The 57165-nt window shown below is 34.5% G+C and carries 63 protein-coding genes and 1 other RNA gene (2 of these 64 running past the window's edge); 54 read left to right on the top strand and 10 right to left on the bottom strand.

Features of this window, described 5'->3' with window-relative positions:
- The 21 genes from AB1K81_RS05665 to AB1K81_RS05565 all read left to right on the top strand — a co-directional run.
- Nucleotides 1-500, top strand: partial view of a hypothetical protein gene (locus tag AB1K81_RS05665; RefSeq protein ID WP_412975654.1) — the 3' portion only. 220 nt of this gene lie to the left of the window's left edge; the window shows 500 of its 720 coding nt (coding positions 221-720); the start codon falls outside the window, past its left edge; it ends in the stop codon at nt 498-500.
- A 355-nt stretch (nt 501-855) separates the two neighbouring features.
- Entirely contained in the window at nt 856-2334 is a 1479-nt protein-coding gene (spoIVA, locus tag AB1K81_RS05660; RefSeq protein WP_412975653.1) for a stage IV sporulation protein A, read from the top strand.
- A 351-nt stretch (nt 2335-2685) separates the two neighbouring features.
- Nucleotides 2686-2958 (top strand): HU family DNA-binding protein, encoded by a 273-nt coding sequence (locus tag AB1K81_RS05655; protein WP_010095921.1) that lies wholly within the window; start codon nt 2686-2688, stop codon nt 2956-2958.
- A gap of 105 nt (nt 2959-3063) precedes the next feature.
- Nucleotides 3064-3279 carry a trp RNA-binding attenuation protein MtrB gene (gene mtrB / locus AB1K81_RS05650; RefSeq protein ID WP_412975652.1) on the top strand — a complete coding sequence of 72 codons (216 nt, stop codon included), beginning with the start codon at nt 3064-3066 and terminating at the stop codon, nt 3277-3279.
- Between the two features lie 111 nt (nt 3280-3390).
- A complete protein-coding gene (locus tag AB1K81_RS05645; RefSeq protein WP_412976120.1) occupies nt 3391-4116 on the top strand; it encodes a heptaprenyl diphosphate synthase component 1 in 726 nt (241 codons plus the stop codon).
- 2 nt (nt 4117-4118) lie between these two features.
- Nucleotides 4119-4823 (top strand): demethylmenaquinone methyltransferase, encoded by a 705-nt coding sequence (locus AB1K81_RS05640; protein ID WP_412976119.1) that lies wholly within the window; start codon nt 4119-4121, stop codon nt 4821-4823.
- A 38-nt stretch (nt 4824-4861) separates the two neighbouring features.
- Nucleotides 4862-5833 carry a heptaprenyl diphosphate synthase component II gene (gene hepT / locus AB1K81_RS05635; RefSeq protein ID WP_412975651.1) on the top strand — a complete coding sequence of 324 codons (972 nt, stop codon included), beginning with the start codon at nt 4862-4864 and terminating at the stop codon, nt 5831-5833.
- A gap of 84 nt (nt 5834-5917) precedes the next feature.
- Nucleotides 5918-6364: a nucleoside-diphosphate kinase gene (gene ndk, locus AB1K81_RS05630; RefSeq protein ID WP_412975650.1), complete on the top strand. Its 447-nt coding sequence runs from the start codon at nt 5918-5920 to the stop codon at nt 6362-6364.
- A gap of 85 nt (nt 6365-6449) precedes the next feature.
- Nucleotides 6450-7232, top strand: coding sequence for a CheR family methyltransferase (locus tag AB1K81_RS05625; RefSeq protein ID WP_412975649.1), 783 nt, complete (start codon nt 6450-6452; stop codon nt 7230-7232).
- 96 nt (nt 7233-7328) lie between these two features.
- Nucleotides 7329-8492, top strand: coding sequence for a chorismate synthase (gene aroC / locus AB1K81_RS05620; RefSeq protein ID WP_412975648.1), 1164 nt, complete (start codon nt 7329-7331; stop codon nt 8490-8492).
- Complete coding sequence (aroB, locus tag AB1K81_RS05615) at nt 8492-9571, top strand: 3-dehydroquinate synthase (RefSeq protein ID WP_412975647.1); 1080 nt, start codon at nt 8492-8494, stop codon at nt 9569-9571. Before aroC ends, aroB begins: the two co-directional genes overlap by 1 nt.
- The gene (gene aroA, locus AB1K81_RS05610; protein WP_412975646.1) at nt 9571-10863 is read left to right on the top strand and encodes a 3-phosphoshikimate 1-carboxyvinyltransferase; all 1293 of its coding nucleotides are present in this window, start codon (nt 9571-9573) and stop codon (nt 10861-10863) included. The genes aroB and aroA overlap by 1 nt, the downstream gene beginning before the upstream one ends.
- 29 nt (nt 10864-10892) lie before the next feature.
- Nucleotides 10893-12140, top strand: coding sequence for a tetratricopeptide repeat protein (locus AB1K81_RS05605; RefSeq protein WP_412975645.1), 1248 nt, complete (start codon nt 10893-10895; stop codon nt 12138-12140).
- A gap of 29 nt (nt 12141-12169) precedes the next feature.
- Nucleotides 12170-12745, top strand: coding sequence for a ReoY family proteolytic degradation factor (locus AB1K81_RS05600; protein ID WP_412975644.1), 576 nt, complete (start codon nt 12170-12172; stop codon nt 12743-12745).
- An 86-nt stretch (nt 12746-12831) separates the two neighbouring features.
- Nucleotides 12832-13290, top strand: a complete 459-nt coding sequence (locus AB1K81_RS05595; protein ID WP_412975643.1) for a DUF2487 family protein — start codon at nt 12832-12834, stop codon at nt 13288-13290.
- Between the two features lie 139 nt (nt 13291-13429).
- Nucleotides 13430-13945 carry a QcrA and Rieske domain-containing protein gene (locus AB1K81_RS05590; protein ID WP_412975642.1) on the top strand — a complete coding sequence of 172 codons (516 nt, stop codon included), beginning with the start codon at nt 13430-13432 and terminating at the stop codon, nt 13943-13945.
- 6 nt (nt 13946-13951) lie between these two features.
- A complete protein-coding gene (qcrB, locus tag AB1K81_RS05585) occupies nt 13952-14626 on the top strand; it encodes a menaquinol-cytochrome c reductase cytochrome b subunit (RefSeq protein WP_412975641.1) in 675 nt (224 codons plus the stop codon).
- A 16-nt stretch (nt 14627-14642) separates the two neighbouring features.
- Entirely contained in the window at nt 14643-15428 is a 786-nt protein-coding gene (locus AB1K81_RS05580) for a menaquinol-cytochrome c reductase cytochrome b/c subunit (protein ID WP_412975640.1), read from the top strand.
- Between the two features lie 77 nt (nt 15429-15505).
- Nucleotides 15506-16087 (top strand): lipoprotein heptaprenylglyceryl N-acetyltransferase LhaT, encoded by a 582-nt coding sequence (lhaT, locus tag AB1K81_RS05575; RefSeq protein WP_412975639.1) that lies wholly within the window; start codon nt 15506-15508, stop codon nt 16085-16087.
- A 64-nt stretch (nt 16088-16151) separates the two neighbouring features.
- Entirely contained in the window at nt 16152-16412 is a 261-nt protein-coding gene (locus AB1K81_RS05570) for a sporulation protein YpjB (protein ID WP_412975638.1), read from the top strand.
- A gap of 61 nt (nt 16413-16473) precedes the next feature.
- Nucleotides 16474-17157 (top strand): zinc metallopeptidase, encoded by a 684-nt coding sequence (locus AB1K81_RS05565; RefSeq protein ID WP_412975637.1) that lies wholly within the window; start codon nt 16474-16476, stop codon nt 17155-17157.
- Nucleotides 17158-17216: 59 nt separating this feature from the next.
- On the opposite strand, the gene AB1K81_RS05560 is transcribed toward AB1K81_RS05565, so the two are convergent.
- A complete protein-coding gene (locus AB1K81_RS05560) occupies nt 17217-18089 on the bottom strand; it encodes a YitT family protein (RefSeq protein ID WP_412975636.1) in 873 nt (290 codons plus the stop codon).
- Nucleotides 18090-18230: 141 nt separating this feature from the next.
- Between AB1K81_RS05560 and AB1K81_RS05555 the strand changes: the two genes are divergently transcribed.
- From AB1K81_RS05555 to nth, 12 genes are all read left to right on the top strand, one after another.
- Entirely contained in the window at nt 18231-18581 is a 351-nt protein-coding gene (locus tag AB1K81_RS05555) for a nucleotide pyrophosphohydrolase (RefSeq protein WP_412975635.1), read from the top strand.
- Nucleotides 18582-18603: 22 nt separating this feature from the next.
- Nucleotides 18604-19392, top strand: coding sequence for a 4-hydroxy-tetrahydrodipicolinate reductase (dapB, locus tag AB1K81_RS05550; RefSeq protein ID WP_412975634.1), 789 nt, complete (start codon nt 18604-18606; stop codon nt 19390-19392).
- Nucleotides 19393-19408: 16 nt separating this feature from the next.
- Entirely contained in the window at nt 19409-19822 is a 414-nt protein-coding gene (mgsA, locus tag AB1K81_RS05545) for a methylglyoxal synthase (protein ID WP_412975633.1), read from the top strand.
- The gene (bshA, locus tag AB1K81_RS05540; RefSeq protein ID WP_412975632.1) at nt 19822-20949 is read left to right on the top strand and encodes an N-acetyl-alpha-D-glucosaminyl L-malate synthase BshA; all 1128 of its coding nucleotides are present in this window, start codon (nt 19822-19824) and stop codon (nt 20947-20949) included. Before mgsA ends, bshA begins: the two co-directional genes overlap by 1 nt.
- A 21-nt stretch (nt 20950-20970) precedes the next feature.
- Nucleotides 20971-22173, top strand: a complete 1203-nt coding sequence (locus AB1K81_RS05535) for a CCA tRNA nucleotidyltransferase (protein WP_412975631.1) — start codon at nt 20971-20973, stop codon at nt 22171-22173.
- Nucleotides 22149-23138, top strand: coding sequence for a biotin--[acetyl-CoA-carboxylase] ligase (locus AB1K81_RS05530; protein ID WP_412975630.1), 990 nt, complete (start codon nt 22149-22151; stop codon nt 23136-23138). The genes AB1K81_RS05535 and AB1K81_RS05530 overlap by 25 nt, the downstream gene beginning before the upstream one ends.
- Before the next feature lie 139 nt (nt 23139-23277).
- The gene (dinG, locus tag AB1K81_RS05525; RefSeq protein WP_412975629.1) at nt 23278-26061 is read left to right on the top strand and encodes an ATP-dependent DNA helicase DinG; all 2784 of its coding nucleotides are present in this window, start codon (nt 23278-23280) and stop codon (nt 26059-26061) included.
- Nucleotides 26062-26366: 305 nt separating this feature from the next.
- On the top strand, nt 26367-26888 hold the full coding sequence (locus AB1K81_RS05520; protein ID WP_412975628.1) for a cell wall elongation regulator TseB-like domain-containing protein: 522 nt from the start codon (nt 26367-26369) through the stop codon (nt 26886-26888).
- A gap of 15 nt (nt 26889-26903) precedes the next feature.
- Nucleotides 26904-28088 carry a pyridoxal phosphate-dependent aminotransferase gene (locus AB1K81_RS05515; RefSeq protein WP_412975627.1) on the top strand — a complete coding sequence of 395 codons (1185 nt, stop codon included), beginning with the start codon at nt 26904-26906 and terminating at the stop codon, nt 28086-28088.
- Between the two features lie 46 nt (nt 28089-28134).
- Nucleotides 28135-29427 (top strand): asparagine--tRNA ligase, encoded by a 1293-nt coding sequence (gene asnS, locus AB1K81_RS05510; RefSeq protein ID WP_412975626.1) that lies wholly within the window; start codon nt 28135-28137, stop codon nt 29425-29427.
- Nucleotides 29428-29550: 123 nt separating this feature from the next.
- Nucleotides 29551-30237, top strand: a complete 687-nt coding sequence (locus AB1K81_RS05505) for a DnaD domain-containing protein (protein ID WP_412975625.1) — start codon at nt 29551-29553, stop codon at nt 30235-30237.
- Nucleotides 30237-30893: an endonuclease III gene (nth, locus tag AB1K81_RS05500; protein WP_412975624.1), complete on the top strand. Its 657-nt coding sequence runs from the start codon at nt 30237-30239 to the stop codon at nt 30891-30893. Before AB1K81_RS05505 ends, nth begins: the two co-directional genes overlap by 1 nt.
- 39 nt (nt 30894-30932) lie before the next feature.
- Here nth and AB1K81_RS05495 read toward each other — a convergent pair whose 3' ends face one another.
- Nucleotides 30933-33608, bottom strand: coding sequence for a transglycosylase domain-containing protein (locus AB1K81_RS05495; protein ID WP_412975623.1), 2676 nt, complete (start codon nt 33606-33608; stop codon nt 30933-30935).
- Nucleotides 33609-33625: 17 nt separating this feature from the next.
- Nucleotides 33626-34210 carry a Holliday junction resolvase RecU gene (gene recU / locus AB1K81_RS05490; protein ID WP_412975622.1) on the bottom strand — a complete coding sequence of 195 codons (585 nt, stop codon included), beginning with the start codon at nt 34208-34210 and terminating at the stop codon, nt 33626-33628.
- A 107-nt stretch (nt 34211-34317) separates the two neighbouring features.
- On the opposite strand from recU, the gene AB1K81_RS05485 reads away from it, so the two are divergent.
- On the top strand, nt 34318-35268 hold the full coding sequence (locus AB1K81_RS05485; RefSeq protein WP_412975621.1) for a DUF2515 family protein: 951 nt from the start codon (nt 34318-34320) through the stop codon (nt 35266-35268).
- A 33-nt stretch (nt 35269-35301) separates the two neighbouring features.
- Here AB1K81_RS05485 and AB1K81_RS05480 read toward each other — a convergent pair whose 3' ends face one another.
- Nucleotides 35302-35403, bottom strand: a complete 102-nt coding sequence (locus AB1K81_RS05480) for a spore protein (protein WP_201777699.1) — start codon at nt 35401-35403, stop codon at nt 35302-35304.
- A gap of 160 nt (nt 35404-35563) precedes the next feature.
- Here AB1K81_RS05480 and AB1K81_RS05475 point away from each other — a divergent pair, with 160 nt between their 5' ends.
- From AB1K81_RS05475 to AB1K81_RS05445, 7 genes are all read left to right on the top strand, one after another.
- The gene (locus AB1K81_RS05475) at nt 35564-35770 is read left to right on the top strand and encodes a hypothetical protein (protein ID WP_412975620.1); all 207 of its coding nucleotides are present in this window, start codon (nt 35564-35566) and stop codon (nt 35768-35770) included.
- 83 nt (nt 35771-35853) lie between these two features.
- Nucleotides 35854-36204: a DUF1798 family protein gene (locus AB1K81_RS05470; protein WP_412975619.1), complete on the top strand. Its 351-nt coding sequence runs from the start codon at nt 35854-35856 to the stop codon at nt 36202-36204.
- A 68-nt stretch (nt 36205-36272) separates the two neighbouring features.
- On the top strand, nt 36273-36671 hold the full coding sequence (locus AB1K81_RS05465) for a cytidine deaminase (RefSeq protein ID WP_412975618.1): 399 nt from the start codon (nt 36273-36275) through the stop codon (nt 36669-36671).
- Nucleotides 36672-36872: 201 nt separating this feature from the next.
- Nucleotides 36873-37181: a cell division regulator GpsB gene (gpsB, locus tag AB1K81_RS05460; RefSeq protein ID WP_412975617.1), complete on the top strand. Its 309-nt coding sequence runs from the start codon at nt 36873-36875 to the stop codon at nt 37179-37181.
- A gap of 67 nt (nt 37182-37248) precedes the next feature.
- Nucleotides 37249-37625: RNase P RNA component class B (gene rnpB / locus AB1K81_RS05455), an RNA gene on the top strand.
- A 135-nt stretch (nt 37626-37760) separates the two neighbouring features.
- Entirely contained in the window at nt 37761-38906 is a 1146-nt protein-coding gene (locus tag AB1K81_RS05450; RefSeq protein ID WP_412975616.1) for a THUMP domain-containing class I SAM-dependent RNA methyltransferase, read from the top strand.
- Complete coding sequence (locus tag AB1K81_RS05445; protein WP_412975615.1) at nt 38903-40402, top strand: carboxypeptidase M32; 1500 nt, start codon at nt 38903-38905, stop codon at nt 40400-40402. Before AB1K81_RS05450 ends, AB1K81_RS05445 begins: the two co-directional genes overlap by 4 nt.
- Nucleotides 40403-40446: 44 nt before the next feature.
- Here AB1K81_RS05445 and AB1K81_RS05440 read toward each other — a convergent pair whose 3' ends face one another.
- Genes AB1K81_RS05440 through AB1K81_RS05430 form a run of 3 tightly spaced genes read right to left on the bottom strand, consistent with a single transcriptional unit; the run spans nt 40447 to nt 42803 of the window.
- Complete coding sequence (locus AB1K81_RS05440; RefSeq protein ID WP_412975614.1) at nt 40447-42135, bottom strand: b(o/a)3-type cytochrome-c oxidase subunit 1; 1689 nt, start codon at nt 42133-42135, stop codon at nt 40447-40449.
- On the bottom strand, nt 42135-42638 hold the full coding sequence (locus AB1K81_RS05435) for a cytochrome c oxidase subunit II (protein ID WP_412975613.1): 504 nt from the start codon (nt 42636-42638) through the stop codon (nt 42135-42137). Before AB1K81_RS05435 ends, AB1K81_RS05440 begins: the two co-directional genes overlap by 1 nt.
- 27 nt (nt 42639-42665) lie before the next feature.
- A complete protein-coding gene (locus AB1K81_RS05430) occupies nt 42666-42803 on the bottom strand; it encodes a cytochrome c oxidase subunit 2A (RefSeq protein WP_412975612.1) in 138 nt (45 codons plus the stop codon).
- A 243-nt stretch (nt 42804-43046) separates the two neighbouring features.
- Between AB1K81_RS05430 and AB1K81_RS05425 the strand changes: the two genes are divergently transcribed.
- The gene (locus AB1K81_RS05425) at nt 43047-44132 is read left to right on the top strand and encodes a type III polyketide synthase (protein ID WP_412975611.1); all 1086 of its coding nucleotides are present in this window, start codon (nt 43047-43049) and stop codon (nt 44130-44132) included.
- Nucleotides 44132-44650, top strand: a complete 519-nt coding sequence (locus AB1K81_RS05420; protein ID WP_412975610.1) for an isoprenylcysteine carboxyl methyltransferase family protein — start codon at nt 44132-44134, stop codon at nt 44648-44650. Before AB1K81_RS05425 ends, AB1K81_RS05420 begins: the two co-directional genes overlap by 1 nt.
- An 85-nt stretch (nt 44651-44735) precedes the next feature.
- Here AB1K81_RS05420 and AB1K81_RS05415 read toward each other — a convergent pair whose 3' ends face one another.
- Nucleotides 44736-44936 carry a cold-shock protein gene (locus tag AB1K81_RS05415; protein ID WP_412975609.1) on the bottom strand — a complete coding sequence of 67 codons (201 nt, stop codon included), beginning with the start codon at nt 44934-44936 and terminating at the stop codon, nt 44736-44738.
- A 323-nt stretch (nt 44937-45259) separates the two neighbouring features.
- Here AB1K81_RS05415 and AB1K81_RS05410 point away from each other — a divergent pair, with 323 nt between their 5' ends.
- Nucleotides 45260-46951, top strand: coding sequence for a formate--tetrahydrofolate ligase (locus AB1K81_RS05410; protein WP_412975608.1), 1692 nt, complete (start codon nt 45260-45262; stop codon nt 46949-46951).
- Nucleotides 46951-47547, top strand: a complete 597-nt coding sequence (locus tag AB1K81_RS05405; RefSeq protein ID WP_412975607.1) for an HD domain-containing protein — start codon at nt 46951-46953, stop codon at nt 47545-47547. Before AB1K81_RS05410 ends, AB1K81_RS05405 begins: the two co-directional genes overlap by 1 nt.
- 84 nt (nt 47548-47631) lie before the next feature.
- Here AB1K81_RS05405 and AB1K81_RS05400 read toward each other — a convergent pair whose 3' ends face one another.
- On the bottom strand, nt 47632-48630 hold the full coding sequence (locus AB1K81_RS05400; RefSeq protein WP_412975606.1) for a C40 family peptidase: 999 nt from the start codon (nt 48628-48630) through the stop codon (nt 47632-47634).
- Between the two features lie 136 nt (nt 48631-48766).
- Here AB1K81_RS05400 and AB1K81_RS05395 point away from each other — a divergent pair, with 136 nt between their 5' ends.
- The 6 genes from AB1K81_RS05395 to AB1K81_RS05370 all read left to right on the top strand — a co-directional run bounded on the left by AB1K81_RS05395 (nt 48767) and on the right by AB1K81_RS05370 (nt 51884).
- Nucleotides 48767-49723, top strand: a complete 957-nt coding sequence (locus AB1K81_RS05395) for a thymidylate synthase (RefSeq protein WP_412975605.1) — start codon at nt 48767-48769, stop codon at nt 49721-49723.
- Between the two features lie 12 nt (nt 49724-49735).
- The gene (locus AB1K81_RS05390; protein ID WP_412975604.1) at nt 49736-50227 is read left to right on the top strand and encodes a dihydrofolate reductase; all 492 of its coding nucleotides are present in this window, start codon (nt 49736-49738) and stop codon (nt 50225-50227) included.
- Between the two features lie 165 nt (nt 50228-50392).
- Nucleotides 50393-50596: a twin-arginine translocase TatA/TatE family subunit gene (tatA, locus tag AB1K81_RS05385; protein ID WP_412975603.1), complete on the top strand. Its 204-nt coding sequence runs from the start codon at nt 50393-50395 to the stop codon at nt 50594-50596.
- Nucleotides 50597-50616: 20 nt separating this feature from the next.
- The gene (locus AB1K81_RS05380) at nt 50617-50811 is read left to right on the top strand and encodes a twin-arginine translocase TatA/TatE family subunit (RefSeq protein WP_412975602.1); all 195 of its coding nucleotides are present in this window, start codon (nt 50617-50619) and stop codon (nt 50809-50811) included.
- Nucleotides 50812-50895: 84 nt separating this feature from the next.
- Nucleotides 50896-51645 (top strand): twin-arginine translocase subunit TatC, encoded by a 750-nt coding sequence (tatC, locus tag AB1K81_RS05375; protein WP_412975601.1) that lies wholly within the window; start codon nt 50896-50898, stop codon nt 51643-51645.
- 17 nt (nt 51646-51662) lie between these two features.
- Nucleotides 51663-51884 carry a YozE family protein gene (locus AB1K81_RS05370; RefSeq protein ID WP_412975600.1) on the top strand — a complete coding sequence of 74 codons (222 nt, stop codon included), beginning with the start codon at nt 51663-51665 and terminating at the stop codon, nt 51882-51884.
- A 37-nt stretch (nt 51885-51921) separates the two neighbouring features.
- On the opposite strand, the gene AB1K81_RS05365 is transcribed toward AB1K81_RS05370, so the two are convergent.
- Nucleotides 51922-52245 carry a YolD-like family protein gene (locus AB1K81_RS05365; RefSeq protein WP_412975599.1) on the bottom strand — a complete coding sequence of 108 codons (324 nt, stop codon included), beginning with the start codon at nt 52243-52245 and terminating at the stop codon, nt 51922-51924.
- Between the two features lie 118 nt (nt 52246-52363).
- Here AB1K81_RS05365 and AB1K81_RS05360 point away from each other — a divergent pair, with 118 nt between their 5' ends.
- The 3 genes from AB1K81_RS05360 to vrrA all read left to right on the top strand — a co-directional run.
- The gene (locus tag AB1K81_RS05360; RefSeq protein WP_412975598.1) at nt 52364-53515 is read left to right on the top strand and encodes an exonuclease SbcCD subunit D; all 1152 of its coding nucleotides are present in this window, start codon (nt 52364-52366) and stop codon (nt 53513-53515) included.
- A 1-nt stretch (nt 53516) separates the two neighbouring features.
- Nucleotides 53517-56627 (top strand): AAA family ATPase, encoded by a 3111-nt coding sequence (locus AB1K81_RS05355; protein WP_412975597.1) that lies wholly within the window; start codon nt 53517-53519, stop codon nt 56625-56627.
- A 189-nt stretch (nt 56628-56816) separates the two neighbouring features.
- Nucleotides 56817-57165, top strand: the 5' portion of a protein-coding gene (vrrA, locus tag AB1K81_RS05350; protein ID WP_412975596.1) for a VrrA/YqfQ family protein. The gene runs 98 nt beyond the window's last position; the window shows 349 of its 447 coding nt (coding positions 1-349); it begins with the start codon at nt 56817-56819; its stop codon lies off the right edge, out of view.

Raw genomic sequence — 57165 nt, 5'->3', positions numbered from 1 at the left:
ATTTTAATCTTTTAAAAGAACAAGGAACTTTAGCAGAGGTTCCTGGTAATGCATATGAAAATGGCGGAATATATCAATATGCTATTATAAATCCAGAAACAAATCCAGAAGTTAAATTAATTGATTTGCGTACTACCGAAGGGCTTCGAGGTATAAATGTTAAGATTAATTTATACCGTGATAAGAACCTGTATCCTCCCTTTGGTGAAGTTGTAGGTAATGGCTTATACACTATTGATTATGAAAAACTTGGATTAGAACATGCACCTACTATTAATAGCCCCTATTCTGATGCCGTATTACCGATTGTAATGGATAGCAATGGTACAACTTTTATTGACTACAGAATTGAATTAAATAACGCTTTAAAAGAATATGATCATAGCTATCAAGAAGGGGAAGACATTCGCTTTCTATTAGCTGAAAATACACCTTTTCTACCTGTTTATTCACTACCTTATACCATAAAGGATGAAGAGCCAGTGTTCATGACTGAATAATTTTTCATAATTATTCCCTTGCAGCATATATTTGTTGCAGGGGTTTTTTATTGCTGTGACTTGGTGATTAAAAAAATATCGAGCTACGAATAAGGAAATATCTAAAGAGTTCTCTATTTCCTCTCATATTTAGAAAAGTTCATAAAAAAACATGTTAGTATGAGAATTTTCATATTTAGTACACCTAGCAGATTCCACTAAAAAGGAAATTAGAGTTTTATTAATGAACTTTATCATTTATTTTAATTCTTTTGCATATATTAAGTCATAATTTGATAGGACAACATCATAGAATTGTAATGTCAATTATTCGTAGTTTGTTCATTTAATATTGTAGTGATCGGGAGGGGATCGTTTGAAAAAGGTAGATATTTTTAAAGATATTTCAAAACGTACGAACGGCGATATATACCTAGGTATTGTTGGAGCTGTTCGAACAGGGAAATCAACTTTCATCAAGAAGTTTATGGAGCTAGTTGTTCTACCAAATATCGAAGATGAAAGTGAAAAGGTTAGAGCACAGGATGAACTACCTCAAAGTGCAGCTGGAAAAACCATCATGACAACAGAACCGAAATTTATTCCTAACCAAGCAGTTAATGTAACGGTTGAGGAAGGTCTAGATGTAAATATTAGACTAGTAGATTGTGTTGGTTATGCGGTAGACGGAGCAAAAGGGTTTGAAGATGAGAACGGACCAAGAATGATTAATACCCCTTGGTATGAAGAACCAATTCCATTTCATGATGCGGCAGAAATAGGAACAAGAAAAGTAATTCAAGAACATTCTACTATTGGTGTTGTTGTTACGACAGATGGATCTATCGGAGATATTGAAAGAAGCGGATATGTGGATGCAGAGTCTAAAGTAGTAGAGGAACTAAAGGAAGTTGGTAAGCCGTTTATTATGGTTGTTAACTCGGTTCACCCAACTAGTCAGGAAACAGAACTACTTAGACAAGAACTGTCGGAAAAGTATGATATTCCGGTATTAGCCATGAGTGTTGAGTCTATGACAGAGCATGATGTTTATAACGTGTTACGCGAAGCTTTATATGAATTTCCTGTATTGGAAGTAAATGTTAATCTCCCTAGCTGGGTAATGGTCTTAAAAGAAGATCATTGGTTAAGAGAAAGCTATCAAGAAGCTATTCAATCTACCGTAAAAAATATTAAAAGACTTCGTGATGTAGACCATATTGTTGGTGATTTTGCAGACTATGATTATATTGACAAAGCTAACTTAGCTGGCATGGAGATGGGGGAAGGCATTGCAGAAATTGACTTACATGCTCCAGATTACCTATACGATCAAGTATTAAAAGAAATAGTAGGTGTTGAAATACGAGGAAAGGACCACTTGTTAGAGCTAATGCAAGACTTTGCTTATGCAAAAAGACAGTATGACCAAGTAGCAAGCGCTCTACAAATGGTAAAACAAACTGGATACGGGATTGCAGCACCTAGCCTAGAGGATATGGAACTGGAAGAACCAGAAATTATCCGGCAAGGTTCTAGATTCGGTGTAAGGCTAAAAGCAGTCGCACCATCTATTCATATGATAAAAGTAGAAGTAGAATCTGAATTTGCACCTATTATAGGTACCGAGAAACAAAGTGAAGAGCTTGTGAGATACTTAATGCAAGACTTTGAAGAAGACCCATTATCAATTTGGGAATCAGATATATTTGGTAGATCATTAAGTTCTATTGTGAGAGAAGGCATTCAAGCTAAAATTTCACTTATGCCAGAAAACGCTCGATATAAATTAAAAGAAACATTGGAGAGAATTATTAATGAAGGCTCCGGTGGAATGATTGCAATTATCTTATAAAATAAACAGCAGCTAATAGCTGCTGTTTATTTTTTTTGTTAAACTTGAAGAAATAAGAAGGATATTATAACTTTCTAGCGAATATTTCCATTAAAGGGAATTTACTGTTATATCTTTGTTTTTTCCATAAAATGGTATTGAATCGGCTGTAATCTATGAAATATCGAATAAAATATGAAAAAATAGTAATTTTTTGTTGAATTTTAAAGTAATCTCGTTTAATATTAGCCTTGTCACTATTGATTATAGGGGCATTCAAGTATAAAAGTTGGTAAATTGGTTAACAAATGATGAGAGAGACATATTTGTACCAATGTGACCCGAAATCATTTTTGGGAGGAGGTGAATGTCATGAATAAAACAGATTTAGTAAATGCTGTTGCTGAAAAGAGCGAACTTTCTAAGAAAGATGCTACAAAAGCTGTTGATGCAGTTTTCGAAGCTGTCATGGATTCACTTAAAAAAGGTGAAAAAGTGCAATTAATCGGTTTCGGTAACTTCGAAGTACGTGAGCGTTCTGCACGTAAAGGGCGTAACCCACAAACTGGAGAAGAAATCGAAATCCCTGCAAGCAAAGTTCCTGCTTTCAAGCCAGGTAAAGCCCTTAAAGACAGCGTAAAATAATACGTACATAGGGTTAAAGGGTGCGTTCATACGCACCCTTTTTTCTTTTCATATTACTTCATAAAGCGATAATACTATTAGCAATATACCTAAGGAGTGATAAGTATGAATGCAAATAATGACTTTTTTGTTATTAAAGCACTCGAAGACGGTGTTAATGTAATTGGGTTGACAAGGGGATCGGATACGAAATTTCACCACTCAGAGAAATTAGATAAAGGTGAAATAATGATCGCTCAGTTTACGGAACACACCTCGGCGGTAAAGGTAAGGGGAAAAGCAGTTATCCAAACAAGTCATGGAGAAATAACGAATAGCTAAACCATATAAGTATTATCTTATATACATACATATTAGAACTTTTGAACCACCAGGGATAGATAAATATGTTATAATAACACAAGCAACAAAAAGGCTTGAAGGGCTAAGGTGATGATATTGCACACAATGGAGAGGGAATTACAACAATTGACTTTACGGGTTAGAGAGAAGGTACAGCATACTTTCCTCAAACAACATATAGAAAACCCCGAAATTGATGAAAATAAACTTTACTTTCTTAATCATATTTTGACTAAGACAACATTAGCCCCAAAAGTTAGAACAGAGCTTATTATTACGACTATGCTTGTACAGATTGCTCTTGATATACATGATCAAATACCGGACTATAAAGGTGAACAAGATCCTTCAATAAGTGTTGGTAGTCAGTTATCTATTTTGGCAGGGGATTATTATAGCGGGCTTTATTATCAGATGCTTTCAGATATAGGAGAACGTGAGTATATTACTGTCCTTGCTACAGCGATAAAACATATAAATGAATTAAAAATGGAATTATATTTTTTAGAATATGAATCAATAGAAACTTACTTGAACATTCAAAAAGAAATAAATACAACATTGATTAAACATATAGCTTACCATGTTAAAGTTACTGATGAGTTACCAGTTATTGAAGAATTACTTTTAGCAAGTTATATTATAAGGTCAGACGATAAAGTGATTGAATCAGATAAAAAGCGCGTATTAGAAAGACAAGTGAACAAAACAAAAGGTATGATAGAAGATTTGCAAGTTGAAGATACGTATAAACATGACTTAGTGCGATTACTTCACTCAATTGTTTTTCAACATACCTCTCTGGAGATGGATTAATGATGCAAGAAAAATCAAAGGAAGAACGTGTACATCATGTGTTTGAGAAAATATACGATAATTACGATAGGATGAACTCTATCATTTCCTTTCAAAGACATAAAGCCTGGAGAAGAGATGTTATGAAGGAAATGAAAGTTTCTAAAGAAGCATCTGCTTTAGATGTTTGTTGTGGAACTGGAGATTGGTCTATATCTTTAGCCGAAGCTGTTGGAGCGAATGGAAAGGTTATTGGACTTGACTTCAGTCAAAACATGTTATCCATTGCTAAAGGAAAAAATAATGAATTACAATACGATCATTTAGAATTTCTTCATGGCAATGCAATGGAATTACCATTTGAAGATAATTCTTTTGATTATGTAACAATCGGATTCGGACTTAGAAATGTTCCGGATTATATGACCGTGTTAAAGGAAATGTATCGAGTTGTAAAACCCGGTGGAGTAGTTGCTTGCTTAGAAACATCTCAGCCAACGATGGTTGGATTTAAACAATTATATTTCTTTTATTTCCGTTTTATCATGCCACTATTTGGAAGAATCTTTGCCAAGAGCTATCAAGAGTACGCTTGGTTAAACGAATCTACACGTACATTTCCTGATAAACAAACATTAAAGCAAATGTTCTTGGATGCGGGATTTTCAACTGTACAGGTTAAAAGTTATACCGGTGGGGTTGCTGCCATGCACAAGGGTGTAAAATAAAATCATAAGTTTTAACTAACAAAAGGTGAATGAATTACATGAAATTACCAAAAACTTATAACTACCTAAAGAAAGATCTCGACTTAATTGAATCATCTTTAATGGATGCAATCCAGGCCAACCACCCGGTGCTAAGAGAAGCATCAACACAGCTACTTAAGGCAGGAGGGAAGCGTATTCGGCCTGTCTTTGTTTTGTTATCTAGTCAATTTGGTAAGGTTAATCTTGAACAAATTAAAAATGTTGCTGTTTCACTAGAACTTATTCATATGGCAACTCTTGTTCATGATGATGTTATCGATGACGCGGCTTTAAGAAGAGGAATGCCTACAATTAAAAAACAATACGGTAATCGTGTTGCAATGTATACTGGAGATTATATTTTAGCCCGTGCATTGGAAACGATAACTCGCATTGATAATCCTCAATTACATAAGACATTAGCTGATGCTTTAGTGGAAGTTAGTTTAGGTGAGATTCAGCAAATTAAAGATAAATATAATTGGGATCAAACTATTCGAACGTACTTCCGAAGAATTAAAAGAAAAACGGCGTTACTAATCGCTTCAAGTTGTAAGCTCGGTGCTATGACATCCGGCCTTAGTGAATATGAAGTAAACAAATTATATCAATATGGTTATTATATAGGTATGAGCTATCAAATCATTGACGATATTTTGGATTTCACTTCTTCATCTGAGGAGTTAGGGAAACCAGCGGGTAATGATTTATTTCAGGGGAACGTAACGTTGCCAGTACTTTTTGCAATACGAAATGAGAATTTTAATCAGCTGTTAAGAGAAACCTTTACTAACCCCGAAGAAGTTACAAAAGATCAGATGGATCTAATCATACGAAATTTAAAGGCAACAAACGCAATTGAACGGTCATATGAAATAAGTGATCGCTACTTAAAAAAAGCTTTGCTTACGTTGAAAGAATTCCCACACAATAAGGCTAAAATTACACTAGAGCAGATTGCAAAGTATATAGGAAAAAGAAAGCAATAGTTAATATTGTTATTTTTGAAAAAGTTTGATAGAATTTAAACGGTTACATAAATCCGAATAGACATACTTAAATGAGGTGTAAACATGGAAAAAACATTTTTAATGGTTAAACCAGATGGTGTACAACGAAATCTAGTTGGTGAAATTGTAAACCGATTTGAAAGAAAAGGCTTTAAATTAGTGGGTGCAAAATTAATGCAAATCTCTGAAGACTTAGCTAGTGAGCATTATGGCGAACATAAAGAAAGACCTTTCTTTGGAGAATTAGTTGAATTTATTACTTCCGGACCGGTTTTTGCAATGGTTTGGGAAGGTGAAAATGTGATTAGTACTGCTCGTGAAATGATGGGTAAAACAAACCCAGCAGAAGCTCTTCCTGGTACGGTAAGAGGTGATTTCGGAGTAACTGTAGGCAAAAATATTATTCATGGTTCTGATTCACCTGAAAGTGCTGAAAGAGAAATTAACTTATTCTTCAACCAAAATGAATTAGTTTCTTATTCAAAACAAAATAGCACTTGGATTTATTAAGACTTTCAAATGCCTCCGTTTAAATAATGGAGGCATTTTACTAGATATATAAGGTTATGTATATTAATAAAAAGAGGCGCGGTCTATGAGGGATGATTATCAATTATTCACCGAGAAAGTATATGCTAAGTTTCGGATTGATCTTCAGCAATATAAGGAAGCTCAGATGAAACGAAGGTTGACTTCATTGCGTGATAAAAGAGGATACCATGATTTTGCATCGTATTTTGAAGCAATCAATAATGAAAGAGAATTATTAAATGAATTTATTGATAGAATAACGATTAACGTATCAGAGTTTTATAGAAATCCGAAACGGTGGGAAGTATTAAGAGACATTGTAATACCCACTATTAAATCGAATAATAATCAAATGTTTATTTGGAGTGCTGCGTGTTCTACTGGTGAAGAACCATATAGTATATCAATATTATTAAAGGAATATTTTCCAGAAATTAATGCAAAAATATTAGCAACAGATATAGATGAAAAGGTATTAGAAAAAGCAAGACAGGGTATTTATAACGAACAGGCGTTAAAAGAATTACCTAGCGATTTAAAACAAAAATACTTTAAGCAAAACGGGATTACATATGAAGTAGACTCTTCTATTAAACGACAGATTAATTTTAAAAAACATAACTTATTAGAAGACAATTATCCGGAACAAGTTGATTTAATTATTTGTAGGAATGTACTAATATATTTTACAGATTCAGCTAAGGATAAAATCTATCAAAATTTTTCAGAATCCTTAACATCAAAGGGGGTACTGTTTGTTGGTAGTACCGAACAGATCTTTAGCCCAAATAAATATGGGTTGGAATTACTAGATACTTTCTTTTATCAAAAATTGAATCAACCTTAAAATGCTCATATCTATAGATATGGAGCATTTTTTTCTTTTTTGATGCTCCATTAGTTTATACTAATAATTAAGATAGAGAAAACGAGGTGGATATATATGCGTTATTTAACTGCTGGTGAATCACATGGAAAACAATTGACTACAATTATAGAAGGTATTCCTGCTCAAATGCCATTAACTAAAGAGAATATTAACGATTCTTTACTTAGAAGGCAAAAAGGGTATGGTCGGGGAAAAAGAATGCAGATTGAGAAAGATTTAGTTGAGATCACAGGTGGGGTAAGACATGGCTATACTTTAGGTTCACCGATTTCATTAGTTATTCGAAACGATGATTTCAAACATTGGACAGATATTATGGGGGAAGACCCAATTGATGAGGATATTGCAATCAGAAGAGTAGTAACAAGACCTAGGCCAGGGCATGCAGACTTAAATGGCGCATTAAAATACGGGCATCGTGATATGCGTAATGTGTTAGAACGATCTTCTGCTAGAGAGACGGCTGCTAGGGTAGCTGCAGGTGCAGTTGCGAAAACTTTACTTCACGAGATTGGAATAGAAGTATGTGGTTACGTTAAGGAAATTGGTGGAATTCAAGCAGAGGATACGAAGATTTCGATGAAAGATAGAAAGCAAATATCAGAAGCGTCACCTGTTAGAACGTTAGATCAAAAGGCTGAACTATTAATGATGGAAAAAATTGATATAGCTAAAAAGAACGGAGATTCTCTTGGGGGGATTACAGAGGTTTATGTCGAAGGAATGCCAGCGGGGATTGGTTCATATGTACATTATGACCGGAAATTAGATTCACGAATTGCTGGTGCTGTAGTAAGCATAAATGCATATAAAGGTGTCGAGTTTGGAATTGGCTTTGAAGCTGCTAGAAGAAGTGGTAGTCAAGTTCATGATGAAATAAATTGGGAAAATGAAAGAGGCTTCTATCGAGAGTCAAATAATTTAGGGGGGTTTGAAGGTGGAATGACAACCGGAATGCCTATTGTGGTTAAAGGAGTAATGAAGCCAATACCAACTTTAATGAAACCACTTCAAAGTATTGATATAGAAACGAAGAAACCGTTTCAAGCAAGTGTTGAGCGATCAGATGCTTGCGCGGTTCCAGCAGCTGCAGTAGTCATGGAGCACGTTGTCGCGTTTGAATTAGCGAGGGCTATACTCGAACAATTTCCGAGTGATCGTTTCTTGACTTTAAAACAGACTATTAATAAATATCGAGAAGAAATAAGGAGTTTCTAATGCAAAGAATTCATATAAATTCTGCAATTCAGTCCTATGATATACTAATAGCTAAGGGAATTCGTCTTCAGATTGCCGATTTTTTAAGTGAAAATTATTCTTCCGTTTTAATTATAACCGATTCCAATGTAGGGAAGTTATATGTACAAGACTATTTAAATGCCCTTAAAGGTAAAAAAGTGTATGTAGAAATAATTGATGCTGGAGAACATTCTAAAAACATAGAAACGTTCTATAGTCTACAAACAAAAGCTATTGAATGTGGGTTAGACCGTAAGTCGCTTATTATCGCATTAGGTGGCGGTGTAGTGGGAGATTTAGCTGGGTTTGTTGCAGCAACATTTATGAGGGGGATTGATTATATACAAGCTCCAACTTCAATACTTGCTCATGACAGTAGTGTCGGTGGAAAGGTCGCGATTAATCATGAAAAAGGTAAAAATCTAATAGGTAGTTTTTATCCCCCAATATTAGTATTATATGACACGGAAACTTTTGAAACACTTCCTCAAAAAGAGATTCGATCAGGATATGCAGAACTAATAAAAGAGGCACTGCTTTCTGATAATCAACTATTTAAGGAATTAGTATCTAAGGAGTTGGATAGAATCTCAACTAATGACCTGGCCGTCTTTATTGAAAAGGGAATAGCAATAAAAGCCAAAATAGTAGAATTTGACGAGAAAGAATCAGGCATCAGGAAATATTTAAATCTTGGCCATACACTTGGTCATGCACTTGAAACAAAGTTAGGTTATGGTGTTATAACTCACGGCGAGGCTATTGCAATTGGACTTTTATTTTCTATGTATGTAAGTGAACAAGAATTTAACGTTGATTTACCTTACAAAATACTATTTGATTGGTTAAAAACGAATCGATATCCTATGTCAATAGAAACGACTATGGTAGAAGATTTAATAGAATTAATGAAGTATGATAAAAAAAATGTACAAAACCAAATACAAATGGTTTTATTACGAGATATTAACGAACCTATTCTCCATACAATAGAAGATGGAAAAGTAAGGAACTATTTATCTTTATTTGTGAATAGGGTAAAGAGAGAAGTGATGTAATGGAAACGTTTAGAAAACACGGGTCTATTTGTATACAGGGAGAAATCGAAGTCCCAGGGGATAAATCAATTTCACATCGAGCTGTTATTTTAGGATCGATTGCAAGCGGTACTACGAAAGTTGAAAATTTCTTAGACGGCGAGGACTGTATGCGTACAGTTGAAGCTTTTCGTTCGATGGGAGTTACTATAAAAAAGGATAAAAATACATTACTTATTTATGGTAATGGAATAAGGGGTCTAAGGGAGCCTTTAAAACCTTTATATTTTGGGAATTCAGGTACAACTGCTAGATTAATGCTAGGTTTACTAAGCGGAATGCCATTTTCAGCCACTGTTTATGGTGATGAATCTTTAACTAAACGCCCAATGGATAGAGTGTTAGAGCCATTAAAAAAAATGGGAGCATCTGTTTTAGGAAGACAGAATAATTGTTATTTACCACTGACCATAAGTGGTGGAGACCTTCATGGTATAACTCATACTATGTCTATAAATAGTGCTCAAGTAAAATCGTCCATTTTATTAGCGGGGTTAAATGCTAGTGGACTAACTAAAGTTATTGAGAATAATAGAACGAGAAATCACACCGAAAACATGCTCCGTGCCTTTGGAGCAAATATTAATGTAGTTGATAATGAAATTACAATGGACACTACTAGTGAGCTTCATGCAACAGATATTTATGTTCCTGGTGATATCTCTTCCGCAGCATTTTTAATTGCCGCTGCTGCAATTAAGCCTAATAGCGATCTACTGATAAAAAATATAGGCTTAAATGAAACACGTACTGGCTTTCTGGATATTTTAGCAAAAATGGGATCAAGAGTTGATATTCTTAACAGACGGGATATTGGTGGCGAAGAAATTGGCGATGTGCACATAACTTACCACCCTTTAAAAGCTGTAACAGTAGAAGGTGACATTATCCCAAGACTTATTGATGAAATTCCTATAATTGCATTAATAGCTACTCAAGCTAATGGTAGAACTATTATTCGTAATGCGGAGGAGCTTAGAGTAAAGGAAACGGATCGAATTAAAGCGGTTGTAGATGTATTATCCACTCTTGGAGCTAAGATTCATGGTACTGAAGATGGAATGATTATCGAAGGTGTAACCCCACTTTCAGGTGGTAATGTAAAATCTTATTCAGATCATCGAATTGCGATGATGACCATAATAGCATCCTTAATTACACAAGATGATGTTAGAATTGATGATGTATCGTCCATTTCTATCTCATATCCTAAATTTAAGGATGATCTTAATTCAGTGATTTCTACGAATTAAATTAATCGATTTATGGAAGGAATTTAAACGTGAATATAATAGAAGAAGCAAATAGATTAATGGAAATTGATAATGTAGATGAAGCAATGGAGCTATTAAATAAGCAACTACCAAAAGCAAGTGATGAAGAACTTTACTGGTATGCAGAGTTTTATTTGAATTGGGGTTTTTTAAATGAAGCTGAAAATTTATTACTTCAATTGCTTGAAACGTATCCAGATGAAAGTGAAGTAAAATTGTATCTTACAGATATTTACATCGAGCAAGAAATGGATGAAAAAGCAATAGACTTACTTAACTCTATTCCAGAAGAAGATGAATCTTACTTACAAGCATTGGTAGCCCTTGCAGATTTATATCAAGCTCAAGGACTCTTTGAAGTGGCAGAGCAAAAGTTATTACAAGCAAAAGAAATAAATCCATCAGAACCTGTGATTGATATTGCTTTAGGAGAGCTCTATTATTTCTTTGGCGATTTTAAACGAGCGATTACTTTCTATGAAAAAACATTAAATAATCCTGTACAAAACATTCCTATTTATGAAAGATTGGCGGAATCATATGCAAATGTAGGAGAATATGAATTGGCATTAACATATTATGAAAAAACGGATAATAAAAATCCAGATATGTTATTCAAATACGGAGTTACAGCATATCAAGCTGACAGAAAAGATATCGCCATTCATGCATGGGAGGAATTGTTAGATGAAGATCCATATTATCATACTGCATACATGCAATTAGCAAAAGCATATGAGGATGAAGAATTATTAAAAGAGGCATATGAAACAACATTAAATGGTTTAAAGCAAGATGAATTTAATAAAGAATTATACTTCCTTGCTGGAAGTTTAGCTCATAAATGTAATTTAGATGAAGAAAGTGAAAAGCATATTCGAGAAGCTGTAAATTTAGATACAGATTACAAAGAAGCAGTTTTATTTTTAATTGAACTATTAAAAGAGAAGAATAAATCCGATGAAATTATCGAACTCATTAATATGGTAAAAGAATATGGTGGAGATGATCCATTATATGATTGGGAATTAGCAAGAGCTTACGTTGAAATTGAATCATATAATGATGCATTAAATCACTACAAGGAAGCATATAATAGCTTACAACATGATAGTGACTTCCTAAGAGAATACGGATATTTCTTAGTGGAGGAAGGGAGGACTAGGGAAGCCGTTAACGTACTTACTAACTATCTTAAGGATGAACCTCAAGATGATGAAGTGTTAGAATACGTTAATCGGTTAAAGGAATTATAAAATGGCGTTAGGGAGGAGGTAATTACTCTATGCAAGCACCTGTTTCGGTAAAAGATAAGAAGAAGTTTTTACAATGGTTTCTAAATAATTATCAATTGAAAAAACGGGAAAGCGTATGGATATTAAACTACTTAATTAATCATCATGAAATTTTAGAAAATGTACATTTTGTTCATGACGCTAAATTTTGCTTAAGAAGTGTAATTATTACAAGTCAATGCTCAAAAGAGGTCCCATTCCGCTTTTATAAAAATCATTTAGTAACAACAGATGCAGAAAAGGCATTTCATGATATTCGACTTAATCAACATGAGTCTTTATATATACAGCTGAATTTTAATAAGTCTAATCAAAACCATATGTATGCAGCTGTACTAGAAGAAAACCCATTCGTTCCTGACGAATATTTAATTACCCAACAGGATAAAGATAATGCCTCTTTATTACTAGAACATTCTCTTTTTGAATTCAGAAAAAAAGCGTTATTAGAAAGAATCGATCGGAGTTTGGATAAACAGGATAAGGACGAATTCAATAAGTTGGTAAGAGAACTTAGAATTTTAGAAGCAAATATGCTAAGTCAACCTAGCTTGCAAGAGCAATAGGTTGATTTTTTTTGGCTACCCAAGTATATTAACTTGGGAACATAATTTATTATTTTTGGTCAATACTATATAGAGGTGGGTACATAATGCAATGGACAAAAAAGGACATGGAGCTATATATTGGCTCTAAAGAATATATTGATACTGCTATTATTCCAATTATTCCTTTTCAGCTGTCACAAGAAACTAACATCGGAAAAAGCACCTCCAAGCGAGAAGTTTTATCCATTTTTGCTACTGAAATTGAAAAGGAGCTCTCCGGTAGAATATTGTTAATTCCGAATTATTATTATTTAGAATATGGGGATAAAGACGAGGAGGCACAAAGGTTAAACAAGTGGACTCAAGAAATTCAGAAGCAGCCATTTGAACATGTGTTTATTTTAACTTTTGATGCCGGATGGAAAAAACATGAAAAAAGTTTAGATGCCAACCTCTTATGGGTACCTGGTTTTCAAATAGATGAGCAAAATTCTTCCAATATCATGCCATTAATTAGAGGACAGGTAGCAGATGTAATAGAACTTCTACGTAGCTACTGGTAAGGCATTTAAAAATTTTTGAATTCTTGTAGAACAAAGATGATATTTATTGACCAAGCAGATAGTTTGCGCTATCATGGTAATGTCCTAGTAATATGATTAAAATTATTGTCCGTGATTATTGTGAAGAGGGGGGAAAATCATGAGCGAAGAAAAGCAACAAGTGTCCCGTCGTCAATTTCTAAATTATACACTAACTGGTGTTGGTGGATTTATGGCTGCTGGTTTGCTTGCACCTATGCTCAGAATGGCAATTGACCCAGTTTTACAGCCACCAAGTGAAGGTGAATATGTAAACGTTGGTCTTGCCGTTGAAGATATCACAACAACACCTCAACGTGTCGATTGGCAAATTGAACAAGTAGATGGATGGTATGAATCTAAACCAAGTAGAACTGCATGGGTTTATAAAGATGATAATGGTGACATTATAGCACTTTCCCCAATTTGTACACACTTAGGCTGTGTCGTTTCTTGGGAGGGTCACGAAGATCATCCTGACCAATTTTATTGCCCATGTCATGATGGCCGCTATACCAAGGATGGTGTAAACATTCCCGGAACACCACCAACAGCGCCACTTGCGACATATCAACAAAAAGTGGAAAATGGAATGCTATACCTAGGTAAAGCAATATCAAGAGGAGAGGGGGCGTAATAATTTATGCTACAGAAAATTTATGACTGGATTGACGAGCGTATTGATATTACGCCAATCTGGCGGGATATTGCAGACCATGAAGTACCTGAACATGTAAACCCAGCACATCACTTTTCAGCGTTTGTGTATTGTTTTGGTGGGTTAACATTCTTCGTGGTAGTTATTCAAATTTTATCTGGAATGTTTTTAACTATGTATTATGTACCAGATATTGAAAATGCTTGGAGATCTGTATATTATTTACAAACTGAAGTAGCACATGGTCAAATCGTTCGCGGTATGCACCACTGGGGTGCAAGTGTCGTTATCGTAATGCTTTTATTACATACTTTAAGAGTCTTCTTCCAAGGAGCTTATAAGAAACCTCGTGAACTTAACTGGATGGTAGGGGTATTAATCTTCTTCGTAATGCTAGGTTTAGGTTTTACAGGTTACTTATTACCTTGGGATAACAAAGCATATTTTGCAACTCAAGTAGGATTGGAAATCGCTGAACAAGTTCCAGTAATTGGTGATGATTTAAAAACATTACTTGCTGGAGACGATGAAATCGTAGGAGCGCAAACATTAACTCGTTTCTTTGCGATTCATGTATTCTTCCTTCCAGCTGCATTGTTTGCATTAATGGGTGCTCACTTTGTCTTAATCCGTAGACAAGGTATTTCTGGACCACTATAAAAAGGAGGGGAAAGCTATGCATAAGGGAAAAGGAATGAAATTTGTCGGAGACTCTCGTGTTCGCGCAGATCGTAAAACATCACAAATACCTAAAGATTATTCTGAGTATCCTGGTAGAACAGAAGCTTTTTGGCCCAACTTTTTATTAAAAGAGTGGTTGGTAGGTGCAGTATTCTTAGTTGGATTTTTATGTTTAACATTAGCACATCCATCTCCTTTAGAAGGAATGGCTGATCCAACGAATGCAGCATATATACCGTTGCCAGACTGGTACTTCTTGTTCTTGTATGAATTATTAAAATATGAATTTGCGAGCGGACCATATGTTTTAATTGGTATTCTTGCAATTCCTGGTCTTGCATTTGGTGCGCTACTTCTTGCACCGTTCTTAGACAATGGTCCAGGGCGTAGACCACATCAACGTCCAATTGCTGTTACAATGATGTTGTTAGCTTTAATTTCAACTATTTGGTTAACATATACATCAGCTGAACATGTAGATTGGGAAACACGTGCGGAACAGAATAAGCCAATTCCACCAACTGAAGTGGAGATTGATACATCACATGCTGGTTATGAAGCGTATAAAGCTAGTTGCTTAAATTGCCATGGTGATGCATTGCAGGGTTCAGCAGCAGCCCCAGCTCTTATTGGTACTGAGCATACTCCAGAAGAGATTGCAGATATTGCTAGAAATGGTACTGATGGAGGAATGCCAGCTGGTATCTTCACTGGTTCAGATGAAGAGCTTGAACAACTTGTTGACTTTATTATCACAGTTAATGAATCAGCTGCAGAATAATTTTTAATTAATAGCACCTTTGCCAATTTCGGTAAAGGTGCTTTTTACATCAAGTTAAGGAGGGGAGATTCATTTATATGATTAAGGCAATATTATTAGACAGACGCTTCTTAGTTATGTTATTTATTATAAATTTATTAGGAACTATATATGGATACTATTGGTACCGATATCAATTAGCATCGACTCCAGATATATTTTTAATATTTGTACCAGACAGTCCTACGGCCAGTCTGTTTTTTACGATATTTTTGTTGTTTTTCATTTTTAAGAAGCGTTTTCCCCTTATTGAAGCTCTTGCTATTATTACTTTATTTAAATACGGGGTCTGGGCTGTCGTAATGAATTTACTAACTCTTTGGGTAAATGGAGAGCTTTCACCTAGTGGATACATGTTAATGCTTTCTCACGGTGCGATGGCTATACAAGGTTTACTGTATGCACCATTTTATAAAATTAAAATGATACATATTGTAATAGCAGGTATTTGGACTTTACATAATGATGTTATTGATTATGTCTTTGGAATGATGCCAACATATGCTACTCTGAATAATTATATGGACAAAATTGGCTATTTCACATTTTGGTTAAGCATTTTATCTATATTTATTGCCTATCAACTAACAATACGTGCCAAAAATAGAACAAGTTTATAAGTTATAACATATAGTGGCTGTTCATATATTTTTAGAGATGAACTTTTAAAAAAGGGTGATCTCTATGAACAGGAAAACATTCAAGAAAGTTCTGATAGGAATTGTCATAGGGATATTAGTATATATCGTGTTAGAGTTAATCATAAATGATGTTATTTTAGCATCAGGTAAGAACAAGGGAAATGTTGAAATGTTTCCCTTTTATTGGTTATTGTTAATTGTAAGTGGAGCGATTGTGAGTACATTATCATATGTAAGCTGGAGAAAATACAGAGGAGAGAAAGAAAAGAAACTTAAGAGTGATAACAACAAAACATTTGACTAATACTGACTTTTTGACTAATATTGACTATAGATATATATGAATCATTAGGAGGAGTGTTAAAATGGGATTAGGTTCGTATTTAATTTATATTGCCCTTCTTATGATTATCCCACTTTGGGCACAATCTAGGGTAAAAGGTACCTATAAAAAATATTCAAAAGTTTCAACTTCATCTATGATGACAGGTGCTCAAGTGGCACGTAAGATTTTAGATGATAATGGACTTTATGATGTGGAAATTCGTGAGACGAAAGGGACACTTACAGATCATTATGATCCAAGGAAAAAAGCAGTATTTCTTTCAAGTGGTATCTTTCACGGGCATTCAATGGCATCATCGGCGGTAGCTGCTCATGAAGTTGGACACGCTATTCAAGATGCGGAATCTTATGCCTTCTTACGATTTCGAAGTGCATTAGTTCCCGTAGCAAATTTCGGTTCAAATATTTCTATCTTTTTAATTATTGGCGGTTTTCTTTTTAATTTGACTGGACTTGCAGTACTTGGTGTAATCTTTTTTGCAGCGGCGGTACTATTCCAGTTAGTAACATTACCGGTTGAATTTGATGCATCAAATCGAGCGATGGCACAATTAGTGTCGACTGGTGTGATTCGTAACAACGAAGAACTTGAAACGAAGAAAGTGTTAAATGCTGCTGCTATGACTTATGTAGCTGCTGCTTTAGTAGCTGTGGCGGAATTAATCCGTTTTATATTAATGATTGTAGCTAGTAATCAAGATTAAAAATGAAAAGGGATGGCAATTTATGCGCATCCCTTTTCATTTTTTTAGTTTTGAACAAATTATTCATGAATAGGATTCTTGTTTTCGTCTAGTGTAAAGCCTTCTCCGAGTACATCATGAACTGTACCAACAGCTACGAAGGCTTGAGGATCTATTGTATTTATAATGCTTTTTAGTTTTACGATTTCATTTCTACCTACAACACAATATAATACATCACGTTTTTCTCCTGTAAAACTGCCTCGACCATCTAGAACAGTAACACCTCGGTCCATATCTTTCATTATTTTTTTGGCAATTGAATCGCTTTTCGTTGATATAATCGTTGCCCCGCGAGCAGAATATGCTCCTTCTTGAATAAAATCAATGACCCTTGCACCAACATATACTGCGACTAATGTATACATCCCTTGATCAAGTTCAAGTATAGTGAAAATAGATGTCATGATAACAATAAAGTCAAATATGAACATCGTTTTTCCCATGCTCCAACCTACGTATTTATGGACGATTCTTGCAATAATGTCGACTCCGCCAGTAGTACCACCATAGCGAAATACGATTCCTAATCCCACACCGATAAATACACCTGCAAATAAAGCCACAAGAAACATATCCTGATCTAATTTTATGTGATATTGATAATTTTGAAAAACACTTAAGAAAACTGAAACAGACACTGTTCCTATAATTGTATAAAATAAAGTATTTCTACCAAGGAATTTCCATCCAATAAGAAGAATTGGAACATTTAGTATAATATTCGTAATAGCAGGATCCCATTTAAAAGCAAAATATAATATTAGTGTAATCCCAGTAAAACCACCTTCACCGAGATTATGTTGCATATTAAAGTGAACAATACCGAAAGAAAATATAGCTGCACCTAATAAGATGAAACATATATTCTTAATTCTTAAGCCGAAAATCATCACAAAACCTCCATTATGTAAAAACATACCAAACAAGCACTTTTATTATTATAATCAATTTAATAGGTTTGAACAATGCTTTACGGTACTAAATAATTTGTCAAAAATAATAGTATTCGCTAACATAAAGGAATACGATACATGAAAAGGAGTCGGATTATCATAAGTACGAAAGTTTTTACTACTAAAGAAATGCAAGAGAGAGTTGATAACTTTATCAGCCAGTTCAAAGAAGGGTATTTTTCACCACTCGCGTTAATGGCAAGATTAACAGAAGAAACTGGTGAATTAGCTCGAGAGGTAAATCATTATTATGGAGAAAAACCTAAAAAAAAGGAAGAAAAAGAAAACACCGTGGAGGATGAACTAGGTGATATCCTTTTTGTTATTGCATGCATGGCAAACTCATTAAACATTGATCTTTCAGACTCATTTAACCGAGCAATGACCAAAATAGAGATTCGAGATAAGGATAGATGGACGAAAAAGTAATCATAACAGGAGGGTTCATTTAATGAGTGTAAATATTGCAATAGCAGGACCTAGGGGACGAATGGGTTCAGAAGCTATAAAGATGGTTCTAAATGAAGCAACTTTTAATTTAGTCGGTTGTATTGACAGAAAACCATCACATATATCTATTCTGGTAGAGAATAATATCCCTGTTTTTCAACATGTTGAGGAATGTTTTTATTCTAGTGATGTCGATGTATTAATAGATTTAACTGTCGCTGAGGCTAGTTATGATCATATTATGATGGCATTACAGAGGAACATACGATGTGTAGTTGGTACTACAGGTTTTACTAATAATCAACTACAAGAAATTAAAAAAATAGCAAAACAAAAAAACACTGGAATTATTATTGCTCCTAATTTCGCAATCGGTGCAATTCTTATGATGCATTTTTCTAAAATTGCAGCTAAATATTTTCCGGACGTAGAAATAATTGAAAAACATCATGATGAAAAGATAGACGCTCCTTCAGGGACAGCGGTTAAAACAGCTGAGATGATTAAAACCATACGCGAAAGTAAACAACAAGGTCATCCGGATGAAATTGAAGTATTGGAGGGAGCGAGAGGAGCAGTTGAAGATGGTATTCATATACATAGTTTAAGGTTACCAGGACTCGTAGCACATCAAGAAGTAATCTTTGGTGGCGAAGGTCAGACTTTAATCATCAAACACGATTCAATGAATAGAAAGTCGTTTATGGAAGGCATTAAATATTCGGTGAATCAAGTTTTGACCATAGATCATTTAGTCTATGGATTAGAAAATGTACTTGATTTAGACTAATTTTCGGAGGTAGATTATGAACATTGCATTAATAGCCCATGATAAGAAAAAACAAACGATGATTAACTTTACACTTGCTTATAAGCATGTGTTAGAAAAGCATCATTTATTTGCAACTGGTACTACTGGTAAATTAATTTCAGAGGAAACCGGATTATCGATTCATCGTTTTTTATCCGGTCCATTTGGTGGGGACCAACAAATTGGAGCAATGATAGCTAATAATGATATGGATATGGTTATTTTTTTCCGTGATCCGTTAACTGCACAACCTCACGAGCCTGATGTTAGTGCTCTTGTAAGACTTTGTGATGTTCATCAAATACCACTTGCAACAAATTTAAGCTCAGCAGAAATATTTATTCATGGATTAGAGCAAGGAAGCTTAGACTGGAGAAAAATAATAAAAGAGAAGAAGGGCCGTAAGTAATGAAAAAAATTGGAATTACCTGTTATCCATCAGTAGGTGGTTCAGGTGTTATAGCAACAGAATTAGGAATGTTACTGGCAGAACAGGGACATGAGATACATTTTATCACGTCTAGTCTTCCATTCCGATTAAATCGCGTCATTCCTAATATTTACTATCACGAAGTAGAAGTTAATCATTATCCGGTTTTTCAATATCCTCCATATGACTTAGCACTTGCTACTAAAATGGCTGAAGTCATTGATAGAGAAGAGTTAGATATTTTACATGTGCATTATGCAATGCCACATGCAATTTGTGCGATTTTAGCTCGGGACATGGCTGAACGCGATGTTAAAATAGTAACTACTTTACATGGTACTGATATTACAGTGTTAGGAATTGATAATACGTTTAAACGTATGATTAAGTATGGTATTGAGCATTCGGATGCTGTAACGGCAGTATCTAAAGACTTGGCAAATCAAACAAAACAAATGATTGAAACGGAAAAAGAAATTTCTGTTATATACAATTTTGTTAATGAAGATGAATACTTTAAAAAAGATTTAAAAGAGATTAAAAAACAATATGGAATCAAAAACAATGAAAGAGTAATCATTCATATTTCTAATTTTAGAAAAGTAAAAAGACTAGAAGATACCGTAAATACGTTTAAACAAATAAGAAATGATGTGAAAGCTAAATTACTTCTAGTCGGTGATGGCCCTGAATACTCCAATACAGTTAATTTGGTCGAAAAACTTGGCATTAAAGATGATGTATTATTTCTTGGTAAACAAAAAAACATAAGTGATTTATTGTCAATTGCTGATTTAAACTTATTATTATCCGAAAAAGAAAGCTTTGGTTTAGTTTTATTAGAAGCCATGGCTTGTGAGGTACCATGCATTGGTACAAATGTAGGTGGGATACCTGAAGTAATTGTCCACGGAGAAACTGGTTACATTGTGGAGTTGGGTGATGTGGATGCCGCTAGTACCTATTCTAAACAATTGTTAACAAACGAAGCACTACTGAAAAGCTTTTCAAAAAGAGCATTAAAACGAGTTAGAGATAATTTCCATTCTTCTATTATTTTAAACCAATATACGGATTTATATCATAGAATTTTATCGGATAAGTAAAATTTAGGGGTGTTCATCATTATGCTAAAATTAACAGAGCCCTTTCTAGAGGCACTATACATAATCGAATCAATTGAAAATGCTGGACACCAAGCATTTTTTGTTGGTGGTTGTGTAAGGGATTTGCTATTGAATCGTAAAATAGGCGATGTTGATATTACTACTTCAGCAAAACCCTACGAAGTGCAAGCCATTTTTGATGAAGTGATACCAGTTGGAATTGAGCATGGTACGGTTATTGTACGACATCGAAATGTTTCATATGAAGTGACGACATTCCGGATTGAAAGTGACTATTCCGATAACCGTCATCCCGATACCGTAGAGTTCATTGATAAAATTGACCAAGATTTAGCAAGAAGGGACTTCACAATAAATGCAATTGCCATGGATAAACATGGAGAAATAATCGATTTATTTCAAGGTATAAAAGATATAAATAAAATGCTTATACGAACAGTCGGAAATGGACAAGATCGCTTTCGGGAAGACCCCCTTAGAATACTACGTGCGATCCGATTTTCTAGTCAATTAAATTTTACACTTGAGAGAAATACGTTAGAGGCCATAAAGAATACAAAGCAAACATTGGAAGGACTCGCTGTGGAAAGAATTACCGTTGAACTAGAAAAAATGTTTGCTGGTGAAAACGTACAGAGTGCTATAACTTATATGAAAGAATTACATATAGATAAGCATTTACCTATTCTTAAGCAAAATAATGTAATCCTTAGGCTATCTCCGATAATCCAACCTATTCATTCATTAGCGGAACTAATATGCCTGATTCATCAAGTTGAACCAGCAATCGATATACGTAATATAATCAAGCAATGGAAATGTTCAAACAAAATATACCGAGAAGCAGTTAAGCTATGCGATGCCATTAAATATTATAAGTCAAATGGATTAAATAATTGGCTAGTGTATCAACTATTACCTAATTCCCTTGAAGGTTTCGCACGTATTGCTAATGTATTGTTTCCAAATAAAATTACAATAGATCAGTTAAATAAAATTAAAAAACAACTAGTTATAACATCAAAAAAGGACCTAAAGATTAACGGAAATGATATAATAGAGTTATTTCCTGCTAATCAAAAAGGACCATGGATACAGGAACTTTTAGAAAGAATTGAAAAATTAGTTGTGGAAGAAGCTTTACAAAACAATAAATCAATTTTAAAGGATTGGCTAAAATGGAATCCACCAGAAGTAAAATAATCAACCTATTATCTACAAAACAGGATACATATATTTCCGGGCAAGAGATTTCTAACCAACTTAATATTTCCCGTAGCGCAATTTGGAAGCATATCAAGGAGCTCGAAAAAGCGGGATTTATAATTGAAGGTATACGGAATAAAGGTTATCGTATCGTTCAATCACCAAATAATGTAAGTGAAAATACGGTACAGTGGGGTCTTAATACAAAGTGGTTAGGAAAATCAATCATCCACAAGGAATCAACGACTTCCACACAACATTTAGCACATCAGCTAGCTTCTGAAGATAAAGAGCATGGAACTGTAGTAATAGCAGATGAACAAACACAAGGTAAAGGAAGGTTAAGTCGGGATTGGTATAGTGCAAAAGACAAAGGGATATGGATGAGCATCTTATTAAGACCTACTATTCCTCCTTATTTAGCACCACAGTTAACATTACTTACGGCTACAGTATTAGCAGACGTATTAAAAGAGTCATTAAATCTAGTTCCAAAGATAAAGTGGCCCAATGACATATTGTTAGATAATAAAAAGGTATCTGGTATACTAACAGAGATGCAAGCTGAACAAGACCGTATAGATTATGTTGTTATTGGAATTGGGATGAATGTCAATCATGAACAACAAGACCTATTAGCAAATATTCAGTCTAAAGCAACATCATTGAAGTTAGTATCAGGTAAATCAATTGATATTACTGAATTAATACAAAAAATATTAGAGTATTTTGAAGCTGCCTATGAAGAATTTATGAATAACGGATTTTCTAATATAAAAGAAAAATGGGAAAGTTATGGGTATCGGCTTGGTGAATCTATAAGCATTACAACTTATCATGATGTTCAAAAAGCTGTTTTAGTTGGGATTGATGAGGACGGGGCACTACTTGCCAAATTTAAAGATGACGAGATTAAGAAGATTTATTCTGGTGAAATTGATTGGTTCGGTAATGAAAATTAAACGGTAGAGGAGGTGTCTCTTAGGTATGGTTTCCTTATTACCTGAAGATGCCTCTTCAACTTGTGATAGCGTAAAAATCCAAACAAAAATTATAAAGTCTAAAATGATGTAAATTATAGTACATAAAGGTGGTGAGAGAATGAATCGATTTGTCGTCTTGGATTTAGAAACAACAGGAAACTCTAGTGCAAACCAAGATAAAATTATCGAAGTGGGTATCGTTGTAATAGAAAAAAATAAAATCATCGATGAATTTTCAACGATGTTATACCCGGAAAAATCTATACCACCATTTATTACAAAATTAACCGGAATAAAGGATGAAGATGTGTATGGTGCTCCATCTTTTATTGAAATGGCAGATACTATTACAGGTTTATTAGAAAATAGTTATTTAATAGCACACAATGTACCATTTGATATGGGATTTTTAAATGCTGAATTATCTTCTATTGGGAAACCAAGATTAAAAAATCCTGTAATTGATACGGTAGAACTAACAAGGATTCTTTTCCCACAAGCTCCAGGATTTAAGCTGGGTCAACTGGCTGAGTATTTAGAAATTAAACATGACAATCCTCATCGTGCATTATCCGATGCGCATGTTACAGCAAAACTGTTTATTAAGCTCATGGAAAAGATCTTGACATTACCTTATGAAACGTTAAATCATCTTTTAAAGCTTGAAAAGTCGTTGAAATCTGATTTATATGAGATTCTAAATAAACGATTAGAAAAAATTACATTCTCTAATGATCAAACAGACTATATCACTTATAAAGGTTTAGCATTTCGTCATAGTCAAATTGAAAAAAGAGAGAAAGTATCTATTACGAGTTCTTTTGGTGATTTTTTAGATTCTATTTATGAAAGACATGGTACGATGGAATCTCATATAAAAAAATACGAAAAAAGAGAAGGACAGCGGGTCATGTCAGAAGATATATATGATTCGTTCCAAGCAAAAAAACATGCTTTAATTGAAGCTGAAACAGGTACAGGAAAGACTTTAGCCTACTTGATACCTGTAATCTATGAAGCAGTTAAGACAAATAAGAAGTTGCTTATTAGTACGTATACGACACAATTGCAATCACAATTATTAGAGGAAGAAATACCTTTAGTATCAGAGTTAATCCCATTCTCATTCAAAGTAGCTTTACTTAAAGGAAAACAGCATTATATTAGTATCGAAAAGTTTGTGAATGAACTATACACAAGTCAACAAGATAATTATGATATTGCATTAACGAAAGCCATGATTCTAATATGGTTACTGGAAACAGAAACCGGTGATATTGATGAATTACATTTGCCATCACATGGGCAAATTTTTTATAAACGAATTTCTGCAGAAACTGAAGGACAAGCAGATCCGTCTTCACCTTGGTTTAAATATTCCTATTATCAGAGAGCACGACGAAAAGCTCAACTTGCAGATATAATTATTACGAATCATGCATTACTGTGCACAGATATATTCAATGATTATCAGTTTTTACCAAATTATGATAAAGCTGTTATTGACGAGGCACATCATTTAGAAGAAACAGCGTCAAAACATTATGGACTTAAACTTGATTATGTTAATATGCAACATGTGTTAAATCAAATTGGTTCCCTTGGAGATGGTAAATGGATAGATAAGCTCACTTCGGAAAATCCTGAAGTTGGAAAAGTTATATCTAAAGAAAGATGGAATGACTTATTCACGTTAATTAAATATGAGTTAGACGAATTATTTCGATCTATTTTTCAATATGTGTTAAATCAGGAAGGAAATAAAAAAGTATTAAGTGATGTGGGGCGAATTCAATATCGATATGAGAAACATAAGGAAAAAGAAAAAAACTGGAATTCGATAAAAGAAATGGCATCTAGATTTATTTTTTACATTCGTGACGTCATTCATCTACTAGCACTAACAAGTCAAGATTTGAATGATAAAGAAGCAAAAGATGATACAGAGCATCGAATTGAGTTGTTACAATCCTTTATTGACGGCATTGAACAGTTGTTTTTAATTGACAATGATTCATTAGAAGTAAAATGGATTGAGATTGAAGCATACGGGGCTAAAAATGCAGTGTATTTGTACAGTGAACCGGTTAATATTTCGTCTGTTTTACAAGAGAAGTTCTTTGACGTTAAAGAGAGTGTAATATTAACTAGTGCTACATTAACCATGAAGAATTCCTTTAATTTCATACAAAAGCGTCTCGGTATACAAAATGAACGATTGTTTACGAAAAAAATCCCATCTCCTTTCTCGTATAAAGATCAAGTCCGTGTTATGGTACCAAGTGATTTTCCCGACATTTCTTATGGTAATACCGATGATTTTATAGCTGCTACTTGTGAATCCATTCTTTCTTTAGCGGAAATTACGAATGGCAGAATGTTAGTGCTTTTTACTTCCTATGATATGCTTAAAAAGTCATATTATTTATTAAAAGAGACGATGGAAAATGAGAAGTTTGTGCTGATAGCTCAAGGTATCTCAAGTGGAAGTAGAGAGAGATTAAAGAAGAATTTTCAAACCTTTGATCAATCCATCCTATTAGGCACAAGTTCATTTTGGGAGGGTGTTGATATACCGGGAGATGATTTATCCTGTTTAGTGATTGTCAGACTTCCGTTTCAACCACCCAATCATCCGGTTTATGAGGCAAAGGCGCTTGACATGAAAATGAACGGTGGAAATGCATTTTATGATTTAGCATTACCAAATGCTGTTATTCGGTTTAAACAAGGATTTGGAAGACTGATTCGTTCTACCAATGACAGAGGGATAGTATTTGTTTGTGATGCAAGGATTATCAAGTCATCATATGGGAAATATTTCACTGATTCAATACCAAAAGTGCCCATTGCATTTGATTCAACCAATGAACTGATGCAAAAAGCTAAAGAGTGGTTTTAAAAAAAGAACTGATGCTTTATGCATCAGTCCAATTGAGATGGTATGGTGTTTAGAATTTTTTTGGTTGAAATAAATAAAAATAAAACAAAAATCAGGGAATGCTTGGTATAATGTAAGGTGTTTCATCTTATTTAAGTTCAACGTAATCATAGTATAAGCAGCAAACAAGGAACTATGATTAGCAATAATTGATAAGAATAAAAGCAATTTAATCTGTATAGTTAAATTTGGAGGGAAATCTATGGGCAAAACGATATTTAACCGAATCAGCAGTAGAAAAAAGAAAGTAGCAAGATTATCCATCTATGCGTAGACATAATGTAGTATTACCCTCCTGGACAAAATGGGTTTTACTTGCACTAATTCTTATCCTTGTTGCACTAATTATTTTTTTTACTGTAATTTATAATGATATTCAAAATAGCAAGACTTACGGTTTTCAAGCTGCTGAGGAAAGAGTACTAGAGGAAACGGATGTAAGTGAAGTGGTGGAAACAATGCGCTATCACGGTGAAGTGCTTCACCACGTTGTATTCGGAAAAAATAGATCAAATGAAACCCTAATTGTGTTTGTTCCCGAGGATCGTGAATCGGAATTAACAGTAGTTAACAAAAAGGACATAGAACCAGTTGAAAACGTTAGAGAGAATTGGCTATCTGAATGTGCAAACTGCGAGCTAATTGATATTGTTCCAGCGATTCTTAATAATGATCCTTTATGGGAAATTACTTTCTACGATGAAGCAGGTCGATATGTCTTAAATTATGTTTCAATCTTCGATGGATCTAAATATGAAGAATTTCGTTTTAGAAAAATGTTTGATTAAGTGAGGGAATTGCCAATGGACATTGCAAACAGAGTAAAAACATTAACACCTTCGTCTACTTTAGCCATTACCGCTAAAGCGAGGGAGCTTAAAAATAGTGGTCATGATGTTATTGGATTAGGTGCAGGTGAGCCTGACTTTAACACACCAGAATATATTATTCAAGCTGCTAAAGAATCTATGGTCCAAGGGATGACAAAGTATACGCCTACTGGTGGAATTAATGAATTAAAACAAGTTATTATAGACAAGTTGAAAAAAGATAACGAACTTGATTATAAAATGAGTGAAATAATCGTTACATCTGGTGCCAAACATGCTTTATATACATTATTTCAAGTACTATTAAATGATGACGATGAAGTAATAGTTCCAGCGCCATACTGGGTAAGTTATCCGGAACAAATTAAGCTGGCTGGTGGTAAACCAGTTATAGTAGATGGATTAGAGGATAACAATTTTAAAATTACCCCTAATCAATTAGAATCTGCTATAACGGGTAAAACGAAAGCAATCATTATAAATTCTCCAAGTAATCCTACAGGAATGATGTATAATGAGACTGAGCTTCGCATCTTGGGAGAATTATGCTTAAAACATAATATTTTAATCATTTCAGATGAAATATACGAGAAATTAATCTATACAGAGGATAAGCATGTTTCTATTGCGCAATTATCTCCTGAGTTAAAGGCTAATACCGTTGTAATTAATGGTGTATCGAAATCCCATGCTATGACTGGATGGAGAATTGGATATGCTGCTGGTCCTGAAGGAATTATTAAAGCAATGACGAATTTAGCATCACATTCAACGTCAAATCCAACATCTGTTGCTCAATATGCAGCACTTGCTGCATACGAAGCATTGGAAGACCCAACTATTGAGATGCGTAAAGTATTTGCAGAAAGACTCGACGCATTATATGATTTAATCGTTACAATTCCTGGGATAACATGTAAAAAGCCACAAGGAGCTTTTTATTTATTCCCAAATGTATCAGAAGCTGCTAAATTAAACGGGTTTCATTCAGTTGATGAATGGGTTAGTGCATTATTAGAAGAAGAGAAGGTTGCAGTAGTTCCAGGATCAGGTTTTGGAGCTAGTGATTATATGCGTTTGTCTTACGCAATCTCTAAAGAACAGTTAATTGAGGCTGCTAATCGAATAAAACGATTCGTAGAGAAAAATAGACAATAAGGATTTCCTTGACGAAGCAAATTATTTACTAATGGAGGTTATTTCGTTGAAAACAACAATCGCACAAGTACCTAAATTTGAAGGTGAATCAGTAACAATTGGAGCATGGCTAGCTAACAAGCGTTCGAGTGGTAAAATTGCATTTTTACAATTACGTGATGGTACAGGATTTATGCAAGCAGTAGTAGCTAAAAGTGATGTTAGTGAAGAAACATTCCAACTAGCAAAAAACCTTACGCAAGAATCTTCTATCTATGTGACAGGAACCATTGTAGAAGATTCTCGTTCTCCTTTTGGTTATGAAATGCAGGTTACAGAACTCGAGTTGATTCATGAGTCTGTCGACTATCCAATTACTCCAAAAGAACATGGAACAGAATTTTTAATGGACCATCGTCATTTATGGTTACGGTCTAAGAGACAACATGCTGTTATGAAAATAAGAAATGAAATTATTCGTTCTACATATGAATTTTTTAATGAGAATGGCTATATTAAAGTCGATCCACCAATTTTAACAGGATCATCTGCAGAAGGAACTACAGAGCTTTTCCATACGAAATATTTTGATGAAGATGCTTATTTATCTCAAAGTGGTCAATTATATATGGAAGCTGCTGCAATGGCTTTCGGTAAAGTTTTCTCGTTTGGGCCAACTTTTCGTGCAGAAAAATCAAAAACTCGTCGTCATTTAATAGAATTCTGGATGATTGAACCCGAAATGGCGTTTGTTGATCATGAGGAAAGCTTAGAAATTCAAGAGAACTATGTTAGCTATATCGTTCAATCTGTATTGAAAAATTGCCAATTAGAGCTAGGGATTCTGGAAAGAGATACATCAAAGCTAGAAAATATTAAAGCGCCTTTCCCTCGTATTTCATATGATGATGCTATTACATTGTTAAAAGAAAAAGGATTTACAGACATTGATTGGGGTGACGATTTCGGAGCACCACATGAAACTGCGATTGCAGAAAGCTTTGACAAACCAGTATTTATTACGAATTATCCTGCTGAAATTAAAGCATTCTATATGAAACCAGACCCAAATAGACAAGAAGTAGTTCTTTGTGCAGACTTGATTGCTCCTGAGGGATATGGCGAAATTATCGGTGGATCTCAAAGAATCGATGACTTAGAATTAATGAAACAGCGCTACGTTGAACATGGATTAACTGGACCAGCATATCAATGGTACTTAGAGTTGAGGAAATACGGAAGTGTACCTCACTCTGGATTTGGTCTTGGATTAGAGCGTACAGTAGCTTGGTTATCAGGTGTGGAACATGTTCGTGAAACAATTCCATTCCCTAGATTGCTAAATCGTTTGTACCCTTAAGGTAATAGCATTTTACCTTTCAGATTTTAATAAAATGTAATATGGCTGTCTCCTTTAATTGGGGCAGCCATATTTATATGATTTATCTGTTTCATGCTATACTATCTAGAGAGGTGCAATTATATGAAAAAAACTATTTCATTCCAAGATATATTAAACAATCAAATAACAATACCTAATAAGCTATTATTGTCTTATAAAAGTTTAGGACTAAATGAAACAGAAGTGATGGTTATTCTTCAAATTCATCGTTCCATCTTACAAGGAAACTATTTTCCAACGTTAAATGAACTAACTAATACACTAACGATAAACGACAATGAATGCTCAAAAATACTTCGCAAGCTTATTCAGCGGAATTTGTTAAAAATTGAACGCACTGAGAACAGTCAACATCAACTAAGTGAAGCGTATTCGCTTGAGCCGCTTTGGGAAAGATTATTTCAGCCAGTATTAGAAGATAAAAAAGAAAATGATGACGGCTCATTATTTATTCTTTTTGAACAGGAATTCGGTAGACCACTTTCGCCATTTGAGATTGAAACTGTAAATGTTTGGTTAGATGAAGATAAAATTTCTCCAGCATTAATTAAAGCAGCACTTCGAGAGTCTGTTTTAATGGCCAAACTTAACTTTAAGTACATGGATCGAATTTTGCGTGAGTGGAAAAAGAAGGGGATTCATACCGTTGAACAAGCACGCCAAGCATCAAAAAGATTTCATGATAATCAAGTAACAAAACAGACTACTACAAGTAATCAAAACAGAGATACGTCATTTTATTATAATTGGCTAGAGGGAGAGGAATAATGTTAAATAAGAAACAAATTCGATTTTGTTTGGACGAAATTGCTAACATGTTTCCAGATGCAGAATGCGAACTAACACATCGTAATCCATTTGAGCTTGTTATAGCCGTTCTTTTATCAGCACAATGTACTGATGCACTGGTGAATAAGGTTACTAAAGAACTATTTAAAAAATACAAAACCCCTGAAGATTATTTGTCAGTTTCATTAGAAGAATTGCAGCATGATATTCGTTCCATAGGTTTATATCGTAATAAAGCAAAAAACATCCAAAAGCTATGTAAGGTTTTACTTGAGGAATATGGTGGGGAAGTACCAAGAACTAAAGAGGAATTAGTCAAATTAGCTGGAGTAGGGCGAAAGACTGCTAATGTCGTAGCCTCAGTAGCATTTGGTGAACCAGCTATTGCGGTTGACACTCATGTGGAACGTGTCTCTAAACGGTTAGGGATTTGTCGCTGGAAAGATTCTGTATTAGAAGTGGAAGAGACGCTAATGAAGAAGGTACCGAAGGATGAGTGGAGTGTTACACATCATCGCTTAATTTTTTTTGGACGCTATCATTGTAAATCGAAGAATCCTAATTGTCCTGAATGTCCTTTACTGGAATTATGTAGAGAAGGGCAGAAGAGAATGAAAAATAGAGAAACAATATAAAAAAATGCTGTCACAACTAATGTGACAGCATTTTTTTATTTATTCTCCACCATCGTCACCAGAAACTTCGTCTGATTCCTCATCAGAATCTGGCGGATCGGTATTTTCTTCTCCCGGGATTTCGATAGAAGTACTCCGGGTTTCACTTCTTGTTCCTTCATTCTTTCCGTTTCGACCAATAGCCGTTACGTAAATATTGTAAACTTGACCTGGAGTAAAGTTTCCACTGATTTCAAGACCTTTTGACTCTACAGTTTGTGTCCCACCTTGTGGACCTTCTACAACTACTTCAAAAGAAGCTGGTGGTCCATTATACCCCCATGAAACATCAATAATGGATTGTTCAGGATGATAAACAGCAGATAGGTCGTCAACAGGATTAATAGAGGATTCTTCCTCCTCATCACTCTCTAATTTAATTGTAATAGATTGTGGCTCACTACGATTCTCTTCGTTTTCCTTACTGAATACTATAACTTGAATTTTGTATTCTGCATCTGGAGTTACTTGAGTAATCTCAATTTCTTTATTGTCAGTAGAGGAGAGCACTTGCATTTCTCCACCATTTACACTAGCTGACACTTCAAATCCAACTTCTTCTTCTGAATCGTACTCCCATTTTACTAAAATAGATTTATTTTCTTTTTGATAATCAGCCTTTAGTCCTTTAACAGGGTCCATCTTATCATATTTCTCAGAAGTTTTAGTCGGCTCTGTTCCTTTAACAAATAATTCTTTCACAATATCTGATTCAGGTGTATGTTTGCTAGGGAGAAGAGCAGGATTAGATCCCTTTTCGACTGCTACTTCCACAACTGAATCAGGTTTTACAAAGTCAGGTGTTTCCACATTTTCATGAACCTTAGTCATTAAGTTTTTAAACAGTGCATGTGCAATATATTTTTCATCATCCATTGCTCGTTGTCCTTCATTATAACCGACCCAAATTGCTGTTGTATAATTCGTAGTATACCCTGCAATCCAAGAGTCCTTTGTTCCTTCAACATTCTCAAAGTTTGTTGTACCTGTTTTAGCAGCAATAGGTAAGTTAGGAATTCTAGCAGGTCCACCAGAGGATCCTTGTGCTAAAGCTGTTTTAAGCATGTCTGAAATCATATATGCAGTATAATCCGACATAACAACTTCTGGTTCAGGTGCAAGTTCAACTGTTTGTTTATCAGGATAAACTACTTTTGATACAGCATAAGGTTCGTAACGCATACCTTCATTAGCAAATGCTTGATATGCGCCAGCAAGTTGCAATGGATTAACATTCGTATCAGCTCCACCGATTGCATCGGTTAACTGAGGGCGACCATTTGCAAATTCAATACCAAGTTGATTGGCAAATTTTTGTGAGTTATCATAACCAACCTCTTCTAAAACTTTTACAGCAGGAACGTTAAGGGATTCCTGTAAAGCATATCGTGCAGTCATCCAGCCTTGATATGTTCTGTTCCAGTTTCTGATTGCTTGATCTGTGCCTGCAATTTCGTATGGCTTATCATCATTAAGCTGATGATAAGTAGATATTTTATTGTATTCAATAGCAGGACCATAGGCAACTATTGGTTTGAATGCAGACCCCGGTTGACTACCGCCTTGAATTGCATAGTTCCACCCATTCTGATAATTGTGGTCACCACCAATTGCGCGAATAGCTCCTGATTTAGTATCGAGAAGTACTAAACCAGCATGTAAATCCTCGTTAGGAAAGTTAACTGGATTATTTTCTGAATCTGATAAAAGAAGTTCTACATAATCCTGCGCATTTTTATCCAACGTTGTATATATTTCTAATCCATCTGAATATATATCTGCACCATCTAATTTTGCTTCTACTTCTTGTTCAACCTTTTGTATGAAAGCATCATATGGTTTCGAGTCTTCTTTCTCATCCACTAAAAGGGAAGGGATATCAACCTTTAATGCTTCATCCGCTTCTTCTTGTGTTATTTTGCCATGGCGAACCATTAATTTTAATACGGTTTCCATCCTCTGTTTAGTTAAATCAGGATTTTTAGTAGGATCATATGCTGACGGTCTTTGCGGAAGACCTGCTAATATAGCGGCTTCGGGCAAGGTTAACTCGTGTAAGTCTGTTTTACCGAAGTATGTTTCAGCAGCTTTAGCAACACCATATGCACCAGAACCGTAATATATTTTATTTAAATACATTTCTAAAATCTCTTCTTTTGAGAATTCTTTTTCTAGTTGGAGTGCAAGCCATTGCTCTTGTACTTTTAACTTCAACTTTTTATCAGGTGTAAGAAAAGATTTTTCAATAACTTGTTGCGTAATAGTACTAGCACCTTCCGAACCAAAGCCATTTCGTAAGTTACCAATAATTGCTCCACCGATACGTCTTATATCTATACCGGGATGCTCAAAAAACCTAGCATCCTCTGTAGCTGTAACAGCATCTATTAATACGGTAGGGAGGTCATCATATTCAATTTTAGTACGTTTAAACTCTCCCAGATCGGCAATTAACTCTCCATTCATGTCATACACCTTAGATGATAATGGATCGGCTAATTGGGATGTATCAATTTCTGGTGCTGTGGCAATATAATAAGAGAATAAGGCTGCAACTCCGATACCGATAGCAACAAAAATAATAACTAAACTTAAAAATATTTTTTTCCATATAGGTTTCTTTTTGGATTTCTTTTGTTTTCTTCGTGCAGTGCGACTTTGGCTATTATTGGCCATTACTCACTACCTCCAATCTAAAAATAAAGCTGATTAATAATAGATAGATAATCAACTCTAGTTTGGTATTTAAAAGGAATTAAGTATCCTTTTTGTTTTATATCGTTATATGGTATTGATTTTCTACCATCCGCTTCCTTTTCATACCAAAAGGGTAATAATTTATCTGCTTCTAATAGATAAGTTTCATCATGAAAAGCAAATCGGATAATCATAAAACAGATACCACCATGTTTTACAATGGATTCCATATGCTTTATTTGATGTTCATGAATATTCGATAGTGGAAATGAAGTTTTATTCTTCGTTTCCTTCGCTTCAAAATCTACATAACGATTTCGGTATACACCATTATAATCTGTTGTGGATGCTTGTTTAAAATACGCTTCGGTAATAACAGCTGCACTACGTTTCGGATAATTAACTTTTACAATTTGGATTGGCGTGGGCTTTTTGTGTATGATTGCTAAATCCATCTCTAAATAGTATTGGTTCGTTTGATTTATATCCTCCTCAAGTGTCATTCCACGATTGGAGAATGTTTGATTTGTACTATTACTACTTGCATTAGATAACGATTTTTTCCCATTTGGATAGTTCACGGGTTTCCCCCCTAGCATAAACAGTATCATATCAGAAAAACTCCTGCAGTGTAACTTTAAAGTACAATTTTAATAAAAATATCACATATTAAGGCAGGGTTTACCGCATGAAATCGAATAACAATTACCAAGAGTATCTATATTATATAATAAATACAACTAGGAAGCATAATATAGACAACGTTTCTCGTACAAAAGCTTATCAAGAATTTTATTTAAAACACCCAGAGATTAAGTGGGCTTTATTAGCTAGTATCGTGTCAAGGAATGCTGGGTGGAATATGACTGACTTACAATTACCACCTTTTAAAAAAATATTAGGTTGTAAAGAAAGAGAAAACTTATTTATGACGTATGAACGGGCGAACTGGCTTATTTTTTCCGATGCTTACCCACAACTTTTAGTTTATGAGTTATCCAAAGAACATGATCTATCCATTATAAATGTATTGAAAGAACTACATGTTTCCTCTTTTATGATTCGTGAATGGAAGATTTTTAGAAAAACAACTAATAAAGAACGGTTAATGATTGCTTTAATTATTAATGAGCAGAACGTTATTCAACAACCCGTCATTAAACAACCATATTTTAAAAGAAAAGTATTTTTTAGCATTCCATATTTAATACAAAACAATCTAATGCTTAATGCTGTTTTACTTCCAACTGATAAAGGAAGATTGTACGGGTATCATGTTCACGGTTTTACTAATGTAACAAATCGAATTACACTCGGAAAAAGACTAGCCTCTCAATTATTCCACCCTACAATTTATCCAGCAATAATGGATTTTATCCTAAACATTGAACATACTGGTTCCCGAAAAGATTATGAACGCTTTTATTCCATCACACTTCCAACTAGCCCAATGTTAAGGCGAGTATATCCAGTAATAGAACATCAAGATATTATTCGTAAAGACTGGTATAAATTAGGGGGGACAAAAAAGAAGTGGTATTTACCAGAAAAAGGGGAACCAAATGACATCGGAAAACAGTTTTATATGAAGCGGAATCTTTTATATTCCTATTACGACATAAAGTGTATTTTCGATTAAGAAAGAGGATTTGCAAGGAGCAAACCCTCTTTCTTATGTTGATGGACGATTTGGACCATTCAATTTCTTATCGCCAGTTTTTAATGATTTTCCATTCTCTACTTCTTTTTGTTTGTTTTTCTGTTTGTCTTTCATATTTAAAAACCTCCTTTACAATTAGTTTGTCTAATTAACGAAAAAAAATGAGCATATACACTAGTTTTGTACAATTGCTTCTAGTTTTGTCGAACAGGAAGGAGGATATGATTAGTTTAGCGAATTTATGGATATTATTCTAAATTCGTGGGGTGATAAAATGGGACTTGCATTGCTTAAAGATAAAGAGTTAAATGGAATGAATCGAAAGGATTTTGAAGATGCATTAATGCATATAGCGGATATGGCTCGAATAGCAGAACAAAAGCTAACTTTAAAAGTTGATAAAAGGATAAATGATAGTTACAAAGAAAAAAAGCATGAAATAGATGAAGTTAGTGTTAATATTCGTAGTTTATTAAAGTAAAATTTGTTTAAGCAATGTATAATGTCTTATTCATTCAAACATGTTAAAGTAAAGTTAAGATTGGATGAATAGAGGCGTTTAACATGATACTTGTGAATTATACGAACCAACTAAAACAAGAACTAGACAATTTAAAGAATATATTTGAACAAAACAATCCTCCAGAAGATAGGAAAGATAAGGTCTTTTTTGAAATGGTAAAAAAAGAAACCTTACCTATTTATGAGCTATTAGGAAAGTGGGAAGAACTTGCATTAGAAATAATTAAAGAGAGTAAAATAAGTGTGCACCCTAATCAAGTTGTGTCCACAAGAGAAAATATGGAACTACTTTTAATGCATAGTTACTATGTGGATGTGAGAAGAAGACGATATATGGAGTTACATCAATCTGTAATGTATGTATTTGATCAATTACTGCGTGCAATTTCTTAATTTCTTTCTTTACAATTCTGACAACTTTTAATATAATTAGCTTCCACACATCAAGAGGGGGAAAGGTAATGAATAAAAATGAATTAGTAGAAAAAGCAATTCAAATTAGAGAAAGTGCTTATGTTCCATATTCAAAATTTCCTGTTGGCGCAGCACTTTTAACAAAATCGGGGAAAGTGTATACTGGATGTAATATTGAAAATGCTGCATACCCCGTTTCTTTATGTGCAGAACGTGTTGCAATATTTAAAGCAATTTCAGAAGGAGAAACTGAATTTGTTGAGATGGCAGTAGTTGCTGATACTGAACGGCCAGTACCACCTTGTGGATCTTGCCGTCAAGTTATGAGTGAATTTTTCAGTGGCGAGATGCATGTCCATTTAACCAATTTAAATTCTAATACGATGACAGTTACCGTGGATGAATTACTACCATTTTCATTTCAGAAAACAGATATGGAAAAATAATACATAATAATATTTGGTGTTTATTTTACTGTTAAAAAATTGAACTTATGATAAAGTAAAGTAAGAAGCAGATTGTCCTGTTTCTTACTTTTTTGTTATAATAAAATACGGAGATTGTACATATAGTAAAATAACTTGTTTCACATTATACTAAAGAATACGATAATAATAAAAAGAATCACAATCAAATGGGGTGAAGGAATGCAAAATCGAGTTCAACTAAGCGGTAAAGATATTCTTGAAAAAGATTTTAAAACAGCTATGCGTGGATATAACCAGGAAGAAGTTGATGAATTCCTAGATATAGTTATCCAAGACTATGAAGCATTTGGACAAGAAATTGATCGATTAAAACAGGAAATTCAAAGAATGAAAAAATCAAGTGAAGGCCAAGCAAGAACAAGGTCTACTAACCCTGTACCACAACAAGTTAATTATGATGTCCTAAAACGTCTATCTAACCTAGAGAAGGCTGTATTTGGAAGTAAATATGCAAACGCAGATTCATAAGATTTACTATAATTACCAGTGATTTTCGTATGAAAATATGTTAAGCTAATTCTTAGCTAATTGTTGAATACTCATGTAATCGCTGCACATTTGTGTAGAGGAAAGTCCATGCTCACACAAACTGAGATGTTTGTAGTGTTCGTGCTTGACGAATTCATAAGTCAAGGTAGCCTATATAAAGCTAACGGCAGGTGAAGTTCCTAAGTCTATGGATATGGAATTATAACCTTGAAAGTGCCACAGTGACGGAGCTAAAGTGGAAACACTTTAGGTGGAACGAGGTAAACCCCGCGAGTGAGCAACCCAAATTATGGTAGGGGCATCCTCTTATTAGGGAAATGAACCGAAAGAGGGACAGGTAATACCTGTAGATAGATGATTACAACCGGAGTACGAGGCTGACCACCGTTTGAAGTACAATGGTACAGAACATGGCTTATCGAGTATTCAACGGTCTTACATAAGTAATTAAACATAACCTTTCTGCTTTATTAGATGCAGAAAGGTTATTTTATTTATATACTAGTTATGTGGTAAACTAACGGTACTGTTAATACCAACAATGAAGGGAATATGTAAATGACAAATCAAGTAAAATTAATTGCAACTGCAGCTATGGGTTTAGAATCAGTAGTAGCAGATGAAGTACGAAACCTTGGATATGAGGTTGATGTAGATAATGGGAGAATAATTTTTGAAGCTCCTATCTCTGCAATCCCAAGGTGTAATCTATGGCTGAGATCGGCTGACCGAGTAAAACTAGTAGTTGGAGAATTTAAAGCAACTACCTTCGACGAATTATTTGAAGGTACTAAAGCTTTGGCTTGGGAAAACTTTGTAAGTGAAGATGGGCAATTTCCTGTATCGGGTAAATCCGTTAAATCAACATTATATAGTGTTCCAGACTGTCAAAAGATAGTGAAAAAAGCAATCGCAGAACGTTTAAAAAGGAAATACGGGATGGCAAGTAAAATGCCTGAAACCGGTGCTATGTATAAAGTTGAAGTATCATTATTAAAAGATACCGCATTACTTACTATCGATACATCAGGAGTAGGATTACATAAAAGAGGTTATCGTGTCGGTCAAGGTGAGGCTCCTTTAAAAGAAACAATGGCGGCAGCACTAATATTATTAACAAATTGGCGACCAGACTATCCGTTAATCGATCCATTCTGTGGGTCAGGGACAATTCCTATTGAAGCAGCTTTAATCGGTCAAAATATAGCACCAGGATTTAATAGAGAATTTTCTGCGGAAGAGTGGGGTTTTATTCGGAATAAATATTGGGATGAAGCGTTCCAAGAGGCAGAAGACCTTGCTAAATACGATCAGAAGCTTGAAATTATTGGTAGTGATATTGATCATAAGATGATTGAGATTGCTAAGTCGAATAGTTTAGAAGCTGGTTTAGGTGAATTAGTTTCGTGGAAGCAGATGCAGGTAAGTGACCTCTCTATTCGAAGAGACAATGGCTATATTATTGCTAATCCTCCATATGGGCAACGTATTGGAGATCTAGAAAACGTTCAAAAAATGTATCAAGATTTAGGTAATATAATGAAAAAACATCCATCTTGGAGTGTTTACATTTTAACCGCTCTTGAAACATTTGAAAAACATTATGGGGAAAAAGCTACCAAAAAAAGAAAACTATTTAATGGTTTTATAAAAACAGACTACTATCAGTACTTTGGTAAGAAAATCAAGGGGGCAGAACAATGACAAGTTATACAGAAACAGAAAAGTCATTTTTAGATTATTTAAAGGAAATGAATGCAATTCGTGAGGCTGTAACTTTAATACAATGGGACTTGCGTACAAAAATCCCTAAAAAAGGAGTTGAGCAACGTTCTGAAGTAGTCGGTTACCTTTCACAAAAGCTCCATCAAATGCAAGTATCCGATAAAATGAAATCCTTTATAGATGATTTAAAAGATAACACAGAAGATGAAATTATCCAAAAGTCCATATTAGAGTGTCTAGATACATATGAGAAAAATCGAAAGATCCCGGAATCAGAATATAAGGAATTTGTTATGCTACAATCTAAATCTGAAGCTGTTTGGCAAGAAGCAAGAGATAAATCAGATTTTACACTGTTTCAGCCTTATTTAGAGAAGCTAGTAGACTATAATAGAAAATTTGCGAACTACTGGGGATTTGAGGATAACATTTATGATGCTTTATTAAATAACTATGAGCCAGGCGTAACCGTGAAAACTTTAGATGAAGTATTCCCTAAAGTTCGGAAATCGCTAACTGAATTACTAAAAAAAATCCAGAATAGTTCAGTAAAACCGAACACTACGTTATTAACAACCCATTTTCCAAAACAAGATCAAGAATCTTTCTCGATTGAAATCTTAAATCGTATGGGCTATGACTTTGAAGCGGGTAGATTAGATGACACGATACATCCTTTTGAGATTACAGTCAATTTAAATGATGTTCGGATTACAACACGTTATGATGAAATGGATTTCAGAATGGCAGTATTCGGTATTATTCACGAGGCTGGCCATGCATTATATGAACAAAATATTGATAAAAAATTAGAAGCTACTCCTCTAGCATCTGGTACATCCATGGGTATACACGAATCACAATCATTATTCTGGGAGAACTTTTTAGGAAGAAATAAAGTTTTCTGGGAATCTCATTATGATTTATTCAAAAATCATGCTCCAAAGCACTTTAAGGAAGTTGATGTTCACGAGTTTTATCAAGCAGTTAACGATGTTAAACCTTCCTTTATTCGTATAGAGGCTGATGAATTAACATATCCACTTCATATTATGGTTCGTTACGAATTAGAAAAAGGTTTAATTAATGGAGATATAGAGGTAAAAGATTTACCTAAACTTTGGAATGAAAAAATGGTTGAGTATTTAGGTATTGAACCACCGACGGATAAAGAAGGGGTGCTTCAAGACATTCATTGGGCAGGCGGGGACTTTGGATACTTCCCATCTTATGCTTTAGGGTATATGTATGCTGCACAATTCAAAGACAAAATGGCTCAATCAATTGATATAGATAATGTCATAAAGTCAGGAGATTTCTCTCCAATCCGTGCGTGGCTTACCGAGAACATCCATCAATACGGTAAAATGAAAAAACCTCTTGATATTCTAAATGATGTAACTGGGGAAGGATTAAACCCTGATCATCTGATTAACTATTTAACATCAAAATACAGTGAAATTTATAAGTTTTAATAAGGATAAGGGGACCGTTAGATAATGGTCCCCTTCACTAATTTTTATCGTCCAACTGGAAAATCAAATGGAACAGATCCTACTGGTGAATGTTGGATAATATCGATAAAAGGTATTGTATATGCAGCTAAAATTAATGCTACTGTTATACCAATCCATAGTTTCCAATTTTCAAAGTAACGAGGAGTTGCTTCTGCATCTTCTTCCTCTTCAGCAATAGGGAATTCTTCTAAGCCTTTTGGAGCAAAGAATGTTAATTTAATAAAGATATAGACCATTAGAATGATACCGATGAAAAGTATTGTTCCACCGATCGCTTGTGCCATTTGGTAACCAATCCATTCTGTTACTTGATCTCCACCAGCATATTCAGAGTAAGCTGACCGTCTAGGTGCACCAAGTAGTCCTTGAATATGCATAGCTCCAGACATTATCGACATACCTACAGTCCAAATAATTGCTTGGATAATACCTAAACGATTGATTTTAGGTGTTAACACACGCCCTCTCAAGTGTGGAATTAACCAGTAACTAATTCCAAAGAATGTTAACATTACTGTTGTTGCAACTGTCAAATGGAAGTGACCTGTTACCCAAATAGTATTGTGTACAACAGCATTCATTTGGTGAGAAGCATTAATAATACCTCCAGCACCACCTGGGATAAAAGCTAACATCCCAATAAATGGAGCTAAGAAACGAACATCTTTCCAAGGTAGCTTTTTAAACCATCCGAATAATCCTTTTGCACCTTTACGGCGACCTGTAATTTCAAAAGTAGCAAACATTGAGAAGGCTGTCATTAAACTTGGAATGACCACCATAAACGTCAAGACTACTTGAATGAACTTCCAAGTTGGATTAATACCAGGTTCTGTTAACTGATGATGGAAACCAACTGGAATAGAGAAGAATAAAAATAAAATAAATGACATTCTCGCTAAGGAGTCACTAAATAGTTTACCACCGATAATTTTTGGAATAATAGCATACCAAGCCATATAAGCAGGTAATAACCAGAAATAAACAAGTGGATGACCAAAATACCAGAATAACGTTCTACTTACTAATACATTAATTGTTTCTGCAAAACCTAATGACCATGGGATAAACTGAATTAAAACTGCAGCAGCAACCCCTAATGAAGCAATAAACCATAGCAAAGTATTTATGGTAACCATGAATGCAAGTAATGGTGACTTTTCACCAGGATGTCCTTTTTTCCAAACAATTAACTGACGCCAATTAACAAATCCAGCAATCCAGCTACCGACAACTACTAATGCAAGTCCAATATAAAAGATGGGATGTGCTCTAAGTGGTGCGTAGAATGTATAAAGAACACTAGCTTCACCAAGAAGGATCATTGTAGCTGTAAGAATAGTACCAACTACCATAATCCAAAAGGCTAACCATGCAATCTTACGTTGTTTATCAGATATTCCAACTGTTTTTCCCATCAAAGAGAAATGGAACCCGATAATAAAATATGTTGTTAAGACAAGTCCAAGAATAACGCCGTGTACAGTAAGTACTTGGTAATAATCAATTCCGAACGGTAGGGTGAATTTACCTGAACGAACAAATACTTGCAGCAAACCCATTAAGCCACCTATAAATAAAGCGATAAATGCTACGGAAATATAAGACATATATAGACGTGAATCACGTTTTGCAATAGGTAGAGATTGGACTGATGATTTGTTTTCAATAACATTTTTAGCTAATTGCATTATTCATACACCTCCACAGTGGCATACATCATGTGATGCCCAATTCCACAATACTCGTTACATAGAATCGTATAAGTTCCTGGTTTATTCATCACTGTCTCAAGACTACTTACATAACCAGGTTCGACCATCATATTAACATTTGTTCCTGCAACATTGAATCCGTGAACAACGTCCTTAGTCGCTACTTGAAAGAGTACTGTTGAATCTTTAGGTATACGGATATGTTTTACAGATTTTCCTTCCTCATCTTTCCCAAGGTCATAATAGAATGCACTAGCAGCGATATTTAAAATATATTTATCTTCAGCTACTTGAGTTAGTCCTAAATTCTCTGGTTTAAATGCTTCATTAGATTGAATATTGTTTGGATCGATGGTTACACCATGACTTTGTGGATGTGTTCCCTGCCAGAACGCTCCATAAGCTAATACAGCAAGAAATACTACTAACGATCCAATCCCAAATGTTAACCAAATTTTTTCATACTTATGCAGATGCATTGTTTTTCACACTCCTTTTCAATTGACCTATCTCGAAATAAATAATGCAAATGCGCCAAACCAACTAATGATAATAATGGCGCCTAAGAGCATTACCGAAGCAAATGCTCCTTTTAGATTGGGCTTTTCTTTCTCAGATGCTTTATTTTCCTCTTGTTCTCGCATTAGAGATCCTCCCTTTGACATGTGATAATGATTACACCTTCATCATACACAAATTTCCAATGAAGAAGATGCCATAAAATAAACGTTCATTGTTTGTTCAATAGTGAACTTAAGGCCTTGGCGTTCCTGAATTCTTAATGAAAAGTAGCTTTTTAATTGTGGCAAATATTTGTAAAAAAAAGTAATAAATTTTGAAAACCGTTACAAACTAACTTCAAAAATTGCTTTTTAAAAGGTGAGATCATGACAATAATTTGTTCTGTTGGGAGAGCGATTCCAAAATATGAAATTACCCAAAATCGCATCAAAGATATAGTACAGACTATATTTGATTTTTCGGATAGAGAAAAAAATAGATTATTACCTGTTTTCGATAATGCGGCAATTAACGCTAGACAATTTGTTGTAGAAGAGGATTGGTTCTTACAGGAGCATAGCTTTGAAGAACGGAATCGTTTGTATCACAAATTCGCAATTGAATATTCGGTTGTAGCAATGGACGAATGTTTAAAGAATACAAATTTATTTCATGATATTACTTATGAAGATATAGATTTACTAGCCTTTGTTTCTAGTACAGGAGTATCAACCCCATCTGTCGATACATATTTGATGAATAGACGCCCATTTAGGAGTAATGTTGAACGAATGCCATTATGGGGATTAGGCTGTGCTGGGGGAGCAATAGGGTTATCCCGAGTACATAACTGGTTAAAAGCCAACCCCACTAAAACTGCCCTTCTTGTGAATTGTGAACTGTGTAGCCTGACTTTTCAAAGAACAGATAATAAGAAAAGTAACTTAATTGGGACAGCTTTATTTGGTGATGGTATAAGTTCCGTTTTATTAATAGGAGAGAAGTCTCCCTTTCGAAAATCTCTAGCTAAGCCGTCACCTCATATAAAAACATATAGTTCTTATACTAAAAAAAATAGTACTGACGTAATGGGGTGGAAAGTTATAAATACTGGATTCGAGGTGATCTTTTCTAAAAGTATTCCTGCACTTGTGAATACACTCTGGAAGGACCATATGGGTGAAATGTTACAAAATTTTAGTGTAAATATAGGTGATATTACTAGCGTTATTGCACATCCAGGTGGAAAAAAAGTTATGGAAGCTATGATGGATGCATTACACATCTCTGAGGAGCAGTTGAAATACACTTTACAAATTCTAAAAGACCATGGAAACATGTCATCTACTACTGTTTTATATGTATTACAAAAATGGTTAAGTGAAGATATACAAATAGGGAATAAAGGAGTTTTAACAGCCTTAGGGCCAGGTTTTAGCTCAGAAATATTATTACTGGAGTGGGATGTATAATGGCGTTATGGATGTGGATGTTAATCTTTTTTATAATCGGACAACGAATTTTCGAACTTGTCATCGCGAAAAAGAATGAAAGTTGGATGAAAGCAAGGGGTGGAATCGAGACAGGTAGTGAACATTATAAATGGTTTATTTATCTCCATGTTTTGTTTTTCTTAAGTGTCATACTTGAAACGATGATGAAATTAAATAATCAAATTATTGAATTTCGTTATTTTTACTTTTTAATATTTTGTTCAGCTCAGCTAGCGAGGTTTTGGTGTATACATTCATTAGGTAGATTTTGGAATACGAAAATAATTGTAATGCCGAGAGTTGCTTTAATTAAGAAAGGTCCATATAAGTATGTGAAACATCCAAATTACATTATTGTTGCAGTGGAGTTATTTGTCATTCCAATGTTGTTTAACGCATATTTAACAGCAATTGTTTTTCCATTACTACATCTTTTACTGTTACGTATTCGTATACCACTAGAGGAGAAAGCTTTAGCATCAGTTCCGAAATTGTGAAAAACTAACGTATTCATACTTCTTTTAGCAAAGCAAAAAAAAACGGTAATCAAAATTGATTACCGTTTTACATATATTGGTTTTATTATTTTTTAACTACGTTAGCTGCTTGTGGTCCACGATCGCCATCGACGATTTCGAAAGTAACTTCTTGACCTTCTTCAAGAGATTTAAAACCCTCACCTTGAATAGCTGAATAATGAACGAATACGTCGTTCCCGCCTTCGACAGAAATGAAACCATAACCTTTTTCTGCATTAAACCATTTTACTACTCCGTTTTCCATGTAAATAATTCCTCCTAAAAACTTTCACGTAAAACGTGTTAATACAAATCAGAAAAATGAGTATCAAAAAAGGCAGCCTCTTAAGAAAGACTGGATCATATCAACCCACTTCTTTCAGAAGCTACCATTTTTTAATGATCCATAAATCTTCTTTGCTTGTGTCAAATATAGCTTATTTTGATATGTCAGTCAAGTTGCAAATTGGTATATAATGCTGAATAATCCAATCTATCTGTTATTTAACTGACAATCATTGTATAATCATATTATGTTGCGTTTTTGTTTAATTATGTATCATAATAATTAGTTTGATTATCCAATAAATGTCTAAGGGGGAAAAGAATTTGTTAACAGATATTGAAATTGCACAATCTGCAAAGTTAAAGCCAATACAACAAATAGCTGAGGACTTAAATTTAACTTATGAGGATTACGAACCATATGGACACACGAAGGCTAAGTTGTCAGATAAGCTTTACCAAAAGTTAGAAGCTAAGCCAAACGGTAAAGTTATTTTAGTTACAGCAATTAGCCCAACTCCTGCAGGGGAAGGAAAATCAACCGTTACGGTTGGATTAGGTCAGGCGCTCAATAAAATTGGAAAAAAGACTGTCATTGCACTGCGAGAACCTTCCTTAGGTCCGGTTATGGGAATCAAAGGAGGAGCAGCAGGTGGAGGATATTCTCAAGTGCTACCAATGGAGGATATCAATCTTCATTTTACAGGTGACTTACACGCGATAACAAGTGCTAATAATGCTTTAGCTGCAATGATTGATAATCATATTCATCAAGGGAATGAATTAAATATTGATCCTAGAAGAATTGAATTTAAACGTGTGATGGACATGAATGACCGCGCATTAAGACAAATTATAGTCGGTCTTGGGGGACCTTCAAGAGGTATTCCGAGAGAAGACGGTTTCAATATTACAGTTGCTTCTGAAATCATGGCAATTCTTTGCTTATCAAACGATTTACAGGACTTAAAAAACCGAATCGCTAATATCGTAATTGGATATACATATAATGAAGAGCCAGTATATGCTCGTGATTTAAAAGTGGAAGGCGCATTGACATTACTATTAAAGGATGCGATTAAACCTAATTTAGTCCAAACAATCGAAAATACACCAGCTATTATACATGGTGGACCTTTCGCAAATATAGCTCACGGTTGTAATAGTATCATTGCGACGAAAACAGCTGCAAAATTAGGGGAGTATGTGGTGACAGAAGCAGGATTTGGAGCTGACCTTGGTGCAGAAAAGTTCCTTGATATTAAAACTAGAGCAGGAAACATTGATACTGATGCAGTAGTGATAGTTGCCACAGTTCGAGCTTTAAAAATGCATGGAGGTGTTCCAAAGAACCAGTTAACCGAAGAAAATATAAATGCCTTAAAGGTAGGGATAGAAAACCTGAAAAAACATATTGAAACAATTCAATATTTTGGGTTACCTTTTGTTATTGCCATTAATAAATTTCCAACTGATACGTCAAACGAAGTCGAATATATTAAAGCCTGGTGCGAGGAAAACTATTTTGATGTGGCTTTAACAGATGTTTGGGCTAAAGGTGGAGAAGGCGGTATCGAACTCGCTGAAAAGATTGTACAGGCTGCTGAAACAAAGGAAAAGAATTTTAAACGAGTTTATGATATAGAAGATTCTTTAGACGTTAAAATTACAAAAATTGCTAAAACAGTATATGGCGCAAAAGGTGTAGAGTTTTCAGCGAAAGCAAAAAAACAACTTACTTTCTTTGAAAAACAAGGTTGGGGGAATTTACCGGTTTGTATGGCTAAAACCCAATACTCACTTTCTGATAATCCTAGCTTGCTTGGTCGTCCAACGGATTTTACGATTACAATTAGAGAATTCCGACCTTCAATAGGTGCTGGGTTTATTGTCGCATTGACAGGAGATATTATGACTATGCCAGGTCTTCCGAAGAAACCAGCTGCATTAAACATGGATGTGACCAAAGATGGAAAGATTGTAGGTTTATTCTAATGAATCAAACAGAACAACTTTCGGCAATTCAAGATTATTGTAAGGAACTTTTTGGTAAAGATTCAAGTGGCCACGATTTTTTCCACTTAAAACGAGTAGCAAGGTTAGCGAGACAAATTGCAGTGGAAGAGAAGGCAGACACTTTTATATGTGTAGCAGGCGCATGGCTTCATGACGTAGGAGATCATAAATTGTTTTCTGATCCTGATAAGGCTCTAAGAGAATTGGATGATTTTCTAACAGCTATACGTGTTTCCGAAGTGAAAATTAAAGCAATTCATGCTGCGATTGAAAACATATCATTCAGTAAAGGAAAAATCCCTGTGACTATGGAAGGGAAAATTATTCAGGATGCTGATAGAATAGATGCAATAGGAGCTATCGGTATAGCAAGAACGTTTGCATATGGTGGGGCAAAGGGGAGACTTATGTATCATGATGTAGACAAAGAGTCTACTTCGTTGCAACATTTTTACGATAAAATTCTCCACTTAAAGGATACGTTACATACTAATGCTGCTATAGCAATTGCCCAACAGAGACATGAATTTGTAGAAACTTTTATAGCACAATTTTTGGAAGAGTGGGGTTACTGAAGCCTGTTAGATAAAATAAATTACAATTTAGTAACGATTATAAGGAGAACTTCTACTTGAGGTTCTCCTTATGTTTTAAGTATATTAGCCAGCAATCCGCTTTGCTCCTAAGTATCTTTGTTGCCAATATGCATCTCCCATATTACTTACTTCAACACCATCTAACCCCGCATGGATAAATTGACCATTTCCTACATAAATCCCAGCATGAGAAGGACCAGGTTTATATGTTTCAAAAAATACTAAATCACCTACTGAAAGTGAGTTGACTGGTGATCCAAAATTCCATATATCACTAACCGTTCTTGGTATCGTCACGCCATGTACGCTGTGTACATATTGTAAAAAACCACTACAGTCAAACCCACTAGGAGAAGTACCACCCCATACATAAGGAGTACCGACATATGCATAGGCAGTTTGGATAAAACTAGACGAATTTGCTGTAACGCTCACATTTTTAATCGTTGATTTTTCTTTTGGTTGTACACTTGCTTGAGCTGTTTGCTGTATTTCAGAGGTATATAGCGTATTTAATGATTGTTGTGGTGCCTCATCAAGAAAATCAATATCATGTTTTTCTTCCGCAAGTTCTACAGCCTTTTTAGTCAACGGGCCATAGATTCCATCAATCTCACCTTCATAGTACCCGAAGTACTGTAATGATTCTTGAACGATTTTTACATCTTCACTTCTTTGACCGGGATAAACAGAATCTGATAGATTCTCTAATCGTTTTATATGACGCTCAATTTCAACTTCAATTAGTGCAATTATCGTTTCTTTGTCAGCTTGACCAGAAATGGTAATATCATGATCCCGTTGAAACTTCTTAAGCGCATGCTCTGTAAGTACACCTAGTTCGCCATCAATCCTATCCTCGTAATAAGATAACTCATTTAATTTATATTGTAAAATTCTTACAGATTCACCATGGTCCCCATATTCTAAATGTTCCGCTTCGAGCAATGTTTTATTTTGAATAATCGGATACGCTCCAGCATAAAGGGCAAAAGGTTGACTAAGAACAAAGCTATATATTAGCGTATTCTTGGCAATATTTTCAACCGTACCATTTAACATGCATCATGACCCCTTTCAGTTTGACTCTTGTTAACTAGTTTTATTGCAAATATTATGGATTTATGAATTACGATTATGTTACAAGATTATTATGATACAATAATAAAAACAAAATAGATTTTAGGGGGAGTAGCTAGTGGTAACAGGAGAACAAGCTTATCTAGACTTATGTCATCATATTTTATCGAATGGAACAAAACGAGATGATCGAACTAATACAGGCACATATTCTGTATTTGGTCATCAAATGCGTTTTAATTTACAAGAAGGGTTTCCACTATTAACTACGAAAAGAGTGCCATTTCGTTTAGTTGCTAGTGAATTATTATGGTTTATAAAAGGCGATACTAATATACGTTACTTATTAGAAAATAATAATAACATTTGGAATGAATGGGCTTTTAAAAAATGGATTGAAAGTGATGAGTATACTGGTCCTGATATGACTGATTTCGGTAATCGCAGCCAAGTTGATCCTGAATTTAATAAACTCTACGAAGAACAAATGGAATATTTTAAGAAACAAATAGTATCAGATGACCAATTTGCCCAAAAATATGGTGACCTTGGTTCTGTTTATGGAAAACAATGGAGAGCATGGAAGACCTCGCAAAACGAAACTATCGATCAATTAAAAGAAGTAATTGAAGCAATACGTACTAACCCGAATTCCCGTAGACATATTGTATCTGCATGGAATCCAGAAGAGGTTCCGAATATGGCACTACCACCTTGTCATACATTGTTCCAATTCTATGTTGCTGATGGTAAGCTTTCTTGCCAGTTATACCAACGTAGTGCTGACGTGTTTTTAGGAGTACCGTTCAATATTGCGAGCTATGCATTATTAACTCATTTAATAGCTCATGAAACAGGGTTAGAAGTTGGCGAGTTTGTTCATACGCTAGGTGATGCACATATTTATGGTAATCATGTGGAACAAGTAAAAATTCAATTGAGACGTGATATGAAAGTAATGCCGGATATAAAATTAAACAAAGAGAAAAAGTCTATTTTTGATTTTGAATTAAGTGATTTTGAAATAATAGGCTATGATCCACATCCTACTATAAAAGCTCCTATTGCAGTATAAGGAGGAATAAATATGATATCATTATTATTTGCAATGGATCGTAATCAAGTAATTGGGGCAAATAATGATCTGCCTTGGCATCTTCCGAATGATTTAAAATTCTTTAAAGAAAAAACGACGGGCCGTACGATTATTATGGGAAGAAAGACATTTGATTCAATTGGACGAGCACTCCCTAATAGACGTAATATTGTATTAAGTAAAAGTGACATCGAGCTCCCTTTAGGGGTTGAATTAATCCAAGATATAAATTCTATACTTACTATGGATAAAAAGAACTCAGAAGAAGAACTCTTTATAATTGGTGGAGGGGGAATATTTGAACAAATTCTTCCTTTTGCTGATCGTATGTATATTACGTTAATTGAAGAGGAATTTAATGGAGATGTGTTTTTTCCAGATTTTTCACTTGAAATGTGGAAGGAAACATCAAGAGTAAAGGGTATAAAAGATGAAAAGAATCCCTATGATTATTACTTCATACAATATGATCGAATTAAGTAGTCTTGCGTGATGGTTGTATATTCATAATTTTACTGATAAAATAAAGGTGGTTATGGAGATGACCACCTTTATTTTTGAACGTTTTGTGATAGATTTCGAAGTTACATATGAAATGCATGTTTTATGATCTATAATGACATTAATCAGATAGAAGAAGGTGTATGTATGGCTGCAATTGGAATTCCAGGATTAATTTTAATACTTATTATTGCATTAGTTATATTTGGTCCGAAAAAGCTACCTGAAATTGGTAAAGCTGCTGGACAAACGTTACGCGAATTTAAGAAATCTACGAAGGATTTAACCGAAGATGTAACAGATGAAATTAAGGATACGAAAGATCTTGTAAAAGGGAAAGATAACAAATAAATCTTTTGGAGTGAGCATTTATGAGTAGTATCGGTGTACCCGGTTTAATCTTAATTCTTATTGTTGCATTAGTAATTTTTGGCCCTTCAAAGCTTCCGGAAATTGGTAAAGCTTTTGGTAGTTCGTTACGTGAGTTTCGTAATGCTGCAAAAGATATCGTTTCAGATGATGCTAAACAAGAAAAACCAGCAAATGAATACAACAATAAAAAATGACTAAATAAAGGTGTAAGGTTTCTAAACCTTGCATCTTCTTTTCTGTTTCAAACAGAATGATTTGAACTTTTTGAGGTGTAATGTATGGTACGGAACGATGTAGAGAAAGAAATGAATTTCACTGGGCATTTAGCAGAATTACGAAATAGGTTAGTTGTAACTGCTTTTTTCTTTGTTGTCTTTTTCATAGCTAGTTTTGCTTATGTCAAAGAGATTTATGGTTTTTTTGAAAGCCATATTGATTTTAAACTAACGGTAATTGGCCTAGGAGAAGTATTCTGGGTACAATTTACAATGGCGGGAATTGTTGCATTAGCAGCGACTATTCCAATATTAGCTTTACAAATATGGCTCTTTATTAAGCCAGGTCTAACACCAAAAGAAAGAAAAGCATCCTTAGCGTATATTCCTGCAATTTTTCTACTTTTTGTTGGTGGATTAGTTGTTGGATACATTATGTTTATTAACTTGATTCTTCCATTTCTTTTATCCTTAAATGATGGCATGTTCAATGAAATGTTTACAGTAGAAAAATACTTTAAGTTCGTTTTTCGTATTACATTGCCATTTGCTATTATTTTTGAAATACCTATTATCGCAATGTTCTTAACTAGTATCGGAATATTATCGCCTAGTAGTATGAGGAAAATGAGAAAATATGCTTATTTTATCTTAATTATTGTTGCCGCAATGGTAACGCCACCTGACTTTATTTTACCACTTATCGTTTCTGTTCCTTTCTTCCTTCTGTATGAAATCAGCGTCTATCTTTCAGGCATAGTGTATAGAAAGAAAGAGGAAAAACATCGTGAGTTTATGGAAGCGGAAAATTAAATTTTGAGGTGTTATATATGCGCTCGTTTTATCATTTTATGATGAGCTATCGTGGAAAAAAGAAACCAGATGATGAAAGTAGACTTGCTGATTGGATGTTTCAGGATCATAACTTTCCTAAGCAATCGGATAGCTATAATGAGATTAGTGAGTATTTGGAATGGAATAGTCCTTTTACGAATGCAATATCTGTTTTTGATTCTCTTTGGGAAGAGTACCTAATTAAAGAAAAAGATTAAAGGAATGGGCAGTCTATATTGACTTGCCCATTATTTGTTATTCAATTCGATATATAGCTTGAAATGGAATAGATAAAAGTTCTTCGTCTATATCCTTTAATAGAACTTTTTGGCTTCGTTGATCAAATTTCTTAATCGTACCAATAGTCTCTAACATTTTTCCATCATAGTAATATATCAGTTTGATAAGTCGTATTTCTTGATAGGCTTCCATCATTTGATTGTTTATTACCTCAAGCTCCTGTTCGTCAAGATAAGGTTTACGGGCACGTTTATCTTCACTCCATATTGTTTTTAAAAGTTCAACATGTTCAGGAAGCATTAATGATGTCCATTTGATGGACCCTCTATCATTAACCATTTATGATCACCTCACCATTATTATATACGAACATTCGTTTGCTTTTCAAGGAAGCATTTTACTATATAATGAGTAAACATGATAAAATAGTAGAAGAAATCACAAGGGGGAAGGAAGCATGAAAATATTACATACCGCTGATTGGCATCTTGGAAAGATTGTTAATAGCGTCCATATGACACAGGAACAGGAATATATCCTTAACCAATTATTAGATATTATTCGAACAGAGAAACCGGATGTTTTAGTAGTGGCTGGAGATTTGTATGACAGAGCTATTCCACCGAAAGAAGCAGTCGATTTATTAAATCGTGTGTTAACAACCCTTGTAACGGACATTAAAATCCCAGTATTAGCGATCTCAGGTAACCACGACAGTCCAGAACGTCTAGAATTTGGTACAGAACTATTTCGATCACAACGACTTTATATTGAAACAAGGCTAAATAGAAGTCTTGAACCAGTTATTATAGATGATGAGCATGGTCCAGTTTATTTCCATTTAGTTCCTTATATTGAACCCGCTGAGGCAAAGGAGCTTTTTAAAGATGACACGATAAATTCACATCAGACAGCTATGGAAGCAGTAACAAACTATATTAAAGAAAATAACGATATGAGTAAGCGCCACATCTTTGTAGGGCATGCCTTTGTAGCTGGTGGGATGGAGTCTGAATCTGAAGAAAGATTATCGATGATTGGTGGAACTCCGTATGTCGATGCCCAGCTATTCCAAGACTTTGTCTATGTCGCATTAGGCCACCTGCATCAACCACAACGAATTAAGCGCGATGAAGTTCGTTATAGCGGTTCTATATTAAAGTATTCATTCTCAGAAGCAAATCATAAAAAATCTATAACTATTGTAGAGCTAGATGAAGAGGGGAAATGCGAGTTGAAATATGTCCCATTAATACCGAAGCATGATTTGCGTATTGTGGAAGGATACTTTGAAGATTTACTTCAAAAACCATTAGAGAAAAACGAGGATTATTTGCACATACGTCTACTAGACAAGGGACAGATTATGGACCCTATGTACAAACTAAGAAAAATCTATCCCAACATTTTACGGTTAGAGCGTGTAGGCTATTCAACAACAAAAAGCTTATTAGACTTACAACAAATTAGACAAAAACAAACACAATCTCATACTGAATTATTTGCCTCTTTTTATGAGGATATAACTGGTGAAGAGATTGATGATAAGCGCATGGAATACATTGAGAAAACCATTTCAACAGTAATGGCAAAGGAAAGAGGGGAATAGAATGCGTGCTATCAAGTTAAGTATAACTGCCTTTGGTCCATATTTAGAGAAACAAACGTTAGACTTTGAGCAATTAGGAGATGAATCTATTTTTCTAATTACCGGCCCAACTGGTGCTGGGAAGACAACTGTTTTTGATGCAATTTCTTATGCGTTATATGGCAAAGCAAGCGGATTAGACCGTGATCAGGATTCCCTTAGAAGTCACTTTGCTGGAATTGATGAGCCTACTGAAGTGGAATTTCGTTTTGCGTTAAATAATAATGTATATGAGATTATACGACATCCGAAGCAACAAAAGAAAAAAGAACGAGGGGACGGATACACAGAGGAACCAGCTAAAGCAGTATTGTATGAAATTGTCAATGGTGAAAGGCAATTGATTTCCTCTCGCATAAAAGATGTAAACGAAACAATTGAAGCAAAACTAGGATTCGATTATGAGCAATTTCGAAAAATGGTGCTAATACCTCAAGGGGAGTTTCGAAAGCTAATTTCTGAGAATAGTAGAGAACGTGAAGCAATTCTCCAAAAAATATTTCGTACCCACTTTTATGAAAAGATGACTGATGAATTAAAGGTACAAGCTAAAGAGTTAGAGACTGAAATTAAAAAGCTAGAAACAGATATTGAGTACGACATTTCTAATGTTGATTGGCAGCAAGTCGAACTAGAGGAACAGGATACAATTGAAATACGATTAGAAAAACTAAAAAAAGAAATCGATGAAATGAAAAAACAAGAAATAGAACAAAATGAAGCCAAAGTAAACCATCAGAAAAAGGTAAATTTAGCAGAGGACAGGCTTCGAAAAGCAAGTATTATTGAAGAAAAATTTATAGAGCAAGAGACGCTACTACTAGAAAGCGAACGTCTAAACCTGATGGAAGGCTCAATTAATGAAAAAAAAGAGAAACTTCATCTTGCTAAAATAGCACAACAAATCGTTCCACTTGAAGAACAAGCAGAGGCGCGTAAAACTGAGTGGCAAACGCAAGTTAATAAACTTCAGGAGCAAGAAAAAGCAGTAAAACATCTAAAACTTGAATATGAACATATTAAACCAAAATATGAAGAAGCGATAAATAACGAAAAAGAACGAGAAAGCTTAAAAGAAGAAATTAACCAAGGGCTAAAACAACTAGAATCCATTAATCATTACTTAGAATTAAAAAAGAAACAAAATGAATTAGAACAGAAGAAAGTTCAAGGAACTGAAAAACTAAATAATCTCCAAGTCAGTCTAACGGATATGGAAAAGTCTCTAGAACATTTAGATGGACAACTTGCTGAGGAAAGCATGCTTACAAAAGCTTTTTACGAAACAAATATTGCGTTAACCAAACAGGAAGAAATAAAAAATAAAATACATGAATATCAAATAGAAAATCGGAAGCTTTTAGGTTTAAGGAAAAAGTATTCGGTAGCACAACTTAATTATAAAGAAAAACAAGAAGAAATTAGAAAGTTAAAAGAACAATATGATGCATTACAATTAGCACAAAAAGAACAATATGCCATCATACTTGCTCACCAGTTAGTTCCTGGTGAAGCCTGTCCCGTTTGTGGATCAACTCACCATCCTAATATAGCAGTACAAGACACAATCGAAAATCACTTTGAAGAATTAGAAAAATTAAAATTACTAATTCAACGAAAAGAACATGAGTTTGAAATGGTTCAGCAAGAATTTGTAAATCATAAAACAAACGGACAATCGCAACGCTCTTTAGTTGATAAGCTAGAAGACCAGTTAAAAGCCATATTCCCTGGATTTGTAATGGAAGAAATTACGAATTTAGAAGAAAATGTTACAAACGAAATTCAAAGTATTAAACGAAAATTGGATGGAATAACTGTAAAACAAAATGAAATCAAGGCCATTCAAGAGAAAAAAATAGCTTGTCAACATAAGAGGCAGGAGTTAAAACAAACGTTTGATTTAGAATCTAAAAATGTACAAGAGGTCAGTGATCAGCTACTACAAACTATTGCCAAAATAGAAGAATTAGAGAGCCAGTTGCCTAAAGATATTGAGGACCCACAGTCTTTCAGATTAGCACTTAAACAAAAAGAAAAAAACTATGAAAGAATTGTACATGAATGGGAAACGATAAAGGCGACCTATGAAAGAACAAAGGAATTACTACAGAAACAAATGACCGTTTTAGAACAAATTCAAGAATTCGAACAAGTGACAAAGAAAACCTATGAAACGCATTATGAGAATTTTCTTTTGGCTATTAAATCAAATGAATTTATTAGTATAGAAGATTATCACAAGGTGAAATTACCGATTGAACAACAAAAGCAATTTGAGCAAGAAATAGAGGAATTCGAATCTTCTATAAAGAAAATAAACTATCGTTTAGAAGAACTGAAGGAACAACTTACCAACGAACAAAGAGTTAAATTAGACGAGATTGAGGAAGAAGTTAATCTAATTAAACAGGAACTACAATTGATTTTAGAAAAACTGTTAAAAATTCAATCAAAGATCAAACATGATGAGGAGACATTGAAACGACTAAATGAAAAAATTGATAGAAAAAAAAGTTTAGAAGGAGATTATTACATCGTTGGGTCATTGGCAGACTTATCAAGTGGAAATAATTCATTACGTCTATCTTTTGAACGCTTTGTGCTAGCCTCCTTCTTGGATGAAATCCTATTACAAGCAAATGTTCGTTTAGATCGAATGACGGATCACCGTTATCAACTTGTTCGAAGCGGAGAAGTGGCTAAACGAGGTGCACAGAGTGGACTTGATTTAGAAGTGATGGACCACCATACTGGTATAACACGATCAGTTAAAACATTATCAGGAGGAGAAGGGTTTAAAACAGCCTTAAGTTTAGCATTAGGTTTAGCTGATGTTGTACAAGCACATGCTGGTGGAGTACAGCTAGATACATTATTTATTGACGAAGGCTTTGGTACGTTGGATGAAATATCGCTTCAACAAGCAATCGATTGTTTAAAAGATTTACAAGAAAGTAATCGATTACTCGGAATTATTTCCCATGTACCAGCATTGAAAAATGAGATTCATACGAAATTAGTGATTGAACCTTCCCACAGAGGATCAAAATTAGGCTTCCGTTTCGGTTAATAGTTAAAAAATTCAAAATATGCCTTCTTTCGTCAAGAATCGCATAGAATCGTTAGGAATATGTTGTTTCTTGCGGTTACCCGGGAAATATAACCATTTAATCCTTATTTTTATTTTGTTAGCCTACACCCTTTACGACTAGAAACGTACAATGAACTAGAGATAACTATGGAAATGAGGGATGGCATTATGGTATTCCCACCAAACAGACAATCTAGACATAGTATGCCTAGAAACGATTTTATGTTTCCAAATCAAGGCTACCGTCAAATGCCAGCAAGAAATAATCATATTACAGGTTTTCTACAGCAGTTTATCGGACACAACCAAAATATAGGTCAAATGGCATCAAGGGGCGTGGAAGGCATTGCGAAAACCTTAAACGGTGTTCAACAAGTGTTACGAGTTGTCGATACTGCCGCTCCAATAGTGAAACAATATGGTCCACTGGTACGTAACCTACCTGCGATGTACCGAATGATGAAGGCATTTAAAGATATGGAAAGTACAGAGCAACAAGAGGAAAGTAATGTATTAG

The organism is Ornithinibacillus jepli, from assembly GCF_047228935.1.
GTDB lineage: Bacteria > Bacillota > Bacilli > Bacillales > Amphibacillaceae > Ornithinibacillus.
This window is presented reverse-complemented; position numbering and strand designations above follow the sequence as displayed.

Excerpts from the sequence above, each read along its gene's own strand:
- AB1K81_RS05380 (WP_412975602.1), top strand. The coding sequence starts at position 50,617 with ATGAGTAGTATCGGTGTACCCGGTTTAATCTTAATTCTTATTGTTGCA.
- aroC (WP_412975648.1), top strand. The coding sequence starts at position 7,329 with ATGCGTTATTTAACTGCTGGTGAATCACATGGAAAACAATTGACTACA.
- dapB (WP_412975634.1), top strand. The coding sequence starts at position 18,604 with ATGAGTGTAAATATTGCAATAGCAGGACCTAGGGGACGAATGGGTTCA.
- AB1K81_RS05435 (WP_412975613.1), bottom strand. The coding sequence starts at position 42,638 with ATGCATCTGCATAAGTATGAAAAAATTTGGTTAACATTTGGGATTGGA.
- AB1K81_RS05595 (WP_412975643.1), top strand. The coding sequence starts at position 12,832 with ATGCAATGGACAAAAAAGGACATGGAGCTATATATTGGCTCTAAAGAA.
- AB1K81_RS05475 (WP_412975620.1), top strand. The coding sequence starts at position 35,564 with ATGGGACTTGCATTGCTTAAAGATAAAGAGTTAAATGGAATGAATCGA.
- AB1K81_RS05420 (WP_412975610.1), top strand. The coding sequence starts at position 44,132 with ATGGCGTTATGGATGTGGATGTTAATCTTTTTTATAATCGGACAACGA.
- tatC (WP_412975601.1), top strand. The coding sequence starts at position 50,896 with ATGGTACGGAACGATGTAGAGAAAGAAATGAATTTCACTGGGCATTTA.
- AB1K81_RS05400 (WP_412975606.1), bottom strand. The coding sequence starts at position 48,630 with ATGTTAAATGGTACGGTTGAAAATATTGCCAAGAATACGCTAATATAT.
- ndk (WP_412975650.1), top strand. The coding sequence starts at position 5,918 with ATGGAAAAAACATTTTTAATGGTTAAACCAGATGGTGTACAACGAAAT.
- AB1K81_RS05535 (WP_412975631.1), top strand. The coding sequence starts at position 20,971 with ATGCTAAAATTAACAGAGCCCTTTCTAGAGGCACTATACATAATCGAA.
- AB1K81_RS05515 (WP_412975627.1), top strand. The coding sequence starts at position 26,904 with ATGGACATTGCAAACAGAGTAAAAACATTAACACCTTCGTCTACTTTA.
- AB1K81_RS05360 (WP_412975598.1), top strand. The coding sequence starts at position 52,364 with ATGAAAATATTACATACCGCTGATTGGCATCTTGGAAAGATTGTTAAT.
- AB1K81_RS05645 (WP_412976120.1), top strand. The coding sequence starts at position 3,391 with ATGATATTGCACACAATGGAGAGGGAATTACAACAATTGACTTTACGG.
- AB1K81_RS05485 (WP_412975621.1), top strand. The coding sequence starts at position 34,318 with ATGAAATCGAATAACAATTACCAAGAGTATCTATATTATATAATAAAT.
- AB1K81_RS05555 (WP_412975635.1), top strand. The coding sequence starts at position 18,231 with ATGAAAAGGAGTCGGATTATCATAAGTACGAAAGTTTTTACTACTAAA.
- qcrB (WP_412975641.1), top strand. The coding sequence starts at position 13,952 with ATGCTACAGAAAATTTATGACTGGATTGACGAGCGTATTGATATTACG.
- AB1K81_RS05480 (WP_201777699.1), bottom strand. The coding sequence starts at position 35,403 with ATGAAAGACAAACAGAAAAACAAACAAAAAGAAGTAGAGAATGGAAAA.
- AB1K81_RS05440 (WP_412975614.1), bottom strand. The coding sequence starts at position 42,135 with ATGCAATTAGCTAAAAATGTTATTGAAAACAAATCATCAGTCCAATCT.
- AB1K81_RS05415 (WP_412975609.1), bottom strand. The coding sequence starts at position 44,936 with ATGGAAAACGGAGTAGTAAAATGGTTTAATGCAGAAAAAGGTTATGGT.
- AB1K81_RS05640 (WP_412976119.1), top strand. The coding sequence starts at position 4,119 with ATGCAAGAAAAATCAAAGGAAGAACGTGTACATCATGTGTTTGAGAAA.
- AB1K81_RS05430 (WP_412975612.1), bottom strand. The coding sequence starts at position 42,803 with ATGCGAGAACAAGAGGAAAATAAAGCATCTGAGAAAGAAAAGCCCAAT.
- AB1K81_RS05520 (WP_412975628.1), top strand. The coding sequence starts at position 26,367 with ATGCGTAGACATAATGTAGTATTACCCTCCTGGACAAAATGGGTTTTA.
- AB1K81_RS05465 (WP_412975618.1), top strand. The coding sequence starts at position 36,273 with ATGAATAAAAATGAATTAGTAGAAAAAGCAATTCAAATTAGAGAAAGT.
- lhaT (WP_412975639.1), top strand. The coding sequence starts at position 15,506 with ATGATTAAGGCAATATTATTAGACAGACGCTTCTTAGTTATGTTATTT.
- dinG (WP_412975629.1), top strand. The coding sequence starts at position 23,278 with ATGAATCGATTTGTCGTCTTGGATTTAGAAACAACAGGAAACTCTAGT.
- aroA (WP_412975646.1), top strand. The coding sequence starts at position 9,571 with ATGGAAACGTTTAGAAAACACGGGTCTATTTGTATACAGGGAGAAATC.
- AB1K81_RS05570 (WP_412975638.1), top strand. The coding sequence starts at position 16,152 with ATGAACAGGAAAACATTCAAGAAAGTTCTGATAGGAATTGTCATAGGG.
- bshA (WP_412975632.1), top strand. The coding sequence starts at position 19,822 with ATGAAAAAAATTGGAATTACCTGTTATCCATCAGTAGGTGGTTCAGGT.
- AB1K81_RS05625 (WP_412975649.1), top strand. The coding sequence starts at position 6,450 with ATGAGGGATGATTATCAATTATTCACCGAGAAAGTATATGCTAAGTTT.
- AB1K81_RS05470 (WP_412975619.1), top strand. The coding sequence starts at position 35,854 with ATGATACTTGTGAATTATACGAACCAACTAAAACAAGAACTAGACAAT.
- AB1K81_RS05425 (WP_412975611.1), top strand. The coding sequence starts at position 43,047 with ATGACAATAATTTGTTCTGTTGGGAGAGCGATTCCAAAATATGAAATT.
- tatA (WP_412975603.1), top strand. The coding sequence starts at position 50,393 with ATGGCTGCAATTGGAATTCCAGGATTAATTTTAATACTTATTATTGCA.
- AB1K81_RS05600 (WP_412975644.1), top strand. The coding sequence starts at position 12,170 with ATGCAAGCACCTGTTTCGGTAAAAGATAAGAAGAAGTTTTTACAATGG.
- AB1K81_RS05365 (WP_412975599.1), bottom strand. The coding sequence starts at position 52,245 with ATGGTTAATGATAGAGGGTCCATCAAATGGACATCATTAATGCTTCCT.
- AB1K81_RS05370 (WP_412975600.1), top strand. The coding sequence starts at position 51,663 with ATGCGCTCGTTTTATCATTTTATGATGAGCTATCGTGGAAAAAAGAAA.
- mgsA (WP_412975633.1), top strand. The coding sequence starts at position 19,409 with ATGAACATTGCATTAATAGCCCATGATAAGAAAAAACAAACGATGATT.
- AB1K81_RS05390 (WP_412975604.1), top strand. The coding sequence starts at position 49,736 with ATGATATCATTATTATTTGCAATGGATCGTAATCAAGTAATTGGGGCA.
- AB1K81_RS05560 (WP_412975636.1), bottom strand. The coding sequence starts at position 18,089 with ATGATTTTCGGCTTAAGAATTAAGAATATATGTTTCATCTTATTAGGT.
- gpsB (WP_412975617.1), top strand. The coding sequence starts at position 36,873 with ATGCAAAATCGAGTTCAACTAAGCGGTAAAGATATTCTTGAAAAAGAT.
- AB1K81_RS05450 (WP_412975616.1), top strand. The coding sequence starts at position 37,761 with ATGACAAATCAAGTAAAATTAATTGCAACTGCAGCTATGGGTTTAGAA.
- aroB (WP_412975647.1), top strand. The coding sequence starts at position 8,492 with ATGCAAAGAATTCATATAAATTCTGCAATTCAGTCCTATGATATACTA.
- AB1K81_RS05655 (WP_010095921.1), top strand. The coding sequence starts at position 2,686 with ATGAATAAAACAGATTTAGTAAATGCTGTTGCTGAAAAGAGCGAACTT.
- AB1K81_RS05445 (WP_412975615.1), top strand. The coding sequence starts at position 38,903 with ATGACAAGTTATACAGAAACAGAAAAGTCATTTTTAGATTATTTAAAG.
- AB1K81_RS05580 (WP_412975640.1), top strand. The coding sequence starts at position 14,643 with ATGCATAAGGGAAAAGGAATGAAATTTGTCGGAGACTCTCGTGTTCGC.
- AB1K81_RS05590 (WP_412975642.1), top strand. The coding sequence starts at position 13,430 with ATGAGCGAAGAAAAGCAACAAGTGTCCCGTCGTCAATTTCTAAATTAT.
- AB1K81_RS05355 (WP_412975597.1), top strand. The coding sequence starts at position 53,517 with ATGCGTGCTATCAAGTTAAGTATAACTGCCTTTGGTCCATATTTAGAG.
- AB1K81_RS05495 (WP_412975623.1), bottom strand. The coding sequence starts at position 33,608 with ATGGCCAATAATAGCCAAAGTCGCACTGCACGAAGAAAACAAAAGAAA.
- AB1K81_RS05530 (WP_412975630.1), top strand. The coding sequence starts at position 22,149 with ATGGAATCCACCAGAAGTAAAATAATCAACCTATTATCTACAAAACAG.
- mtrB (WP_412975652.1), top strand. The coding sequence starts at position 3,064 with ATGAATGCAAATAATGACTTTTTTGTTATTAAAGCACTCGAAGACGGT.
- AB1K81_RS05405 (WP_412975607.1), top strand. The coding sequence starts at position 46,951 with ATGAATCAAACAGAACAACTTTCGGCAATTCAAGATTATTGTAAGGAA.
- nth (WP_412975624.1), top strand. The coding sequence starts at position 30,237 with ATGTTAAATAAGAAACAAATTCGATTTTGTTTGGACGAAATTGCTAAC.
- AB1K81_RS05505 (WP_412975625.1), top strand. The coding sequence starts at position 29,551 with ATGAAAAAAACTATTTCATTCCAAGATATATTAAACAATCAAATAACA.
- AB1K81_RS05410 (WP_412975608.1), top strand. The coding sequence starts at position 45,260 with ATGTCTAAGGGGGAAAAGAATTTGTTAACAGATATTGAAATTGCACAA.
- hepT (WP_412975651.1), top strand. The coding sequence starts at position 4,862 with ATGAAATTACCAAAAACTTATAACTACCTAAAGAAAGATCTCGACTTA.
- AB1K81_RS05565 (WP_412975637.1), top strand. The coding sequence starts at position 16,474 with ATGGGATTAGGTTCGTATTTAATTTATATTGCCCTTCTTATGATTATC.